At 40.2% G+C, this 57,671-nt stretch carries 50 protein-coding genes, 1 tRNA gene and 2 rRNA genes (1 of these 53 running past the window's edge); 30 read left to right on the forward strand and 23 right to left on the reverse strand.

The window, feature by feature from the left end:
* From ACSLUH_RS03585 to ACSLUH_RS03595, 3 genes are all read left to right on the forward strand, one after another.
* A 23S ribosomal RNA gene (locus ACSLUH_RS03585) occupies positions 1 to 114 on the forward strand; the annotation flags it as partial.
* 175 nt (positions 115 to 289) lie between these two features.
* A 5S ribosomal RNA gene (rrf, locus tag ACSLUH_RS03590) occupies positions 290 to 404 on the forward strand.
* Between the two features lie 51 nt (positions 405 to 455).
* A tRNA-Tyr gene (locus ACSLUH_RS03595) sits at positions 456 to 540 on the forward strand.
* Positions 541 to 556: 16 nt separating this feature from the next.
* On the opposite strand, the gene ACSLUH_RS03600 is transcribed toward ACSLUH_RS03595, so the two are convergent.
* A complete protein-coding gene (locus tag ACSLUH_RS03600) occupies positions 557 to 2,206 on the reverse strand; it encodes a tetratricopeptide repeat protein (protein ID WP_448564686.1) in 1,650 nt (549 codons plus the stop codon).
* Between the two features lie 179 nt (positions 2,207 to 2,385).
* On the opposite strand from ACSLUH_RS03600, the gene ACSLUH_RS03605 reads away from it, so the two are divergent.
* The 4 genes from ACSLUH_RS03605 to ACSLUH_RS03620 all read left to right on the forward strand — a co-directional run bounded on the left by ACSLUH_RS03605 (position 2,386) and on the right by ACSLUH_RS03620 (position 5,515).
* Positions 2,386 to 3,063, forward strand: coding sequence for a response regulator transcription factor (locus tag ACSLUH_RS03605; protein ID WP_448564688.1), 678 nt, complete (start codon positions 2,386 to 2,388; stop codon positions 3,061 to 3,063).
* A gap of 94 nt (positions 3,064 to 3,157) precedes the next feature.
* Entirely contained in the window at positions 3,158 to 4,516 is a 1,359-nt protein-coding gene (locus ACSLUH_RS03610) for a DEAD/DEAH box helicase (RefSeq protein ID WP_448564690.1), read from the forward strand.
* Between the two features lie 234 nt (positions 4,517 to 4,750).
* On the forward strand, positions 4,751 to 5,161 hold the full coding sequence (locus tag ACSLUH_RS03615) for a nuclear transport factor 2 family protein (protein WP_448564692.1): 411 nt from the start codon (positions 4,751 to 4,753) through the stop codon (positions 5,159 to 5,161).
* 66 nt (positions 5,162 to 5,227) lie between these two features.
* Complete coding sequence (locus ACSLUH_RS03620; protein WP_448564694.1) at positions 5,228 to 5,515, forward strand: hypothetical protein; 288 nt, start codon at positions 5,228 to 5,230, stop codon at positions 5,513 to 5,515.
* Between the two features lie 75 nt (positions 5,516 to 5,590).
* On the opposite strand, the gene ACSLUH_RS03625 is transcribed toward ACSLUH_RS03620, so the two are convergent.
* On the reverse strand, positions 5,591 to 6,043 hold the full coding sequence (locus tag ACSLUH_RS03625) for a YaiI/YqxD family protein (RefSeq protein WP_448564696.1): 453 nt from the start codon (positions 6,041 to 6,043) through the stop codon (positions 5,591 to 5,593).
* An 88-nt stretch (positions 6,044 to 6,131) separates the two neighbouring features.
* On the opposite strand from ACSLUH_RS03625, the gene ACSLUH_RS03630 reads away from it, so the two are divergent.
* The 3 genes from ACSLUH_RS03630 (at position 6,132) to ACSLUH_RS03640 (ending at position 8,339) form a co-directional block, all read left to right on the forward strand.
* On the forward strand, positions 6,132 to 6,608 hold the full coding sequence (locus tag ACSLUH_RS03630; RefSeq protein WP_448564698.1) for an acyl-CoA thioesterase: 477 nt from the start codon (positions 6,132 to 6,134) through the stop codon (positions 6,606 to 6,608).
* An 11-nt stretch (positions 6,609 to 6,619) separates the two neighbouring features.
* Positions 6,620 to 7,006, forward strand: a complete 387-nt coding sequence (locus ACSLUH_RS03635) for a DUF2750 domain-containing protein (RefSeq protein WP_448564700.1) — start codon at positions 6,620 to 6,622, stop codon at positions 7,004 to 7,006.
* Between the two features lie 196 nt (positions 7,007 to 7,202).
* On the forward strand, positions 7,203 to 8,339 hold the full coding sequence (locus tag ACSLUH_RS03640) for an alpha/beta hydrolase-fold protein (protein WP_448564702.1): 1,137 nt from the start codon (positions 7,203 to 7,205) through the stop codon (positions 8,337 to 8,339).
* Positions 8,340 to 8,344: 5 nt separating this feature from the next.
* Here the strand turns inward: ACSLUH_RS03640 and ACSLUH_RS03645 are convergent, their stop codons facing one another.
* The 6 genes from ACSLUH_RS03645 to ACSLUH_RS03670 all read right to left on the reverse strand — a co-directional run bounded on the left by ACSLUH_RS03645 (position 8,345) and on the right by ACSLUH_RS03670 (position 16,348).
* Entirely contained in the window at positions 8,345 to 9,616 is a 1,272-nt protein-coding gene (locus ACSLUH_RS03645) for a sensor histidine kinase (protein WP_448564704.1), read from the reverse strand.
* Positions 9,617 to 9,618: 2 nt separating this feature from the next.
* The gene (locus tag ACSLUH_RS03650; RefSeq protein ID WP_448564706.1) at positions 9,619 to 10,986 is read right to left on the reverse strand and encodes a sigma-54-dependent transcriptional regulator; all 1,368 of its coding nucleotides are present in this window, start codon (positions 10,984 to 10,986) and stop codon (positions 9,619 to 9,621) included.
* 129 nt (positions 10,987 to 11,115) lie between these two features.
* Positions 11,116 to 13,599: an ABC transporter permease gene (locus tag ACSLUH_RS03655; RefSeq protein WP_448564708.1), complete on the reverse strand. Its 2,484-nt coding sequence runs from the start codon at positions 13,597 to 13,599 to the stop codon at positions 11,116 to 11,118.
* A complete protein-coding gene (locus ACSLUH_RS03660; protein WP_448564710.1) occupies positions 13,596 to 14,291 on the reverse strand; it encodes an ABC transporter ATP-binding protein in 696 nt (231 codons plus the stop codon). The genes ACSLUH_RS03655 and ACSLUH_RS03660 overlap by 4 nt, the downstream gene beginning before the upstream one ends.
* Before the next feature lie 10 nt (positions 14,292 to 14,301).
* Entirely contained in the window at positions 14,302 to 15,540 is a 1,239-nt protein-coding gene (locus ACSLUH_RS03665; protein ID WP_448564712.1) for an efflux RND transporter periplasmic adaptor subunit, read from the reverse strand.
* A 172-nt stretch (positions 15,541 to 15,712) separates the two neighbouring features.
* Positions 15,713 to 16,348: a thiol:disulfide interchange protein DsbA/DsbL gene (locus ACSLUH_RS03670; RefSeq protein ID WP_448564714.1), complete on the reverse strand. Its 636-nt coding sequence runs from the start codon at positions 16,346 to 16,348 to the stop codon at positions 15,713 to 15,715.
* Positions 16,349 to 16,555: 207 nt separating this feature from the next.
* On the opposite strand from ACSLUH_RS03670, the gene ACSLUH_RS03675 reads away from it, so the two are divergent.
* The 3 genes from ACSLUH_RS03675 to ACSLUH_RS03685 are packed head-to-tail and all read left to right on the forward strand — an operon-like array spanning position 16,556 to position 18,499.
* The gene (locus ACSLUH_RS03675; RefSeq protein ID WP_448564716.1) at positions 16,556 to 17,386 is read left to right on the forward strand and encodes a MaoC/PaaZ C-terminal domain-containing protein; all 831 of its coding nucleotides are present in this window, start codon (positions 16,556 to 16,558) and stop codon (positions 17,384 to 17,386) included.
* 60 nt (positions 17,387 to 17,446) lie between these two features.
* Positions 17,447 to 18,196 carry a TIGR00266 family protein gene (locus ACSLUH_RS03680; protein WP_448564718.1) on the forward strand — a complete coding sequence of 250 codons (750 nt, stop codon included), beginning with the start codon at positions 17,447 to 17,449 and terminating at the stop codon, positions 18,194 to 18,196.
* A gap of 3 nt (positions 18,197 to 18,199) precedes the next feature.
* A complete protein-coding gene (locus ACSLUH_RS03685) occupies positions 18,200 to 18,499 on the forward strand; it encodes an antibiotic biosynthesis monooxygenase family protein (RefSeq protein WP_448564720.1) in 300 nt (99 codons plus the stop codon).
* A gap of 64 nt (positions 18,500 to 18,563) precedes the next feature.
* Here ACSLUH_RS03685 and ahpF read toward each other — a convergent pair whose 3' ends face one another.
* Both ahpF and ahpC read right to left on the reverse strand, forming a co-directional pair.
* On the reverse strand, positions 18,564 to 20,132 hold the full coding sequence (gene ahpF / locus ACSLUH_RS03690; protein WP_448564722.1) for an alkyl hydroperoxide reductase subunit F: 1,569 nt from the start codon (positions 20,130 to 20,132) through the stop codon (positions 18,564 to 18,566).
* A 64-nt stretch (positions 20,133 to 20,196) separates the two neighbouring features.
* On the reverse strand, positions 20,197 to 20,766 hold the full coding sequence (gene ahpC / locus ACSLUH_RS03695; RefSeq protein ID WP_448564724.1) for an alkyl hydroperoxide reductase subunit C: 570 nt from the start codon (positions 20,764 to 20,766) through the stop codon (positions 20,197 to 20,199).
* Between the two features lie 215 nt (positions 20,767 to 20,981).
* Here ahpC and ACSLUH_RS03700 point away from each other — a divergent pair, with 215 nt between their 5' ends.
* From ACSLUH_RS03700 to ACSLUH_RS03710, 3 genes are all read left to right on the forward strand, one after another.
* Positions 20,982 to 22,346, forward strand: coding sequence for a sigma-54-dependent transcriptional regulator (locus ACSLUH_RS03700; protein WP_448564726.1), 1,365 nt, complete (start codon positions 20,982 to 20,984; stop codon positions 22,344 to 22,346).
* Complete coding sequence (locus ACSLUH_RS03705; protein ID WP_448564728.1) at positions 22,327 to 23,637, forward strand: sensor histidine kinase; 1,311 nt, start codon at positions 22,327 to 22,329, stop codon at positions 23,635 to 23,637. Before ACSLUH_RS03700 ends, ACSLUH_RS03705 begins: the two co-directional genes overlap by 20 nt.
* Positions 23,638 to 23,902: 265 nt before the next feature.
* On the forward strand, positions 23,903 to 24,373 hold the full coding sequence (locus tag ACSLUH_RS03710; protein ID WP_448564730.1) for a c-type cytochrome: 471 nt from the start codon (positions 23,903 to 23,905) through the stop codon (positions 24,371 to 24,373).
* A gap of 143 nt (positions 24,374 to 24,516) precedes the next feature.
* Here the strand turns inward: ACSLUH_RS03710 and ACSLUH_RS03715 are convergent, their stop codons facing one another.
* Positions 24,517 to 25,209 (reverse strand): cytochrome b/b6 domain-containing protein, encoded by a 693-nt coding sequence (locus ACSLUH_RS03715; protein WP_448564732.1) that lies wholly within the window; start codon positions 25,207 to 25,209, stop codon positions 24,517 to 24,519.
* Between the two features lie 225 nt (positions 25,210 to 25,434).
* Between ACSLUH_RS03715 and ACSLUH_RS03720 the strand changes: the two genes are divergently transcribed.
* From ACSLUH_RS03720 to ACSLUH_RS03735, 4 genes are all read left to right on the forward strand, one after another.
* The gene (locus ACSLUH_RS03720; RefSeq protein WP_448564734.1) at positions 25,435 to 26,679 is read left to right on the forward strand and encodes an efflux RND transporter periplasmic adaptor subunit; all 1,245 of its coding nucleotides are present in this window, start codon (positions 25,435 to 25,437) and stop codon (positions 26,677 to 26,679) included.
* A gap of 65 nt (positions 26,680 to 26,744) precedes the next feature.
* Positions 26,745 to 27,446, forward strand: a complete 702-nt coding sequence (locus ACSLUH_RS03725; RefSeq protein WP_448564736.1) for an ABC transporter ATP-binding protein — start codon at positions 26,745 to 26,747, stop codon at positions 27,444 to 27,446.
* Positions 27,447 to 27,484: 38 nt separating this feature from the next.
* Positions 27,485 to 29,899: an ABC transporter permease gene (locus ACSLUH_RS03730; RefSeq protein ID WP_448564738.1), complete on the forward strand. Its 2,415-nt coding sequence runs from the start codon at positions 27,485 to 27,487 to the stop codon at positions 29,897 to 29,899.
* A gap of 1 nt (position 29,900) precedes the next feature.
* Positions 29,901 to 32,306 carry an ABC transporter permease gene (locus ACSLUH_RS03735; protein WP_448564740.1) on the forward strand — a complete coding sequence of 802 codons (2,406 nt, stop codon included), beginning with the start codon at positions 29,901 to 29,903 and terminating at the stop codon, positions 32,304 to 32,306.
* A gap of 63 nt (positions 32,307 to 32,369) precedes the next feature.
* On the opposite strand, the gene ACSLUH_RS03740 is transcribed toward ACSLUH_RS03735, so the two are convergent.
* Both ACSLUH_RS03740 and ACSLUH_RS03745 read right to left on the reverse strand, forming a co-directional pair.
* Positions 32,370 to 32,804 carry a hypothetical protein gene (locus ACSLUH_RS03740; RefSeq protein ID WP_448564742.1) on the reverse strand — a complete coding sequence of 145 codons (435 nt, stop codon included), beginning with the start codon at positions 32,802 to 32,804 and terminating at the stop codon, positions 32,370 to 32,372.
* A 113-nt stretch (positions 32,805 to 32,917) separates the two neighbouring features.
* The gene (locus ACSLUH_RS03745) at positions 32,918 to 34,750 is read right to left on the reverse strand and encodes a M61 family metallopeptidase (protein ID WP_448564744.1); all 1,833 of its coding nucleotides are present in this window, start codon (positions 34,748 to 34,750) and stop codon (positions 32,918 to 32,920) included.
* 315 nt (positions 34,751 to 35,065) lie between these two features.
* Between ACSLUH_RS03745 and ACSLUH_RS03750 the strand changes: the two genes are divergently transcribed.
* Entirely contained in the window at positions 35,066 to 35,914 is an 849-nt protein-coding gene (locus ACSLUH_RS03750) for a pirin family protein (protein ID WP_448564746.1), read from the forward strand.
* A gap of 75 nt (positions 35,915 to 35,989) precedes the next feature.
* On the opposite strand, the gene ACSLUH_RS03755 is transcribed toward ACSLUH_RS03750, so the two are convergent.
* Complete coding sequence (locus ACSLUH_RS03755) at positions 35,990 to 38,860, reverse strand: insulinase family protein (RefSeq protein WP_448564748.1); 2,871 nt, start codon at positions 38,858 to 38,860, stop codon at positions 35,990 to 35,992.
* Positions 38,861 to 39,094: 234 nt separating this feature from the next.
* Here ACSLUH_RS03755 and ACSLUH_RS03760 point away from each other — a divergent pair, with 234 nt between their 5' ends.
* Positions 39,095 to 39,844, forward strand: a complete 750-nt coding sequence (locus tag ACSLUH_RS03760; protein WP_448564750.1) for a helix-turn-helix domain-containing protein — start codon at positions 39,095 to 39,097, stop codon at positions 39,842 to 39,844.
* An 851-nt stretch (positions 39,845 to 40,695) separates the two neighbouring features.
* On the opposite strand, the gene pip is transcribed toward ACSLUH_RS03760, so the two are convergent.
* Together pip and ACSLUH_RS03770 are read right to left on the reverse strand one after the other, a co-directional pair.
* Complete coding sequence (gene pip / locus ACSLUH_RS03765) at positions 40,696 to 41,646, reverse strand: prolyl aminopeptidase (RefSeq protein ID WP_448564752.1); 951 nt, start codon at positions 41,644 to 41,646, stop codon at positions 40,696 to 40,698.
* Positions 41,646 to 41,852 (reverse strand): cysteine-rich CWC family protein, encoded by a 207-nt coding sequence (locus ACSLUH_RS03770; RefSeq protein ID WP_448564754.1) that lies wholly within the window; start codon positions 41,850 to 41,852, stop codon positions 41,646 to 41,648. The genes pip and ACSLUH_RS03770 overlap by 1 nt, the downstream gene beginning before the upstream one ends.
* Before the next feature lie 297 nt (positions 41,853 to 42,149).
* Between ACSLUH_RS03770 and ACSLUH_RS03775 the strand changes: the two genes are divergently transcribed.
* The 4 genes from ACSLUH_RS03775 to ACSLUH_RS03790 all read left to right on the forward strand — a co-directional run bounded on the left by ACSLUH_RS03775 (position 42,150) and on the right by ACSLUH_RS03790 (position 47,002).
* Positions 42,150 to 42,569 (forward strand): nuclear transport factor 2 family protein, encoded by a 420-nt coding sequence (locus ACSLUH_RS03775; RefSeq protein ID WP_448564756.1) that lies wholly within the window; start codon positions 42,150 to 42,152, stop codon positions 42,567 to 42,569.
* Positions 42,570 to 42,586: 17 nt separating this feature from the next.
* Positions 42,587 to 43,402, forward strand: a complete 816-nt coding sequence (locus tag ACSLUH_RS03780; RefSeq protein ID WP_448564758.1) for a PE-PPE domain-containing protein — start codon at positions 42,587 to 42,589, stop codon at positions 43,400 to 43,402.
* A 249-nt stretch (positions 43,403 to 43,651) separates the two neighbouring features.
* Positions 43,652 to 46,222 (forward strand): M9 family metallopeptidase, encoded by a 2,571-nt coding sequence (locus ACSLUH_RS03785; protein ID WP_448564760.1) that lies wholly within the window; start codon positions 43,652 to 43,654, stop codon positions 46,220 to 46,222.
* A gap of 252 nt (positions 46,223 to 46,474) precedes the next feature.
* Positions 46,475 to 47,002 (forward strand): GrpB family protein, encoded by a 528-nt coding sequence (locus tag ACSLUH_RS03790; RefSeq protein WP_448564762.1) that lies wholly within the window; start codon positions 46,475 to 46,477, stop codon positions 47,000 to 47,002.
* 108 nt (positions 47,003 to 47,110) lie between these two features.
* Here ACSLUH_RS03790 and ACSLUH_RS03795 read toward each other — a convergent pair whose 3' ends face one another.
* The 3 genes from ACSLUH_RS03795 to ctlX all read right to left on the reverse strand — a co-directional run bounded on the left by ACSLUH_RS03795 (position 47,111) and on the right by ctlX (position 49,722).
* Complete coding sequence (locus ACSLUH_RS03795) at positions 47,111 to 47,290, reverse strand: DUF6435 family protein (RefSeq protein WP_448564764.1); 180 nt, start codon at positions 47,288 to 47,290, stop codon at positions 47,111 to 47,113.
* Between the two features lie 88 nt (positions 47,291 to 47,378).
* On the reverse strand, positions 47,379 to 48,776 hold the full coding sequence (locus ACSLUH_RS03800) for an alanine/glycine:cation symporter family protein (protein ID WP_448564766.1): 1,398 nt from the start codon (positions 48,774 to 48,776) through the stop codon (positions 47,379 to 47,381).
* A gap of 31 nt (positions 48,777 to 48,807) precedes the next feature.
* A complete protein-coding gene (ctlX, locus tag ACSLUH_RS03805; RefSeq protein ID WP_448565216.1) occupies positions 48,808 to 49,722 on the reverse strand; it encodes a citrulline utilization hydrolase CtlX in 915 nt (304 codons plus the stop codon).
* A gap of 207 nt (positions 49,723 to 49,929) precedes the next feature.
* On the opposite strand from ctlX, the gene ACSLUH_RS03810 reads away from it, so the two are divergent.
* From ACSLUH_RS03810 to ACSLUH_RS03825, 4 genes are all read left to right on the forward strand, one after another.
* Positions 49,930 to 50,370: an Lrp/AsnC family transcriptional regulator gene (locus tag ACSLUH_RS03810; protein ID WP_448564768.1), complete on the forward strand. Its 441-nt coding sequence runs from the start codon at positions 49,930 to 49,932 to the stop codon at positions 50,368 to 50,370.
* Between the two features lie 161 nt (positions 50,371 to 50,531).
* The gene (locus tag ACSLUH_RS03815) at positions 50,532 to 52,391 is read left to right on the forward strand and encodes a choice-of-anchor I family protein (RefSeq protein WP_448564770.1); all 1,860 of its coding nucleotides are present in this window, start codon (positions 50,532 to 50,534) and stop codon (positions 52,389 to 52,391) included.
* A gap of 131 nt (positions 52,392 to 52,522) precedes the next feature.
* The gene (locus ACSLUH_RS03820) at positions 52,523 to 53,362 is read left to right on the forward strand and encodes a hypothetical protein (protein WP_448564772.1); all 840 of its coding nucleotides are present in this window, start codon (positions 52,523 to 52,525) and stop codon (positions 53,360 to 53,362) included.
* 1 nt (position 53,363) lies between these two features.
* Complete coding sequence (locus ACSLUH_RS03825) at positions 53,364 to 53,909, forward strand: DUF3592 domain-containing protein (protein WP_448564774.1); 546 nt, start codon at positions 53,364 to 53,366, stop codon at positions 53,907 to 53,909.
* A gap of 31 nt (positions 53,910 to 53,940) precedes the next feature.
* On the opposite strand, the gene ACSLUH_RS03830 is transcribed toward ACSLUH_RS03825, so the two are convergent.
* From ACSLUH_RS03830 to ACSLUH_RS03845, 4 genes are all read right to left on the reverse strand, one after another.
* Positions 53,941 to 55,719 (reverse strand): putative bifunctional diguanylate cyclase/phosphodiesterase, encoded by a 1,779-nt coding sequence (locus ACSLUH_RS03830; RefSeq protein ID WP_448564776.1) that lies wholly within the window; start codon positions 55,717 to 55,719, stop codon positions 53,941 to 53,943.
* A 204-nt stretch (positions 55,720 to 55,923) separates the two neighbouring features.
* Positions 55,924 to 56,487 (reverse strand): lipid-binding SYLF domain-containing protein, encoded by a 564-nt coding sequence (locus ACSLUH_RS03835; RefSeq protein WP_448564778.1) that lies wholly within the window; start codon positions 56,485 to 56,487, stop codon positions 55,924 to 55,926.
* Between the two features lie 54 nt (positions 56,488 to 56,541).
* Positions 56,542 to 57,426 (reverse strand): LysR family transcriptional regulator, encoded by an 885-nt coding sequence (locus ACSLUH_RS03840; RefSeq protein ID WP_448564780.1) that lies wholly within the window; start codon positions 57,424 to 57,426, stop codon positions 56,542 to 56,544.
* 33 nt (positions 57,427 to 57,459) lie between these two features.
* Positions 57,460 to 57,671, reverse strand: the final stretch of a protein-coding gene (locus ACSLUH_RS03845) for a pirin family protein (RefSeq protein ID WP_448564782.1). 640 nt of this gene lie beyond the right edge of the window; only the last 212 of its 852 coding nucleotides appear in the window; its start codon lies beyond the right edge, outside the window — the gene reads right to left on this strand; the stop codon is at positions 57,460 to 57,462.

The following is a 57,671-nucleotide window of genomic DNA, read 5'->3' on the forward strand; positions in this document are numbered from 1 at the left end:
GGAGCTTTAAGCTCCCTAAAGGGTCGTTGGAGACTACAACGTTGATAGGTCAGGTGTGGAAGTGCTGTGAGGCATTGAGCTAACTGATACTAATTGCCCGTGAGGCTTAACCATACAACACCCAAGTGGTTTTATAAGTGTTGTCTGACAAATTGGTCGAACCCACCATCCGTGGTTATGTTCGACACTAGTGCATCCTTGCACGTCGCGTACTTAATGAATTGAATTAGATATATCGCTTTCCGAATTATTACTTACCTTGAAGTTTCAAGTTAAGTAAACGTTTTTGTCTAGCGACAATAGCACTGTGGTACCACCTGATCCCATTCCGAACTCAGAAGTGAAACGCAGTCGCGCCGATGGTAGTGTGGGAGTTCCCATGTGAGAGTAGGTCATCGCTAGACTCCTATTTAGAAACCACCCGATACAATTGTGTCGGGTTTTTTCGCCCCTGTGGAGGGGTTCCCGAGTGGCCAAAGGGATCAGACTGTAAATCTGACGGCTCAGCCTTCGGTGGTTCGAATCCACCTCCCTCCACCATCCTTTTCTTCTTAAATTAATCTTCTAAACCGTGTGTGTGAAAAGCCAACAAGCTTTCATATTTACTCTTTAATTTTAAATACCGTAGGTACGATTCACTTTCTTGTGAAAGGTTTTTAAAACCATCGATAAGTACTTTTGCTTGTCTTAAATCCTCTATTCTTTTCTGATCGTGCTCAAAAGAGACTAATAGTACCTGCAATAAGTTGAGCTTAATGCCAATATGATTTGGAAAGTAAACAAGCGCTTGGTTTAACTTATCAATAGCAAGTACATAGTGACCTGCATTGTATAAGCTCGTGCCTAATGCTAAAGCACTTTGCGCGGCAGCTTTATCCGCTTCACTAACAGGTTGTTCAAATAGCTCCGCTATTCTCGATAATACTTCAATATTGTCAGGGTTCTGCTCAGAAAGTTGCTTTAATAATTGTTTGGCTGTTTCTATTTTATGTAGTGCTATCAGAGAACGAGCGATGGTAAAGGAGCCTTCAATCGATATGTTGTCGTCGATTTTATTCAGTAACCTCTCAGCATCACTTAAACTTGAGCGTGCTAGCGCTGTATCATTAACTAACCTATGTAATCTAGTTGACAATAAGTTGGTTATAACCCTTAGCTCTGGTTGATGATAAACGCGATTCATTTCTGCCATGACGTCAAACGCTTTTAAATTTAATCGACGCTTTTGTGGCTCATTTAGATCCTTACTGTATTTTAATAATGCTTCGACAAACTGTATTGAGTTATATGAGTCTTTATGAACAGAGTGGTGCGAGAGTTCATTAGTTTTTGAGAATGCTTTCGTTGCCTTTGCCAATTGGTTTGTATCGAGACATAGCTGCGCATAGTCTTTAAGACGCTTAACTGATCGAGGAGAAACGAGCAAAGCTTGTTCAAGTATTTGTTCAGCTTTTTCTTCTTGATGATTTGCTTTATAGGTTCTTGCTAACCAGTCATAAGCAGATAAATAAAGTGGATTATCGTCAATTACCGCTTGAAATAGTTTCTCAGCTTCCTCAAATTTATTCTCTATCAAGGCAATTTTACCTAAACCTAAGGCAGCCCATTGACAATTGGTTGATCCAAAGTACGTTTGATAAATACGTTTTGCCTTATCATATTCTTTTAATTGGAAATATTGTCGTGACTTTATGCCAAGACATTCGTGCTTATAAGCGGTATTTGCTTTAATTGCGCGATCACACAGATGAATGACTTTATGATGATTACCTTCATCTAATGCACAATAAATTTCATGCATAGCAACTTTCTTATCAAAACAACGCGATAGCCTTACACTCAAATCTTTTAATGTATAAGGTTTAACTAAATATTCATCTGGTTTATGTTCTAATGCAGCCAATACCATGGCTTGTGATATCTCTGCGGTGATCATTACAACAATACATTGGCGTGATATTAATTGTTTCGCACGAAGCTCTTCTAATAGTTGCTGACCATTTTTTCTATTATCCCCAAGATCGTAACCCAGTAAAATGACGTCATAACGATTATTTTCACATAGTTGAAGGATATCAGCGGGATGATGATTGGTATCGACATGCTTTACACCCAAGCTATAACTGAATATCTTTAGTACGTCACGTGATTGCTTAATGCTATCAATGACTAAAAACTTTTTGTGTTCATAATCGAGTGTCACCATTTAATCCCTTGGTCGTTTAACTCTTTGCCTAGATAGCACTTTACCACTATTATTATGATGTTAGTACGAAATAAACAAAGCGCGAGCTATTTTCATACTATCCAAAGCAATGGCTTTGATTATATTGTGATCAGGTTTACTATGTCATTATCCGAGTAAAAACATTAGCGGCTGTATATATGCAAAAAATTCTTTTGATTGAAGATGACAGTGTTGTTTCGTTAACGATAAAAGCTCAGTTAGAAAATGAGGGATTTGAAGTGACACAAGTGTTCAATGGGTCCGCAGCGCTTCGTAAAGTTATTTCAGTCAATCCTGATGTCATTTTACTAGATATTGGATTGCCAGATAAGAATGGTTATGACATTTGCCGAGAACTAAGACAATTCTTTCAAGGGGGGATCGTTTTTCTCACGGGTCATGAGAATCCTGAAGCGGAAGTAGCTTGCTTTGGTTTGGGAGCGGATGATTTTGTGCCTAAAAGTGCGCCTTTTAAAGTACTTCATGAGCGCATCAAGCGATTAGGTTATCGTCCAAAAGAGCGCAGTAACTCTCAAGAGTTAAGCTTTGGTGATTTACAATTTGTTCCCACTAAATTCGATTGTATTTATCAAGGACAAGCAATTGGTTTAACGCAAGAAGAATACGAACTTTTTTATTTTATAGCCCTACAGCATGGCAATGTCGTTTCTCGGCAAATGATATTAAAAGTACTAAAAGGTTCTGACTACGACGGTGTCGACCGCTCTATTGATATTAAAATTGCAAGGATTCGAAATAAAGTTAAAAAAGTAGGGCTTGACCCTAGTATTATTCAATCAATACGCTCTAAAGGTTATAGCTTTCATTTCGAATAGCCCTTGAGATGCCTAACTAAAGTTCATTGTTTCAAACCGTACTATACTGTATGCTTCACCGCCCATCGTAACAGTATCAGAAGAATATCATTATATGGCTTTTTCCCAATTAGGTTTGTCATCCCTCATTGTTAAGGCGATTACCGATAAAGGTTATCTAAGGCCTTCACCAATACAGGAAAAAGCAATTCCTGCCATCCTCTCCGGTCGAGATGTTATGGCTGCCGCGCAAACCGGTACTGGTAAAACAGCAGGCTTTACGTTACCTATCTTAGAAATGCTATCGAAAGGTAAACCAGCCGGTGCTAACCGAACCAGAACGTTAATTTTAACACCAACAAGAGAGCTAGCAGCACAAATTGCTGATAATGTAGAAACTTACGCCAGTGGTTTGAAAATACGATCAAATGTCGTTTTTGGTGGCGTAAAAATTAATCCGCAAATGATGAAGTTGCGCTCTGGTAGCGATATTTTGGTCGCTACACCCGGTAGATTATTAGATCTTTATCATCAGAACGCGATTAAATTTGATCAGTTGGAAGTACTGGTTCTCGATGAAGCTGATCGTATGTTGGATATGGGCTTTATCAGAGATATTAAAAAAATTATCGCCTTACTGCCCAAGCAGCGTCAAAATCTTTTATTTTCTGCGACTTTTTCACCGGATATAAGAGCATTAGCAAGAGATTTTGTCTATCAACCAATTGAAATATCGGTGAGCCAAGAAAACTCTGCTGCTCGAACGATTAAGCAATCGGTGATCCCAGTTGATAAAAAGAAAAAATCAACGCTATTGAGTTTTTTGATTTTAGAAAATAACTGGCAACAAGTACTGGTCTTTACCAAGACTAAACATGGAGCTAATAGGCTGACTAGAGAGCTCGACGCTCAAGGTATTCAAGCAGCAGCTATTCACGGTAACAAAAGCCAGGGTGCGCGCACTAAAGCCCTAGCTGAATTCAAAGAAGGTAAAATAAAAGTGCTGGTGGCAACTGATATAGCGGCTCGAGGGCTCGATATTGACCAGTTACCGCAAGTAGTTAACTTTGAATTGCCCAATGTTTCTGAGGATTATGTTCATCGCATTGGAAGAACGGGACGAGCAGGAGCCGATGGCTTTGCGGTTTCCTTAGTTTGTGCGGATGAGCATAAGTTATTAGAAGATATTGAGTACGTTATTCAACAACATATTCCTCGACGAATTGAACCTGGATTTCAACCTGTTAATGAGCTCCCGCCCTCAAGAGAAATTCGACCTTTAAAGAAAAAGAAACCGAAAAAGCCAAAAAAAACAAAGCCTGAAAACACTGAGCATAAAAATGGGCAACGTTCTGGTGAAGTAAGTAGAGGCCATAAACCAACCAGTAAAAACAAGCAGCATGTTGTGAAAGGCAAAAAGGCACCTAGTAATAACCAAGTTAATACTTCGGCTAAACCTCGTAAAAACAGATAGCCGCAAGCATCGTTGAAATAATTACTATTGGCAGAGGGCGAGGCTAAAATTAGTTATTGTACATTTTCAGCTATCTGATAACTTGCATCGCTATAGTAGTCGATGGGTATTGTTATCTCGAAAACAAAATGACAAATTAACATTGATAAGGAGATTGTCATTAAATTAGTGACTAAATTGGCCTGCGTAGTTTTTGTAATATCACTCATTAGCAGTTGCTCTAAGGATAATCAATTGTCAAAAAACACAACGCAACAAATAGAAAAAGAAGTCATGCATGCGTTCAATGGTTTAGTCGAAGCCTCCAGCGCTTTAGATATGCAACGCTATTTTGACTACTTTGACCAAGAAAAATTCGTTGGCTTAAGCGCTAATGGCATTAATTGGAATTCAATTGATGATCTAAAAGCGTTAATCGAGCCAAGTTTTGCCATGGTCGATAAAATAGAGTCATTAACCTTCACTAACGTTCAGATATCGGTGATTGATAGCAATACGGTGATATTGGTGAATGAATATGAGCAAAGCGTCGTCCTGGCATCTGGTGACAAGGTTAAAGGTGCAGGAGGTGGTACACAAGTGTGGTCGAAGGCATCAGGTAGTTGGAAGCTTGTCAGCGTTTCTGCAAGCAATAAGTCAACGTGACCATTGACTTTATCGATAATGAAATAGTAGTTATTTTAATCAGATCAAGCTCGGTCATTAATCTCAATGTTGACTAACTTCTCGATAAAAAGGTTTTTGCTACTTTCGCTATTATTCAATTTACCACCGATATTGGCGATTACCCAAGTATCCCTTCTTTTTCTTCCTATGCTTTTATGGGTAAATATTCCCGTTTTATATACGGGGATAGCAAGTTTAATGGGCACAACGCACTTTAAAATTGCAGAGTTTGGCGCAATGCCACTAACGATAACAGCCTATATCGTGGTCGTCGCTATTTGGCTGGTGCTAGCGGCAATAATTACCTTGTTGATAGGTCGATTTAAACGATAACCATGTAAATTCGCCTACAGATGCTAGGCAGAAAAAGGGCGTCATACATTGTTCTGTGCAGAGCGCTTTTTTTGGTTATCTTCGTTTACTATTCACTAACCATTTATCGAGATTATTGGCAAAAGCTTGTTTGTCGCTTTGACTAAGCGGTGCAACGCCGCCAGTTTCTATACCACTAGAGCGCAAGGTATCCATAAAGTCACGTATATTCAGCCGCTGTTTAATATTGCTTTCGGTATACAGTTCACCTCTAGGATTTAAAGCGGTAGCATTTATAGCGACTACCTCTGCTGCCAAAGGTATATCGCTCGTGATGACAAGATCATTGGCATTACACCGTTTAACAATTTCATTATCGGCAATGTCGAAACCAGCACTCACTTGAACAAACTTAATCACTTTTGAAGGCGGTATACGCATTGGGTGATTAGCAATTAACGTTGTTTCAGTGGCAGTGCGTTCGGCTGCACGGAATATAATTTCTTTAATTGCGACCGGACAAGCATCGGCATCTACCCATATTTTCATAATGTAAAACAATTACTCGACTAATTTGCAACTAATGGTAATGTACTCTTAATATAAAGTGAACTCCGTTTTGATAAGAGTCGAAGTCATGAGTAAACCACAAAGAGATATTACGTTACGTTTTTTAGCAGAGCCTCAAGATGTTAATTTTGGCGGTAAGGTGCATGGTGGCGCGGTAATGAAATGGATTGACTTAGCTGCCTATGCTTGTGCGGCAGGATGGAGCGGACGTTATTGTGTAACTGCTTACGCAGGGGGAATAAAGTTTGTTGCCCCCATTCATGTAGGCAGCTTGGTTGAAGTTGAAGCTAAGGTAATTTATACAGGGAACTCTTCAATGCATATCGCATTAGAAGTGAATGCATGTGATCCTAAGTCATTAAATCGTCGCAAAACAACGCATTGTATTGTCATAATGGTGGCGGTTGATGAGACGGGTCATAAGGTATCTATTCCTGAATGGATACCCGAGAGTGCAGAAGATAAAAAACAACACGACAGTGCTGTAAAACTCATGGCGATGAGAAAGCAAATAAGTGAAGAAATGCAAGTGTTTGCAAGTTAATAGGTGGTATTTTGATCGAGCTCACGGAAAAAGAAGTAGAAGAACTAGCGAATTTGTCAGAAGAAAAAAGAACCGAGTATTTTTTTACCGAAGTAATCAAATGCAATCAGTTGTGGATCTTGGTCGATGAGCATGGCAGTGTCATGCTAAATAGTGATGAAGGCGACTGTATTCCGGTTTGGCCCAACAAAGAATTAGCGCAACTATGGGCAAATGAAGAATGGCAAGCTTGTCAACCCCACGCGATTAAATTGAAAGAGTGGTTGCATCGCTGGACGAGTGGCTTAGTCGGTGATGATATATCAGTAATAGTCTTTCCTAACGACTCCCTCACGGGCAAGATTTATGATCCAGAGTACATCGCTAAAAAGTTAACCCCAATAAGTTTAAAGCAATAAGCCACCTCTTGTTGACGAAGACGTTCTGTTCGATTTCGAAAATGGACTAAGTTTAACGGGTTTTAACACAGATCGTGTTTGGACTCTTTATTGTCTATCTTATTGATAATTATAAGTTTACTTTAAGGTTCTCCCGTTGGTATAAGCTTTGCTATGTTTCTCTCCATAGTTAATCAATAACATTTACAAGAGAGTTATGATGCGTATTATTCGTTTTATTACCTTAGTTATATGCGTAGTTGGCTTATCAGTTAATACCCGTGCGTATGCAAAGACACTGACGTCGACATTTGCTAAGGCGTCTTTTGAATACCAAGTGATATTACCTGATGATTACACTGCCAATAATCATAATTATCCATTGTTGCTCATTTTAGATGGCCAAAATTATGGTGAGCTAGTTGGTAAAAACGCCACATTTTTAGCTGATGTAGGCGATATTCCTGCCCATGTTATTGTTTCGCTGAACGTCGTTGATAGGTTAAAGCATTATACACCGACAGACTCTGTTCATTGGGTTGGCGATGGTGGAGGACCACAATTTTATCAGTTTATCGAACGGGAACTTCTACCTAAACTAAATCAAGAATATCGCTTGTCCGAAATCAAAGTACTTTGGGGGCATTCAGCTGCTGGCTTATATACGATGTATGCCTTCTTACAAGGTGATTCAGCATTTAATGCGTTTTTGGTTAATGATGGGTCATTAGATTGGGACAATCATTATGTAGTAAATGCATTGAAAACTGGGTTAGACAAGGCACGTAAAAAGCCTACCTTTCTTTATATTAATCACAGTTTTCTTGACCCAAATGCACCCCAAGAATACCGCTATATCGAACCAATTTTATCTGTCTTAGCAACCAATCAAGATGAGCTACTTACAACAAAGTATCAAGCGATGCCTAATGAAACACACGGCACTATTCCATTAATGGGGAGTATTGATGGATTAAGAGCGCTATATCAAGGGTATCGTATTCCAGAGCAGGTTATTTTTTCAGGCTTAAAGGCTGTGAAGCATTATTTTCAAGCACATAAAAATGCTATTGGCGCTCGAGACTATATTCCTGTTGAAGTTATTGAACAGACTGGCTTAGTAACCTTGTTTTCAGATCCTAAAGCATCAGTAAAGACATTTGAATATGGTTTAACCCTCTATCCACATTCGATTAATTTGCATGAATTTTTAGCCGATGCCTATGTTAATTCAGGTGAGACAAAACAAGCAAAGCGGGTTTTGTCTAAGGGCATCACTTTAGCAGAAAAAATAGATAGTGCTAGAGCAAAAGCATTAAGCGCTAAACTACATCAACTAGCAGCCTCTCAATAAGAGATTTAGCTTGAACTTCGGCGCGAATTAATTGGCCAGGTCATGATGATTTTAGCGCCGCCTTGTTCAAGATTATTAATCGTAAATGAGCCTAAGTGATTTTGAACGATTTCGGCACATAAACTTAAACCTATGCCAGAGCCGTGACTTTTAGTGGTATAAAAAGGCGTTAATGCATTATCTAAATTTGCAAAGCCTGGCCCGTTGTCAATAAATTCTATCGTTTGTTGATCATTATCAATTGATAAAATTATCCTAATTTTTGTTTCGACATCTATGTTGGCTTCATCAGCATTTTTTATTAGGTTGATCAACACTTGAGCGATTTGAGTCTCATCACCATAAGCATGCTTTTCACCTAAGCATTGTATTGAAACCGCCTCTTCTTTAACTATAGATGTCGCATCGTCAACAATTTCTTTGAAAACGAACCAATCAGGATGTGGTTTGGGGAGCTGTGCCAACTGTTGATATTGCTGAATAAAATCAAGTAGTCGTTTGCTACGCTGGTTAATCCGGGTTAATACTTGTCGGGTTTGTTCAGTGTCTAAGGTCTGACAAGACAATAAGGTTTCTGTCATCGAAGCCATCGGAGTTAAGGAGTTACGCAATTCGTGACTTAATACTCGAATCAGATTTCTACGTGTAAGGCTTTGTTTTTTATTGATAAGGTGACTATTGTTGATGGCTGCAACAAACCGATACTGGCTCTGTTGCCAATTTAATTTGACCAACTGACATTGCCAGTCGTCGTTAAAACTAGGGTGAGTGATTTCGTGCTCAGTTTCACTAAAACCGAGTGTATGAATGTCGCTACCGATAATCATTGGTTGTTTCAGTTGCTCATGCATCGCTTTATTGCGGTAAACAAGCGAATCGCTTTGGTCAAAAACAGCAACGGGAACAACCCACGCATGGATAATTTGATGAAGAACTTCAGAGATAGGTTGTTCTATTTCCGTATTTTTCTTTTTGGCTAATGCGGTTATTTCATTTAATAGCTCTCCAACTAAACTGTTTTGATGATTGGGCTTAAAACGAATGTTGACGTCGCCTTCTTTAAGCATTTGGGTATAACTAGTTAACTGACGGATCGTTTGTTGCCAAAAATTATAGCCTTTCCATGCCAACCAAATCAGAGGATATGAGCTTAAAAATAATAGGGTTGATACAATTAACCAGCTTGAGCTTATTGACCAAGATAACAGTCCCAGTAATGTTAAAATGACAATGACATTGATGGAGAGCAATACTATTATTTTTCTTTCATCACGCATTATTATGACTCGTAATGAATGTTAAATTTATCTAGGCGGCGATAAAGCGCGTTTCTGGAAATATCGAGCAGCGCGGCGGCTTGAGTTACTGAGCCTTGGCTTTGTTGTAGTGCTTTTTCGATTAATTGGCGTTCAGCTTTCTCTAAAGGTTGCACTAGAATGCCTTGTTCATGATGGCTACCGTGCTCAATAAGTAGGTGCTCAGGTAGCAACTGTGTGGTTGTCGACATTAACACAGAGCGCTCTATCACATGACTGAGTTCTCTAACGTTACCTGGCCACGTGTGTTGCAGCAATTTGTTAATAGCGGCTTTGCTTAACGTTAACGCTGATTTGCTATATTTTTTACAGTGCTTATTAATAAAATGCTCAGCCAGCAATGGAATATCTTCTAATCGGTCTCTTAATGCCGGCATCTCAATAACCAGTGTGTTTAATCGATAGAGTAAATCTTGTCTAAAGTCACCGTCTTGTACCATTTTATTTAGATTGGCATTGGTTGCACTAATGATACGGGTATCGGCCACTTGCGTGTTGCTGGTGCCTAAAACTTCATACTCACCGGTTTCTAAAACTCGTAATAACTTGGGCTGTAATGTAAACGGCAGTGAACCTATTTCATCAAGAAATAAGGTGCCTTGTTGTGCTAATTGAAATCGACCGGTTCTATTTTGTTTCGCATCGGTAAAAGCGCCTTTTTGGTGACCAAACAACTCACTTTCAAATAAGTTTTCAGGAATGGTTGCCATGTTTAGTGAAATAAAAGGTTTGTCTTGTCGTTTTGAGAGTCGATGAATACGTTGGGCAAGCAAAGATTTACCGGTACCATTTTCACCAAGCACCAAAATGTTGGCATCAGTTGGAGCAACTTGCATGATCAGTTGTTCTATATTTTGCATTTTCGCTGACGTTGCTATCCACTCCAGTGGCGATTCTTGATGACTCAATAACTGTTGGTAGCCAGAGTGCTCTTTGCGGATTTGTTGATAATTTATGTGCTGTTGGATGCGATTAATCAAACTTTCATTGTGCCATGGTTTTTCAATAAAATCGCAAGCACCTTGCTTTAAACCTTCCACGGCAAGGTCGACGCTTGCCCATGCTGTCATTAATATCACTGGGATTTGGCTATCTTGTAACTGTTGTAATATCGCTAAACCTTCTTGTCCACTGGTGGTATCACGATCAAAGTTCATGTCCAGTAAGATGAGATGTGGCTGATGGCGTTGAGCGTAGATCAAGGTTTCTTTGGCATCAGAAGCTTCAAGGGTATGATAACCATGTTTACCTAAAAGTAGTGAAAGCGCTAAGCGAATATCTTCATCATCATCAGCAATTAGTATGGTTGCTTGATGTTTTGTATTACTCAATTAATAATCTCCAAATACAAAAAGTGACTGAATACCAAGTGATTTAACCATTAACTCACTTGGTATTAAATGATTACATTGGCTATAGTTGCAAATTCAGTCGAAATGTAAAGCCACTTTCTCGTTTTATTATTCGTCTCTTAACGTTTGCATTGGATCACGTCGAATAATTTGCCATGCAGGCCATAATATTGCCAAACTAACCACTGCAACTAACGAAATATTTAAGCTGATGATCGCTGACCATTTAAACGGAGGTAATGCTGTCATATAGGCTTGAATATAGTCATAGCTAAATACAGATAAGATAAAACCAAAACCAAGTCCTAATGCTGTCAACCAGCTAGCATGAACAAATAATAATTTCAGTAATCTAGCTTGTGATGCACCTGTTGCCATGCGAATCGCCAGTTCATGTTTGCGATGATTAGTCGTCATTTGTGTTAAACCACCAACACCAATGATTGCTAGAACCGTGGTAAGTAAGGCCATAGCAATAACCATATACAAACTGGTGCGCTGTCTAAGCGTTTGAGTACTCCATAACTCGTTTAACGTTTCCGACTTTATTTCAGTGATTCGTGGAAAGCGTTGTTGAATTTTTTGCTGTAAGGCCATGTCGTCAATGGCAATATCGTCAGGCATTTTAAAAGTAAAGCTTAACAACTGACGAAAACTCTCATAAGGTCGATAAATAATCGGCGTTTTCTTATCCATTTGATGTCCAGCGGTAGTTTTTATCGTCGGGGCAACTCCAACTACTTTATAGCTTCGTTCATTACCAAGCTTAAGCTCTTTACCGATAGTTTCCTGTATGCTTAACTCAGGGAAAAAGACTTGTGCAGCAATTTCGTCAATGACTACGATCTGCTCTTGGCTTTCAATCATCGCTTGGGTGATATTACTACCAGCCAATAAATCAATGCCAAATTTATCAAAAAAGCCAGGCATTGTGCGCTTATAACTTAGCATCACTTGTTGTTCTGGATCATCAGGATGAGTAGTGACGCTGAAACTCATTCGGTAAGTTAGCGGGCCATCAGTGGCAATTACAAATTCGCTATCAGGTAATTCTTGGCTTAGTAACGCGGTAATTTCTTCCTCGACACTTTTTATTTCACTGGTGTAATAGTTGTCAAAATCGGCGAGCTGTTCAACCCATTGTTCATCATCGATACGCATACTAATGTGGCGAGTATCGTTGATTTCGTAGCCCAAATCTTGATAAACCAAGTGATAGCTTTTAAACGCCAACATGGTTGCAGCTGTCAGCAGTACGCTAGCGATAGCTAATTGCAAAATCATTAGTCCCTTGCTGATTGCTTCATTGGCTTGTCCTTTTGTGCCTTTACCGCTGCTGTTAAGGTTTTCCATCAACGACTTTTTATTAATATCGACAAGACTTAAGCTACTAAATAACACATTTAACACAAGGATGATGGCGATGGCAGCTAAGACGACATAAATATCAAGAGAGATCTGGTCAACCATAGGGAGATTGTTACCAGAAATAACGGGCAGCATTTTAATTATCCACCCTGCAGCCAAAATACCTGTAATGGTGGCTATCATCATGCTCGGCAGATTTTCAATAAAAATAAGACTGCGTAATTTGTTTTGGGTCGCCCCCATGCTTAGTTGAACGCCAAACTCTTTGGTTCGTCCTTGGTAATGAGCGATAAATAAGTTAAGCAAATTTAAACATGCCATTACCAGTAAACCGACAACGGCAATCAGTAAAATGACGATCAGCTCACTAGTATCGCCTAAAATACTGTCTCGATAGGATTTACTTTCTATACGCGCTTCTAAGTTATTTAGGAAATCCATAAACGGCTGTATCGCTTCACTTGGCGCTTTATTTTGAATAAAGTCTCGTTGCCATTGTTTAATGGTATCTTTGCTCGGTATTTGCGTATTCGCTTGATTGGCGCGAAACAATAGGTGGGGTAAGACTGAGGCAATATTCGTAGTTTCGGCTTTATCTAAGTATTGAGTAAGGTTTTCGATGAACCATATTTGTTCAGTAAGAATTGGCTCATGGCTATCCACCGACATCAAATCTTCAATTACCCCAGCTACAACATAGGTTTGACCATTGATATCAATAGGGCTATCAATCGCTGAACTTAGGCCGGCAAATTGTTGTTGCCATAAGCTGTTGGAGATCCAGATGAGCTTGCTTGGGTCTTCAACGTTTAATGCGCGACCTTTGATTAGTTTTGTGCCTAGTACATCGAGAATATTATCTGAGGCGTTAAATGAGGTGACCGCAAGGTTGATGTCATTAATGTTAATCTTGCTTTGAGTAGCATTTATGCCGGCCCATTGCCCTAATTCATTAAAAGCTTGGTTAAAATTCGCTAAACGGGTGAAATCCCAATAAGAAATATACATCTGCTCATTGAATTGAAAATCTAGCGATAAGGTGTATAAATTATCTTCATCACGAATACCTTCTAGTGGCTTTAACATCAAGGCGCTAACAATGGCGATGACACTTAAGACCGCACCTAAGGTTAACCCTAAACTCGTGATAAGTGGCAGGCTTAAGCGTGGCAAGGTAAAAACCTTGGCTATACCCGCTAAGAAAAACTTCTTGAAAAGTCTCATGCCGCCCCCTGAAGTTGTTGCTCAGTGATAATTTTGCCATCGAGTAATTGAATTTGGCGACTAGCGCAGCGAGAGTAACGACTGTCATGGGTAACCATTACAATGGTAGCTCCCTCTTTATTGAGTTGCGTTAATAGCGCCATGACTTGGTCGCCATTTTTACTGTCTAGGTTACCTGTAGGCTCATCTACCAAGATTAAATCTGGATTACCAACCAGTGCGCGGGCAATAGCAACACGTTGCTGCTGTCCACCAGACAGCTGGGTCGGTTTATATGCACTGCGAGAAGACATGTCGACCTGTTCAAGTACTTGATCGACACGTTGTTTGATTTCGCTGGCTTTGCAATTACGATGCTCTAGCGGTAGCGCAACATTTTCAAAGACTGTTAAATTATCAATTAGGTTAAAGGATTGAAAAACAAAACCAATATGCTGATTTCTGATATGGGTACGTTGGTCTACTTTTAAGCCATGCGTATTGATGTCAGTTAACTGATACTCGCCTTCATCTGCTGTATCCATTAACCCCATAATCGATAAAAGTGTCGATTTACCGCAACCAGAAGGGCCGGTAATAGCGACAAACTCGCCTTGGTTGATGGTTAATGAAATCCCTTGTAAAGCATGGGTTTCGATTTGCTGTCCTTGATAATGCTTGTGAATATTGTTCATGGTAACGAGTTGCTTCATCTTAAGCTCCTTAATAGCGAAGTTCGATGCGGTTGAATTGTGAAAAGGCATCCATGTTATTGGTTACTAGTTGGCTGCCTTGAGTTAATCCTTGTTCAACAAGGATTTTGTTGTTTGATAGATCGCCGAAAGTAATATCGACTCTCTCTAAGGTGTCTTGATTCGTTTGAACAAAAGCCGAGGTTTTACTTCGTGGTCTTATACCTGGCGCTTGAGATATATACAGTGCTTGTGGCTGATGCTCGACAAATATTTGTGCAGAAATACCGAGAGAGGGACGAGCATTAGAAGTGAGCTCTCCAGACAGTGTTGCTTCAGCAAGTACTGAGCCCTCGGTGACAATACTTTCAATTCTAGCGATATTGCCATGAATAATGCCTTTGGTGGTATTTATCGCAACTGCCGCGCCTAAGTCAATTTTATCGGCCTGGTATTGTGGGATCCGGAGTTTAGCAATTAATTCTTTGTCACTGCCGACTTTCGCTATCGTTTGGCCAAGACCTACTTGTTCACCTAACTCAATAGCCAGAGACTGCAATGTACCTTCAATATCGGCTTTCACTTGCATATCATCAAGTTGTTGTTGCAACATGCCCACTTTTGCTTGTTGTTGCTCAATGGCGATATTACGTTGAGTTAATTGATAGCTTTGCATTTCAACGAATTGCTTATATTTCTCTCTTTCAAAGCTTAAGCGCTTTGTTTGTTGCTTCACGGCAAGTTCAGCTCGTTGTAATTCGATTTTGGAAGCGACCCCTAAGTTTTGGAGATTATTGTTTACTGATAACTCCAATTGCGCTTTTTCGAGTTCTGCTTCGATATCAGCAATGCGACTCTGATAATTTAATCGTTCATTTTGTTGTTCATATTGAAACGCTTGTAATTGTGCGTTGAGGTTAGCCAGTTGTCCTTTTGCATCAACTACTTCTTGTTCTAATTGAGGATTGGTTAATACAGCGATAATTGAATCTGGTGTCACTTTGGTACCTGGCCTGATTAAGATAGCAGAAACCTTTCCTTGTGCGGGTGCTGTTAATAAACGCTCACTTGCAGAGGCGAGCTCACCATAAGCGTTGGCGTAAATATCGAGAGGGCCTTGCTTCACCGTTTGTAGCTGAATTTCACTAGCGTTTATTTGAGCCGTTGAACGGCTACTCGCAGCTAAACCTGCATAAGCAAGCAATAACACAAATAGGCTAGCGAATAGCCAAAGTTTAATCGGACGTTTTTTGGTTAATTCAATTTTCATAAAGCACAACTCGTTAATGATAACGTATGGTGACTATGAAAATTCTGTACCAATACCGATTAATGTATATTTTTTAAAGGGTTAGGTGTTTTGGGGATAAAAATGTACACGAATGCTGTTCGGTTACAAGACATCATGTTTTATAACCGAACATTAAAAACCTTAGCGGGTATTAGTCTAACGTTAATAAGTAATTGATCAGCTCTTTGTATTCAGCTAAAAAGTTTTGCTGATCTAATGCGCGAGAATTAATCACATATTTTCCGTTAACAACGAAGGTAGGTACGCTTTTTACGTAACGACCTTTAGATAAGACGTCTTGGATTTTTTTATTACGCTTGGCTTCACCGACAACCGCGAAACTTTTCATCCCTTTATCAAATTTTTCGCCGTCGCCGCCGACCGAAACGTAAATTGCTTTTAAGTCGTCTTGAGATGAAATTGCTTTACGTTCTGTTTGTAAATAATTAAATACTGCAGGCCCAAAAGCTTTCGCTAATCCAGTTTTCTCAGCGACAATATGAGCCGTGCTGATCATCAATTGAATATCAGATGAGGTATGCTGCATAAAGTCTACGTGGGTCTTTTTAAATACGGCATTTTCTGGAAGGGTGTCTTTAATTTCTGGTAAATACGCTTCAAAGCCACGACATGCCGGACAATAATAAGAGAAATACTCACGTACTTCAGCTTTGTTAGTTTTTTGTGTAGGGGCTACAGAATAATGCTTTCCTTCTTCCCATTTTGCTGCTGAAGCGGAAAGTGGTAATAAAACAATGGCACATAAGGCTAGTAAATATTTCTTCATAAAATTAAACTCTTATCGTTATTTTTAACAAATTACTGTGGCTCATGATATCACTAAAATTAAGATTAGGTAACAGAGTCGACAGATAAGACCGTCTACTTCAACTTTTGTTTTACGGTAATTGTAAAAGTTCGTTTCAACTTTATCCTAAGTTCTTTATAGTGAACCTAAGCTGAATTAAAGCTGAACAAAAAGATCTCTACCCAAATGAAAACAAAAGTCATTGATGATTTTGGTTACTTCACCATACTCGGTTGTTTGATAAAACGCCGACGTTTGCCTTTGTCGGGCTTTAAACCGGTAAGTTATCGGTTTAATGATCTCACGGTGAACAGTAAACAAGTCGCTGAATTTAAATCGATGTTTCAATGCCCTGAACTACCTTGTAGCTATTTGTATGTTGCTGCGCAGCGCTACTTAGCTTTCTTGTTTGTTAATAGTGAAATTCCAAGCCGTTTATTGGGGCTAATTCATTTAAGTACGAGCTATCAACAATATGCTCGACATCTTTGGGAGCAGTCATTTGACCTCGAGGTTGTATTAACTGGCTATCATCAGGATGAAAAAGGGATCTATTATCATCTTGAGATCAACGCCTACCAAAACAATGCAAAAACGCTAACTAGCAAAAATATCGTTTTAGACAAAAGTCGTTCATACCGCTCAAAACGAACTAAGCGTAAAAAACAACAAGTAGACGATGTTCAGGTCATCGAATCTGCTAAGTTGATTAAAGGACTGGCGAGGCATTATGCCAAGGTATCTGGAGATTATAATCCGATTCATTTAAGTGATCGACTAGCAAAAGTTTTTGGAATGCGCTGTGCTGTTATGCATGGTATGTACAATGTTCATTGGTTATTAACTCAACCTGATTTGCGTAAGCTCAGTAGTGGTAAACTTATCACGGTGAAGTTCAATCGACCTTGTTATTTGCCTACAACGGCGGCTCTTGTGCGAAAGAGAGATGTCGCCAATCAGTATAGTTTGTTTAATGACGATTTTTCTCAGCAATATTTGACACTAATGCTTACCTAAAAGTTGTCGCGCATCACAATAGATTACATTATAACGGTACTAGAACAGAGGAGAGTTATTATGCGAAGCCATGAAATAGATTACGAAATAATTGGTCATTCAATGCAAATGGTCGAGGTAGAGTTAGATCAAGGTGAAACCGTCATCGCAGAAGCTGGCGCGATGAACTATATGGAAGATGGCATTACGTTTGAGACTAAAATGGGCGACGGCTCTGATGCTAATCAAGGGTTGATGGGAAAATTATTCTCAGCTGGAAAACGTGCATTGACGGGCGAGTCTGTTTTTATGACCCATTTTACCAATCAAGATTATGGTAAAAAACGCGTTGCTTTTGCTGCACCTTTCCCTGGTTCGATTATGCCGGTAGATCTGATGCAAGTGGGCGGCGAAATAACCTGTCAAAAAGATGCTTTCTTATGTGCTGCTTTGGGCACAAAAATCGATATTGCTTTTAATAAACGCCTTGGTAGTGGATTTTTTGGTGGTGAGGGTTTTATTCTTCAAAAACTACAAGGTGATGGAAAAGCGTTTTTACATGCTGGCGGCACTGTCATTGAAAAACAGCTCAATGGTGAAACCTTGCGCGTTGATACGGGGTGTTTAGTCGCATTTAGCCAGGGAATTCAATACGACATTGAATTAACCTCAGGCTTAAAAAGCATGTTTTTTGGTGGCGAAGGCTTTTTCCTAGCGACATTATCAGGTCATGGTAAAGTATGGTTGCAAAGTTTACCGTTTTCACGATTAGCTGATCGCATTATTGAACATGCTCCAAAAATAAGTGGTAGTCGCCAAGGGGAATCATAACGTATGTTCGCAGTAATATTCAGGGCAAAGGTTGGTCAGCAAGACGCCGCGTATAGCGAAACGGTTAAGACGATGCGTCAACTCGCTTTTGAAAAGTATGGCTGTATTGACTTTATTGCTGTTACAGAGGGGCTGGATGAGATCGCAATTTCTTACTGGGAAAGTGAACAAGCGATCAAAGATTGGCGCAATGACGTAGACCATCAAGTTGCTCAAAAGTTTGGTAAAAATAAGTGGTATCAGTCTTATCAAGTAGAAGTAGCTGAAATCAAGCGCTCTTATGCAACAGAACGTACTGAATAGCAAAGTATCTTAAACAATAACGATAAAAAGGCTCTCTATTGTTGGTTAGAGAGCCCATATCAATTTACGCTGCGTTTTGTGTTTGTTGTTCTTCGCTTCGAATGAGGTAATCAAATGCTGAAAGGCTAGCAGTTGCGCCACTACCCATGGCAATGATGATCTGTTTATAAGCACAATCTGTCACGTCCCCGGCTGCAAAAACGCCAGACATTGATGTCTCTCCCTTGGCTGATACGCTGATCTCTCCTCGAGCACTCAGCTCAATCGTGTCTTTTAACCATTCGCTATTCGGTATTAACCCTATTTGAACAAAAATACCCGCTAGCTCAACATGATGTTCTGTACCAGTGATACGATCGTTGTAGCGTAAACCATTGACTTTCTGGCCGTCACCAAGCACTTCGGTAGTTTGTGCATTGGTGATGATCGTAATATTATTCATCGATTTTGCTTTACGCTGTAACACCTCATCGGCTCGAAGTTTACTGTCAAATTCTAAAACGGTGACGTGCTCAACAATACCTGCAAGATCTATGGCAGCCTCTATGCCTGAATTGCCACCGCCAATCACCGCAACTTTTTTGCCCTTAAATAATGGCCCGTCACAATGTGGGCAATAAGCGACGCCTGCGCCCTTATATTTGTCTTCACCAGGGACATTCATCTGACGCCAACGTGCGCCGGTTGCAACGATAACACTTTTACTTTGTATTGAAGCGCCATTGTCTAATTCAATGTTTACAAGGTTATCACGACTGAGCTTAGTCGCTTTTAATCCGGTCATGATATCGACGTCATAATCATTGACGTGCGCCTCTAAATGCGAGACAAGCTTTGGACCTTCGGTTGCTTTAACCGAGATAAAATTCTCAATGCCAACAGTATCAAGTACCTGACCACCAAATTTATCAGCAACAATACCAGTTCTGATGCCTTTGCGAGCCGCGTAAATAGCCGCCGACGCTCCTGCAGGTCCACCGCCAACAATCAGCACGTCGAAAGCTTCTTTTTGATTAATTTTCTCTGCTTGTTTCTTATCAGCGTTTTTATCGACTTTCTTTAAAATATCAGCAAGTGTCATGCGGCCTTGACTAAATAGCTCACCGTTTAAATAAACACTTGGCACTGCCATGACATTTCGATCCGCTACTTCTTTTTCGAATAACGCACCGTCAATCATGGTATTTTTAATATTGGGATTAATAGCTGCCATCATGTTTAGTGCTTGGACAACATCAGGACAATTCTGACAACTAAGTGAAATATAGGTGTCGAATTCAAACTGACCCTGTAGATTTTTGATCTGTTCTATTTCGTCATTCGAAATTTTTATTGGGTGACCACCGGTATGCAACAGTGCCAACACTAATGAGCTGAATTCATGTCCCATCGGCACCCCAGCAAATCGAATGGTAGTACCATTTTCACCACTTACCTCTAGTGACGGAACTCGAATATTTTCAGCTGCGTTATTTTCGACCGAAATAAAGTCAGACAGCTCGGCAATTTGCTCTGCAAGCGCCGAGAGTTCTTTTGATTTATCTGTTTCATCTAAGGCTATACGCAAAGTAATCGGAGCCTTAACATTTGTTAGGTAACTTTTTAGTTGGTCGATAATTTGTTGAGAAATCATGTCTACTCCTTAATCAATACCTTAAATGAAGAAGAGCGCTGCGGCTAAGCAGCGCAAATGCGATTTAGATTTTGCCAACCAAATCTAAAGAAGGAGCAAGTGTTTCTTCACCTGGCTGCCATGCCGCCGGACAAACTTCGCCGTCATGTGCTGCAACGTACTGAGCCGCTTGAATTTTACGAACTAATTCTGCTGCGCTACGTCCGATGCCTAAATCGTGGACTTCAGCAACTTTGATTTCACCTTCTGGGTTTACGACAAATGTACCTCGAAGTGCTAAACCATCTTCTTCAATCATTACACCAAAACTGCGGGTAATTTTGCCCGTTGGATCGCCGATCATTGGGAATTTTATCTTGTTGATGGTGTCTGACGTGTCGTGCCACGCTTTGTGAGTAAAGTGTGTATCTGTAGACACTGAGTACACTTCAACACCCATCTCTTGAAGTTTTGCGTAGTGATCCGCCATATCACCTAATTCTGTAGGACATACAAAGGTGAAATCTGCAGGATAAAAGAAGAACACTGCCCATTTGTTGGCAATATCTTCATTTGATACTTCAACAAATTCACCGTTATGAAAAGCGGTTGCGTTAAAAGGTTGAATTTTTGTGTTAATTAATGATTGCGTCATAATGTGCTCCAATTAATGTATATAAGTTTGTTTTGACGATGTAATGATATGGATTATCTTTGTATTAATAAAATTGATTGTATTGATGATGATGTTCTAATAAATAGAATCACAAGATGGCATAGATCTTTCTTGTTTATAAATAGCAAATTACACAGTTATGCTGTTAAAGTAGAAGAGTCATTGACTCCAGTTTTCTAGGAAATCGCCCTAATATGGCTAAAATTCTTGTCATAGATGATCGACCCGATATTCGATTGAGTTTAGTTGTGTTGCTTGAAGCACACGGCTATCAAGTACTTGAAGCCGATAGCCCTCAAGTAGCACAAATGCAATTAAAGCAAGAGGATTGCGCATTAATTTTATTGGATATGAATTATTCGCTTGATACGACATCTGGCGAGGAAGGCATCGCCTTTTTAACATGGCTTAATAAGCAGGAGGTAAATGTTCCGGTAATCGCAATGACGGCATGGTCTAACGTAGATTTAGTGATAAAAGCGATGAAATTGGGCGCAAAGGATTTTGTTGAAAAGCCTTGGCGAAATAAGCAATTACTTCACGCTATTGAACAGCAACTCAATATCCAACGGTTAACCTTACAAAACTCTCAACTGAAGCAATCTGATTCTGCTGATACACCATTTGCTTATCAGTGGTGTTCACAGGCGATGAAAGCTTTATATAAAAAAATTGATGCCATTGCCGACACCGATGTTTGCATATTACTTACTGGTGAGAACGGCACGGGTAAAACTGAATTGGCACGGTATATCCATCAACAGTCCAATCGAAAAAATCAGGGCTTTATTTCGGTCAATATGGGCGCCATTAGCGAATCTTTATTTGAAAGTGAGATGTTTGGTCATAAGAAAGGAGCGTTTACCGACGCCAAGTCTCATCGTATTGGGCGTTACGAGTTAGCGGAGAACGGTTCGTTATTTCTTGATGAAATCGCTAACATACCGATGTCGCAACAAGCTAAAATGCTAAGGGTATTAGAGAGTGGCGAGTATGAAGTGCTCGGCTCTAGCGATACGCAGAGAGCAAGCGCTCGTATCATCTCAGCGACCAATGGCAATATACAAGAATTGATTGAACAAAAGCTATTTAGAGAAGATTTATATTACCGTTTAAATACCATTGAATTTGAACTTCCTCCGTTAAGGGAACGAAAAGAAGACATTATCCCATTGGCAGAGTTTTTTATTGATAAGTTTTGTAAACAATATCACAAACCAATGAAATCTCTAGCTCCAAGTGCTGTATCATCAATCAATGCTTACGGTTGGCCGGGGAATGTTAGGGAAATGAGTCATGTTATCGAACGTGCTGTTTTGCTAAGTGACCAACAGCAGATTGCTTTGCCGGATCTGTCGATAATAGGTTCAAACAAGCAAAGTGAGTCGTTAGAGTCAGGTAGCTTGCCAATGATGACTTTGGCGCAAGCGGAACAATATTTAGTGGAGCAAGCGCTGGAGCAAACCGAGCATAATGTAGCGAAAGCCGCACAGTTGGTAGGGTTGACGAAAGCTTCAATGTATCGGCGTCTAGAGAAATATGGCATTAGTAAAAAGTAAATCACTTGAAGCACACATCATCGTCAAACTGGCATTTCTTTTTGTTTTAATGTCGACCATCATTGCTGCGTTGCTATGGCAAATAGGCGTTGCCTTACACTGGTTGATTATTGTCCTTTTTTCGATGTTTATATATGCTTTTTGGTATATTGTGACATTTAAGCATCAGGTGATGAGGGCGTTTACTCGCGCGATACTTCACGTAGATGCCATATCCCAAGAAGACTACAATCAGTTTAGTAAATCTTCTTTTCAACAAGGTAAAGTAAAGGTATTACATCGACAATTAAGAGTGCTTAGTGAGCGTTTGCAAGAGCAAAAGTCACATTACGATCAGCATGTTTATCTTGTCTATCAACTGATTGGTCAATTGGATTCTCCAATCATTATATTTAATGAAAAACAACAGCTCACCTTTGGAAATGAGGCTTTTTATCATTTGTTTAGCCAGCCGTGGCAGATGTTTCGTTATGCTTCTGCATCATTACTAGGTCTTGAATACCAAGATCAAACTTGGCAATTAATGGATAAAGATAAACGCGCGAAGTGGCAGATACGTCATAGCGAGTTTATTAATGAAGGTGAGACACATCAATTGCTCGTTTTTATCAATATTGAACCCGCATTGAGAGAACAACAGTTGCAGGCTTGGCAGCAAATAATTCGAGTGCTTAGCCATGAAATAAGAAACTCACTGACTCCTGTGTCCTCTATGGCGGAAACATTAGCGGATAAAAGCCAAGATCAGAGAGACAAACAAATTCTTGAGGTTATTACCGAACGTTGTTTGCATCTTCAATCTTTTGTTGATCGCTATACATCGTTATCAAGAAGTTTGCCGATAAATTGTCAATGGTTATCAGTTAAACATATGACAAAGGCGTTGCAAAAGCTTTTTAAAGATATCGAGATTAAGGTCACCTCATCGGTGGAAGAAATATGGGCAGATAGAGAGTTTTTTGAACAAGTACTAATCAACCTTGTTAAAAATGCTCAAGAAGCAAAAGCGAAACGTATCGTTATTGATTGCGCTAAACAAGATCAATTCTATGTTATTGAGGTTTGTGATGATGGCCAAGGTTTTTCAAACTTACAAAATGCATTTGTGCCCCTGTATACGACAAAACAAAATGGTCAGGGAATAGGGTTAAGTTTTTGCCGAAATGTTGTTGAACAACACCAAGGTATTATGGAAATACACAACAACGATGAAAAAGGGGTGACTGTAGTGGTGGTACTGCCAACGCCTGGCAAGACTAATAAAAACAAGGGAAGTTCGGAATTGAACTAGTCAAAAGTTTCAAAATCGGACGAATGTTGCAATCTTTTTGGCTGTAAAAACTAACGATGGTGTTACTTATTAAAGTTGCAATATCCAGATCAAACTTGTCGTCAATGCAAAGTTAAAACTACGGAAATTTTTATTTAATCATTGTAATGGATAATAGAGTCTTTCTATTTTTTTACGACTAATGCTAGAGTAATAGCACTTTAATATATCTGGCTAATAGCGTTTATTTAGCCGAATCAACTTTCGAATAATAAAAGGGATAACTATGAAAAAACTAATCGGTTTTACGATTGCCACTGCTATTGCTGCAAGTTCAATGAGTGTTGCTGCACAAACAGCTAAATCAGAAAAACAGGCTCAAAAAGCAACAGAGTTGCGCCAAGCTATCTTTAAAATATTGGGTGCTAATATGGGACCATTAGGTGGCATGGCGCGCGGAAAAGTACCTTTTGATGCTGAGAAAGTTGCAGTAAATGCAGAACGCATCAATCAAATTTCTAAAATGGTTGTCGATTATACCACAACGGATACTTCAAGTTTTAACGTGAGCACAGAAGCTTTAGATAAGGTTTGGCAAGACAGGTCGGCATTTGAGAAAAGAGCGCAAGATCTTACGATCGCTTCAGCGAATTTGCAAAAAGTTGCGTCATCGGGTGATGAAGCTGCGATCAAAGAAGCAATAGCGGGTGTCGGGAAAACGTGTGGTGGTTGCCATGACGACTTTAAGAAAGATTAACGATTAACATCATAAGTTTAAAAACGCGCGGCTACTTTGTAGCCGCGCGTTTTTTTACGTTAAATTTTTATAACTGACCAGTATATAGTCAATGGAAGTTATCGATACGTTAATTAGCTGATTATTCGCAGACCAATAGACGACTAATAATAGTATTCTTCTGCAACTGGTGGATTAATAAACACAAGCCAATAAACAAACCCCGCGACAGCGATTGCTGAGATAATGGCTAAAAACAAGTGAGAATGCCCTTTGTTGATTTCATGCTCATCTTTATCTTTATTTTCAGGGTTAATGATCTTGTATCCAAGTATCATTGCTTTAATTAAGAATTCTTTTTTGACAATATGATAGTAAAGCACTGCAGCGATATGAATAACAGAAAGTACTACAATCAGATCAAAAGACCAGTGGTGGATAATAGCCATTAACTGTTGGACATCTTTAGATGCAGAATCATAGTAAGGGCCGTTAGTAAAAATATCATCGGTCATAAACAGACCACTTATCGCTTGCGACAACACTAGTACGATCATTGCAAAAACCATCAGCGCACCAAGCGGGTTGTGCCCAACGTAAAATGTTTTCTCACCTTTCACATAACGCATGATACTTTGTAAATTGGGGACGAACTGCGAAAAACGCGCATAAGTTGTACCGATAAAACCCCAGAGCACTCTGAAGATGACAATCGCTAAAATGAAATAGCCAATACGCAAGTGCCATTCTATTAAGCCTCGTTCGCCGTCACTGGTATACCAAGCGGCAAATAGTGATAGCATTAACAACCAATGAAATAACCTGACTGGGATATCCCATACCAATATTTTCTTCATAGCCACCTTCTGATCTTATGGATATCTTAAAACGCTGAGATTATAAAGTGAGTAGACGTAACTTGCGAACCTAACAAGTTCAGATTCGAAAAAATAGCAGATACTTTGGCTAGCAATACGCAATGAAATGACTATTACCTTTTGTTTTTAATGCCTTTTTTATATCTGGCACAACATTAGCATTTACCTTGGTTAAATGTTTACATTGATACTATATTAAAGCCAATGGATATCGTAAAGCAGAAAAATTCGACAGGTATTTCCCCAAAACTTAAGAAATGGTTAGCGCTAACGTTACTTTTTATCTTGGTAATCGTTTACGCTAGTTATCAAACTTCTTTAGTCAAACTCGCAAAAAAAGACTTACTGATTTCAACGGTAAAGCAGGGGGACTTAGACATTGTTATTCAAGGATATGGAAAATTTGTGTCAAGTAAAGTGGTTGCCATTACGACAAATTCCCGAGCAACTGTTAGTGAAATACTATTAAAACCTGGTGCTGCTATTAGTAAGGGGCAGGTGTTTTTAAAGTTATCTAACCCTGAGTTAAACCAACAGCTAGAAAATGCACAACAAGAGTTGAACTTAGCCGAAGCAAATTTGCGACAGTTAAAGTTAACTCAAAAGCGAGAACTACTAAACGAACAGGCGCTGCTGGCGCAAATAGTTGCAGCCTACGAAGCCGCGGTATTAAAACGAAAAGCTGAAGCACAACTCGTTGAGCAAGGCATAGTTTCCCAAATCACTTTTCAAGAAAGCCAATTGAATGAACGCCAGTTACATAAACGCATTGCGTTATTAAAGGAGCGTTTGACACAGCTGAGTCTTGTTCATATCGAGGCTGAGAGAATCGAGAAAGAGAAGATTAACCAAAAATTAGGTTGGCTGGCGGTAGCACAAAATAGAGTGGATGCCCTTGACGTTAAATCGTCAATAGACGGTGTATTGCAGCGGCTACCCGTGAGCTTGGGCCAAAGCTTAACCGCTGGCGAGGAACTTGCCATCGTGGGTAGCACCAATTCTTTAATTGCCTTGGTTCGTGTTTCGCAGAGTCAGGCGCAACAACTTCGCCTAGGGCAAGTGGCTTATGTCGATTCTCGACAAGGCGTCATTAATGGGCATGTAGAGCGCATTGATCCGATCGTTTCTGATAATACTGTTGAGGTTGAAATAATCTTTAGTCGATCATTGCCAGACAGTGCTAGGCCTGAGCAAAACATTAACGCTGAAATTCTAGTTAGTACCTTGAAAGATATTAAATATATCGAAAGACCCAGCAACTTTAAGGTCAGTGAAACCAATGCTTTGTATCGCTTAACTAAACAGCGTGATCGTGCACAGCGAGTAAGTGTCACTTTTGGTGAGTCAAATGGGCGCCTAGTGACTGTCAATAGCGGGTTAATGGTCGGTGATGAAGTCATCATTTCAGACCTCAGTAATTATCAGGTGGAAGAGATCAGCTTGAACTAGTTACTCTTATATAAAAGTCAGTTAATCACAATTTTAGGTATAAATACGGTTAATAGGAAAGAAAAATGAAAGAAATTGTTCGTATGGAAAATATTGGAAAGATCTTTGAGACAGAAGAGTTAGAAACGCATGCGCTTAAAGGGGTCAATCTCATCATTAACGAGGGTGATTACCTCTCCATTTCTGGACCATCAGGATGTGGAAAGTCAACGTTATTGTCAATTATGGGCTTATTAGATGTTGCAAGCGAAGGAAAGTATTTTATTGAAGGTGAAAACGTCACTGAATTAAGTCTTAATAAAGCTGCCGAAAAGCGCAATGCCAAAATAGGATTTATTTTTCAGTCTTTTAACTTGATTGATGAACTTAGCGTATTTGACAACGTTGCTTTACCGCTTCGCTACCACGCCAATAATTATTCGAACGCTGAAATTGAACAGCGTGTTAATGAATGCTTAACGCTTGTCGGTTTAAACCATCGCACGAGTCATAAACCGAATCAATTGTCGGGTGGACAACAACAACGTGTTGCCATTGCTCGTGCTTTAGTTGCAAAACCCGCAATGTTACTGGTTGACGAACCGACGGGAAACTTGGATTCAAAAAGTGGCGACCAAGTCATGGAGGTTTTAGCACAACTTAATAAGCAAGGCACAACGATTTGTATGGTAACCCATGATCCACGCTATGCCGATATGGCTACGTCAAAAGTACAGTTACTTGATGGCATGATGTTGCAGGCGCCAACCAAAGCACTCGCTAACTAGTATCAAAGATTACCGATGAAAATTATTAGGTGTATTAAATGAACTTTATAGTTAAGCAGGCGATTAGTAACCTTAAGCGAGAGCGAAGCTTTGCCATTAGCGTGATTTTTACCCTAGCGTTAGTGCTTGGCTTGTTGGTTTGTGTGGCTACGTTGACACATGTGGTTTTATTAAAACCCCTTCCTTATCCTAACGCTGAGCGCCTGTATCAAGTTCAACAGCAACAAGTTAAACATGATGGTGAGATTGATAATAGGTTCTACACCTATCCAGGGTTACTCCATCTATACAAAAACCAGTCTTATTTTGATAAAGCTGCATTACTATACAATACAGAGGAAGTGATTACTTCGTTAGATAAGCAACCTAGGGCGTCTTTTAGTTATGCGACCCCCGAATGGTTTGAATTATTTGATGTGCCAATGCTGCATGGAAGACCACTTACCGAGAAGGAAAATCTTTACCAATATAGACAAAGCGCGATTATTAGTTATGCAACTTGGCAAACACTATATCGAGGTGATGAAAATATTCTTGACAAATCACTCACGGTCAACGGGAAAAGTTTTAGCATAATAGGGGTTGTAGCGCCTGAGTTTATAGAGCCGAATGTCTACTCCAATGGTAATGTCACCGAAATTTGGTTGCCTTTTGATTTTCACCCTTATGCACAAAATGAGGAAAGGTGGGGGAGGATCATTGATTTTCGTTTTATTGGGGCTTTGGCTTCTCCATTGTCAAAAGAGCAGATTGAAGCGTCATTATCTCAATCAGAGTCACTAGTTTGGCAAGAAAATACTCAAGATGTACCGTTCCTTAAGGGGTGGCATATCGAAATGAAACTTCAACCGTTGCGAACGGTTATTATCGGAGAGACAGAAAGCACAGTCTTATTGCTAATGGCAAGTGCCGTTGGTTTAGTGATGATCGCTGTTGCTAACCTGACCAATTTATTTATTGCCCAAATTGCACAAAGACGACATTCCTTGTCAGTGTTTGCCGCACTTGGTGCAAAACGATTTCATCTGTTTAAAGGGTTTTTAGTAGAAGCTGGATTGTTAATGTTAATTAGCCTGGCGTTGGCATTAGTAGTCGCTGAAGGAGGATTTCTGCTGCTTGCCAAGTATTTTGCAAATGAACTTCCACGTTTGAATGAGCTACGCTTGAATACCGCTTCACTTGTTGTCGTTTTATTATCTTTAATTATTTTTAGCTTGCTCTTTGCTGTGGCTTGTTTAAAAAGTATTGACTATCGTCAGTTAGCGATCAGCTTACAGGCAAGTGGAAAAGGTAAGGCGTTACAAGTATCTCGGCACATAAGAAATATTCTAATCGCCAGTCAAGTTATGATCGCAACACTTTTACTATTTTATAGTGCAGGATTGTTTAAACAAGCAATCGATGACATGTCTAAAGACATTGGTGTCGAATTGAGTGAAGTACACAGTTTACGCCTAACCTATGCGGCACAACCTATTCCGGACCGAAATTTCTTTGCAGATACCATGAAGCAATTGTCGGCGCTACTAGAATCTCAGCCAGAGGTTAATGACGTGAGCCATTCAAGTTCACCATTGTTACGCTTTGGGCAATGGCCAATTTATGACGTTGATAAAGAGCTAAGGTACACCACTTTTGTAAAAACTATTGATGAAAATTACTTCGATATTCTTAGCCAATCTCTTATTGAGGGCAGAAGCTTTACGGAAGAAGATCTAGAATCACGGGCGAGAGTTTGGGTTGTTAATAAGCAGCTGGCGGATCATTTGGCACCAGATGGCAATATCATTGGTTATCGAGTGATGTTGGGTGAAGAAAATATTTATACCATTGTTGGTGTTGTTAATAACATTTATCAGCCTAATCAGGAGGGTACTCCATTTCGAATGTATATGCCGGGCAGGTATCACCCACAGCGCTTATTAGTTAAATATAATGCTAACCAAGTCTTTAGTCGTGAAGTGTTAACTCCGTTAATTCAATCCGTTGATAAGAACATGGTTATTTATGATTATCATGCCTTAACTGACAAAGTAGACGAGCTATTTAAATCGCAGCGAATTACCTTGTATGTTACTGCACTTATCACGCTATTTACGATAGTGCTAGCGACCTTAGGAATTTATGGCGTTTTAAACTATGCAAGCCAAGTGCGACAAATAGAGATTGGCACTCGACTGGCAATTGGAGCAAAGCCAAAACAAATCTTTATCATGCTTTTCAAAGAAAACATCACTGTGATCGCCGTTGGTATTGTCGGGACTATGTTAGTACTGGCCATACTTTCGTTATTTGCCATCAATGTTGCCAGTATGCTCTTTAGCTCAAATGCATTGTTACTTTTTATCACATCTGTAGGTGCGATTATCGCTATGGCATCTATCGGCTGTTACTTACCGTTACTAAAATATGTAAAAAACCCTGTAATCAATTCACTCAGGGGAGGAAATTAATATGGGAATGCTTATCTATCAGCTCAAACAAGCTTTTTTGAGTTTACAAAAGTCTAAAGGGTTTGTTGCCAGTGTTATTATCACTATCGGTATTACCCTTGGTGCCCTGATTTGTGCGAGTTCACTTGCCTATATCATGTTTATTAAACCTTTGCCTTATCCTGAGCAAGAACGGTTGATAAATGTTGAGCATCAACTTATCGACCACAACGGTAATGTTGATGGCCGAGCCTTCACCTACCCGAATTTGATGTACTTATATCAACAGCAAACTATTTTTGAGCAAAGTGCGTTGATATATCGAGATGGCGCGGTTTTAACCTCTGTCGCCAGTGAGCCAATGTTGCCTGTTTCTTATGTTAATCCTGAATGGTTTGAAATGCTAAATGCAACGACGGCGATAGGTCGAGGATTCGAATCAAGCGAGCAAATTGACCAGTTTAATCCAGTAGCGGTGATCTCTTACCAACTATGGCAGGAAACTTTTGATGGTACTCCTGATGTGTTAAGTAAAAGTCTAACGTTTGCAGATAAAAGCTTTCAAATTATTGGCGTGCTGAGTGAGAGTTTTGTTGAGCCACAAATTGCTGGTCCTGGTTTTGATACACAAGTATATATTCCTTGGGATTATAACTCTGTTGTAGAAGAAGAGCGCAATGCTTGGGGAAATGACGACTCGGGTCTATCATTCATAGGTAAACTCAAAGCGCCTTTAACAGCGATTCAAGTAAGTGAAGCATTAGCCACCTTAGTCAATAGTAATTGGCAAGCGCAAGTTGCCGAGCGACAGTTTTTCAATAATTGGCGCATCGGCATCGAAGCTACCAAGTTGCAAGATTATATTATTTCCGATAGTGCTCAAAATGTTATTTTATTGGTTATTGGCTCTTTAGGGCTTGTCATTATTGCGTGCACCAATATTGCCAATCTGTTTATTGCGCGCACCGCGCAACGTCAAAAATTATTAGCGACCATGGCTGCCGTTGGCGCATCCCGTAGACAGCTTTTTGGTGGTATGGTGGCAGAAACCGGTATTATGATGGTGTTCGCGGTTTTGCTGGCGCAAGGTATCGCGATTGCGGGCTTTAACACGATAGAACATTATTTGGCTGACGAATTACCGCGAATTGATGAATTGGGTATCAATGGTTTTTTCATATCTATTTCACTTGTTTTGGCGACTGTACTTACCTTAATATTTAGTTGGCTAACACTTAGGATGGTCAACTATCGTGTATTGAGTGCTTCATTGCAATCGAGCGGCAAAGGCAATGGAGTTCAGGTTTCCAAGCGGGTAAGAAATTTGCTCATCAGTTGCCAAATCGCTATTGCAACGCTGCTTGTTTTTATCAACTTGTTGTTATTTCAAGATGCCATCAATATGGTCAATCAACCTCTAGGCTACGAGACAGATAACCGGTATGCCATGGTCCTAGCCTTTCCTTCAAGTGAGCAGAGATTAAATGAAGACCAATTAACTCAGTTAAAAAAAGCGTTGCATGCTTCGCCCAAAATAACTGACGTTAGTCAAGCTATGCGACCAACATTGTTTAGTACGCGTGCGATAACCGTAGCAGAGACGCAGCAGCGCTTGACCGCAAGGGGAAAAGATATTGATCACCACTACTTTCAGTTGGTTAATCAGCGTTTAATTGCTGGGCGAAACTTCACCGAGGAAGATATCCAAAACCGTGAACGAGTTGTTGTTGTCAATGAGGTACTTGCCCAACAATTAGCCCCGAATGGCGAGGCAATTGGCGTAACTTTTACCAATGGGGCAAAAGTTATCGGTGTTGTTGAAACCATTACTGTGCCTGGGCAACGTTATACTGAGGGAAGGTTTTATTACCCCGCATCCTTATCTCGTAATATGCTGCTGGTAAAAGTAGCGGAGCATCAAAAACTATCTCGTGAAGAAGTGGTGACAATATTTAAAAACGTAGATCAGCAGCTTAAATTATTTAGTTTCTCAAGCTTAACCGACAATAAAAACGCGCGTTTGTTTAGTTCAATTAGTACTGCTTATACGACGCTAGTTCTGGTGATATTAACATTTGCTCTGTCAGCACTTGGTTTATATGGCATTCTTCATTTCGCGACTCAAATGCGACGCGCTGAAATAGGTACTCGTATGTCAATCGGAGCGAAAGGAAGCGATATTATTAGATTGATTATCAAAGATAATGCGATAGCGATTTTGACTGGGTTAGGGATTAGCATAGTGGTATTAGGCGCTGGTTATTTGGTATTCAATAGCTTACTAAACGATTTAGTTTCTAAAGGCGTGCTCTTATCGTTTATTGTCACGCTTATGTTAATAAGCATGGTAGCATTTTGCGCCTGTTACTTGCCATTACGCCAATATATCTATCAACCGGTCGTCAAATCACTAAGAGGCAGTCAGTAGTTAGTAGTTAAAGAGCCTTGTTGTGCAACAATCATGGTAGAATTTACTTCTAGCATGATTGTTTTATCTAAAAAAGCGCTTAAAAAACTCTATAACATTGGCACGAGAATTCTCAGGCAAATGAAATTCATAAGAGTCGCTAAGTAGCATTAAACGGAGTGAATAGGTTCCGCCATGTCCCCAAGGCCACCAAATGGCGACCAGTGTCGGACACTCTTCTGTAGGTGCTGGTAAGGTAAAAAGTTTTTGCTCTTTATTGAGTTTTCGTAAATCGCCTAATTGTTGCCTTAAATCTTTTGGCGCTTTGCTGATATTGTGTTTTGTCCATTCATGTTCGAAAAATGATTTTAATACCGACAAGACGTCTTGCGACTTATTCTGTGCAAATTCGCTTAGTAATACATTGAGTCTCTCATCCCACTGCCAAATAAGATCAGAGCGCAAATGATTGCGTAATTCACTGGTGTATTGTTCTATTTGATGTTGTGTAAATGTCATATCGTTTATACGGTGATTGCTACGATAATGAAAGTATAGGGTTTATGTTACATCGGCATTAAAAAAGGGCAAGTGAAATTCTTGCCCTTGTTTTTTAATTGAAAAAATTGGTCTTAATCAGCAGACTCTTCTGCTTCTTGACCTAACCAGGCATGTAAAAATGCCGTGTGTTGTTCAGTTAACTTGTCTTCATCTAACCGTTTTACTTTCAGGGTTGGATCGGCAATAAAGGTGATTTGTTTTTTAACCGTATGGCCACGTTGTATATACTCAATTGTGGTTGTATCACCAATTTCAAACTGCTCGAGAGCTTTTTCCCATAATTCCTGTGAACGAATAGTACGTCGACCAAGTTTTACAATTTGATCACCTTGATTGATACCCGCTTTATAAAGCGGTGAGTCAACTAAGGTTTGGTTAGCAACAATTGCTGCTTCCCCGTTAAATTTAAATTTAACCTTACCTAGAAAGGCGCTTTCATCATCAGCTAACTCAGCCACTAGGCCAGCATTTTCCAATAAGCTATGATAATCCGGTGTATCAAAGCCATGTAAATAGCGATCAAAGAAATCATTAGCAAATTTCTCATCATCAACCACTTCGGCTAGTGTCGTTTTTATGTCATCACGAGAATATGGTTTTTCCGTTCGACCAAACTTAACCCACATTGCTTTCATTAAATCATCTAATGATTTACCAGCGAACTGAGCGCGGATTGCTAAATCGAGCGCTAAGCCACGCGCGCGCCCATAGATGTAATAGCTAAAATAAATGTTGCTATAGTTGGTCTTATCTATTGAGACACCCGCGTCGGTAAATGTGGCAAAGCGGCTAGCACCCTCAGGTGTAAAGTAAAGTCGACCAGGTTTTTGATAGGCTTGATTTACAATGGTTGAAACGGTTTCTAAATATTCATCTATGGTTAACTCTTGCGCACGACGGATAGTGAGGTCGTCATAGTAGCTTGTTAACCCTTCAGCAAACCATAAACTCGGTGTCATATTTGCGCCGATAAAATTAAAGGGCTCTAATTCTTTAGGGCGAATACGTTCAACATTCCATGTATGGATAAACTCATGAGATAAAGTGCCTAACTGTTCAAATTCACCCTCGTCTAAAGAAGTACTATTGGTTAGAATTGTCGAGTTTCTATGTTCCATGCCATCACCGTTTACGTGAGGCAAATAGCAAGCAATAAAGGTATATTCGCCATAATCAAGTTTGGGTAGTTCACCAAAAACTTTAATTTGTTCGTCAACGACCTTTTTGGCCATTTCAGTAAATTTGTCCAAATCTTCATCTATGCCATCATGGTGAACGGCAAGCTTAATGGTTTGAGTGCGGCCATTTGAGGTGGCTTGCCAAGAGCGAACTTGATGATTGCTGAGCTCAGTTGGGCTATCTAAAAAGTATGCGAGGTTTGGCGCGGTAAACTGGAACTTATTGTCACCCTTGGGTAATTGAGTGGCAACTTTCCAATCAACACTAAATGGACGAAATTCGATTGCAATTTCTCTGTCTTCATGACCTGTTGCCCACATGAACGTTGCAGGCATATTTAAATGCGCATGTGTGCGATCGATTTGGCTGTAGGTACCATCAGCGCGGTCACCGAAAAGCGTATAGGTGATGGTAGCTTCACCGTCATGATTGTCTACATGCCATTGATATGGGTTAATTTTGTAGATCTTAATCGGTTGACCTTGACTATTGACCGCGGAAACTCGATAAACGTTTTTTGCAAATTCATGCATCGCATAACGTCCCGGTGATGAGCGACTCATTTGTACTTCTAGCACTGGTGTTTTTATATCGGTGAAGGTTACTGATATTTGCGCTTCATGATGGACGGCGTTGTCAAAAGACACTTGATAAGTCGTTTCTCCATTGGCTTGCACAAAAGGGCTAGCGAAGAACGCGATAAGCGATAGTAGCTTTTTCATCATCTTTCCTATGCGAATTTTCTAACGTAAGTTGGGATAAATTTTGAAGATTATACCGTTTTTATTCAAATTAAAGAACTGTATACAATGCTTATTTTTTATCATAAGGGCAACGGTTTAATTTGCGGCACATTAAAACCAATGAATATCCTGCGTTATGAGTTTTTTACGTATTTATTAAACAATAATTTAGCAGATAAAATGCAAATCCGCTTTTTTATTCAAATCTATCAATGCTGAGCGAATTATTGCTGATTGTTGTTAATGCGCTGGTGCACTATCTTTAGATAATTGAATAAAAAATATAGAGGAGTGGAGATGTCGAGTAATAGCCGTGAGCTTAAAACAATTACGCGAGGTATGCCTGCATCAGATGGGGCTGGTGTGAAGTTAACGCGCTTAATTGGTTCCCCTGAATTACCCATGCTCGATCCTTTTTTAATGCTCGATGCATTTGAATCAGATCAAGCTGATGACTATATTGCGGGCTTCCCACCGCATCCTCATCGAGGCTTTGAAACGGTAACCTATATGCTAGCGGGTAAGATGCGTCATAAGGATAGTGTTGGTAATGAAGGGGTTATTGAAGCAGGAGGTGTACAATGGATGACAGCAGGGTCGGGCATTATACATTCAGAAATGCCAGAGCAAACCTCGGGTTTAATGCAAGGGTTCCAATTGTGGGTCAATTTACCAAGTTACGCCAAGATGACGGCACCGCAATATCAAGAATACGATGGCGATCAGATCCGTCAAGAATCGCAACAAGCAGGGCAAACGATTAAAGTTATTGCTGGTCAGACTGATCAAGGAACCGCTGGTGTAATTGTTAATGACTATGTGAAACCCATTTATATGGATATTACGTTACCAACATCAACGTCATTTAGTCAGCAGGTTGATATCGATGACAATAGTTTTATCTATGTTATTTCTGGCGAAATAGCTATTGGTGAACAACAACGTAGTCTATCAACTCGTCAACTCGGGGTGCTAGGCTTAGGTGATAAAATTGAGGTGACGGCTCTTGCGCAAGCACGCTTTATTTTATTGTCAGCAAAACCGCTGAATGAACCCGTTGCCAAAGGAGGGCCTTTTGTCATGAACACTCATCAAGAAGTTGAGCAAGCTTTTCGTGATTATCACAGCAATCAATTTATTCGTTAGTTAACTTTGGTTTTGTATAAGAAGTAGCAAAAGTAAAAAACCTGCATCAGCAGGTTTTTTACTAACAGCCAATCGTTATTGTATTGACCAACACTGCTCTAAGCGACAAACACTTTTATCTTCGTTAGCCGCGGCGTAATTTTTCTCACGGTGAGCATGACCGAAATTTCGGGTAATCAATCGTGGCGCGTGCTCACTGATGAGGGTTTTCTCGTAGGTGTCGATAAGCTGCTCTAAAGAAGTGCTTTCTATTGCCTGCGACAATTGTTCGCGTTTATTAAAATCTTGATAGCCGGAAAGCAAATCTCTCCATAATCTTGAAGAGCGACCGATTAAGTTCTTATCCTTTTTATTAATGTTAGTGAGCAAGCCAGCTTTATGTTGATTAAAGCTGTTTACTGACATGGATTTTAATAATTCAAATTGCTGAGCAATAAAATCATCAATGCGTTTATTGAGTTCTACCGGATCGACTTTAGACGATTGAATATAAAAGTTTAACGTTGGTAAATTTTCTCGATCGCCGGCACTTGCTCCAACAATATAGCCCAGTTGTTGATTTGTCCGCAGTTCGTTAAAAAATGCAGCCCCTAAGATCTGACTTAGCAATTTTGTTTGGGCAATGTTGTCCATTGATGAAGCCACAGGGTAGGTAACAACAATCGCTGAATCATCATGGTCGATGTCCATTTCAATGATGTTTCGCTCACCTTTGGTCATTTGGCGAATTTTGGCTTGAACCCCTTGACCGACATTATCACTGCGAAGGAAATTTTCACGAATATTATTGGCAATAGCGATCGCTTCGTTTTTACTGCTGTTGCCATGAGTAAATACTTTGACATTAACATCGCTTAGCAACGCATTCATGTAGTGTTTTACCTCGTCCAAGGTAATAGGCACTAAGGCGTTAGCTAAAGCAACACTTGCGTATGGATCAAACCCAAGTTCTCGACGAGTGCGAGAAAATACTTGGCTTATTGGACGATCAAGCTTGGCATTATTTAAGTCACGTATCACGCTAGCTTTTAGCATATCAAATTTGTTTGCTTCGATATCAAAATCAGCAATGGTTTGGTTAATGGTTTTAATTAACTCAATTTGCTTATCGTTATAACCGTTGACGGTGTAGCCTAAGCCCTTATTTGAACTAAATATGCGATATCCCAGGCCTGCGAGTTTAGCGTCATAACCATAGCTATTGAGTTTATCTTCAATTAATCTATTGGCGAGTGCTAGCTTGGCGCGGTTTTCCATATTATTGCCCGCTAGCGGAGATTCTAGGCGCATAAAAACACTCGATTTAGGCACATTGAAACTCGTATCTTGATAGTGCCATAAGGTTAAGCCTGGCTCTTGAACAATAATATTTGGCTTTTCATCAGATGAAGTTGATTTTATCGCAATATCTTGGGCAATAAATGGATTCAAATTGGGCAACTGCATCGTGCTATCAGCTTTTGCATCCCGCCAAGTCGCTAAACGCTCACTAGAAATTTTTTCAATGGTATAACCAACATCATATAGTGGTTCGACGTGAGTGGTTTTGACATTAGGTGCAACTAACGTTTGTTGCATGTTATCTGGGGTTAATTGAGCTAAAAATTGCTTGGTTAATGCGGCGTCAAAGCCCTGGTATTGGTAATAGGTATTTAAGACATTTTGCGCCGGTGTATCTTGCAACACAGGTGCTAACTGATACACGGTCGACATCGGGTTGCGCTTTTCTTGAAAGGCAAAATCTAAGTTAGCAATATTCTTAATTTCATCGTAGTAGGCCTGAGTAACCCCTTGCTGTTCGATTAAATCAATATACTGGAAAATCTGCGTAGTAATGTTGTCAATCTCGCCAAGGCCCGATTCTGTTAATTCTACTGAAATTGTAAAAATATCGAGTGCGTCAGTATCGGTTTCATAAGCAGAAAGTGACTCAATTAATCCTTGTTGATTAAGCCTTTGATATAGCGAATGCTCTCCTTCATGCCCTAGTAGGTGAGCGATAATAGCTAACGGCTTTTTGGCGCGAAATTGACTGCTATCGGCAATAGGAAATGTGAGTGTTAATGTGCGCATTTCACGAAGTGGCTCGATCATTACCCGTGTTGCTTTTTCATTTTTAGTTAACAGTTTATTGTTAAGTTTTGGCTTAGGTTTACCGTTATTATTAATTGCGCTGAATTTGCTGCGAACCATTGTTTCAAGTTCTGCTAATGGTTGGCTACTGAGTACGACAAGCGCCATGCGATTAGCTGAATAGTGCTCTTGATAGCCTTTTAATAGCGCATCATAGACCTTGTCACCGTCACGGTCTGCCAAGGTCTCTAAATTACCAACGCTAAACTTGCTGTAGGGATGCTCTGGATTAATAGCTTGTTTGTTGGCTTCTGCAATCCTGCGACTATCGTCTTTGATTTTTAGTGAATATTCTGAGTCGACTGCATTTTTTTCTCGTTCGACAAATTGACGGTCCATCGTCGGCGCGATAAAAAACTGTGCAAAGCGATCAAGCGCTTCTTCGAACGCCTGATTTTTAACATCAAAAAAGTAATTGGTATCTTCAGTTGATGTATATGCGTTTGAAGAACCACCATTCTTTTTCAAAAATTCATTATATTCACCTGCATTAGGGTATTTTTCGGTACCTAAAAACAGCATGTGTTCAAGAAAGTGAAACAAACCTTCTCTGTCCTGTGGCGCATGAAAAGCACCAACTGAAACATCCATAGCCGCGGCGGATTTTTCGGTTGTTGGATCAGAAATCATTAAAACCTTTAACTCGTTATCTAGCGTTAGGTATTGATATTGGCGCTGATCAGACTGGCTTTTAATTATTTGAACGCTCTCTTGGGTTTGCGGTAAAACCGAAAACGACTGAGTCGTGCTTTGACAGGCTGAGAGGCTCACAACAATAGCTAGACTGATTAAGGTTGGTTTAAATGATTTCATCTTGATTCACTTTCTTGACTATCTCTTTATTCTGACGGGCTAACTAATAGCAGTTCACTTCAATTAGTGTAGAGCATCGGTTGTTAATGAAAACCGACGTTTTGTAACATTTAGTTAAAATAACAATAATTGACCGCCCATTATAGCGAAAAGTAAGCACTTAAGTTTGAGAAATTTAAAAAAGTCGCTAACAATTAGCTTAAGAATTTAATAATCAGCTAAAGTGTTGAAGATATGTCACAACAAGTTGAACAAGAACAGCCCGTGGTTATTTTTGATCATCATATTGCAGCGATGAGTGGCATGCCGCTTCATCGGCACCCTCGGGGACAATTCTACTTTGTTAAGCAAGGGGCTTTGGCTGTGGTCAATCAGCAAGGTCGTTTTATTGCTGCGCCAGGCCATGGAATTTGGGTGCCAGCTGAACTTGAACATCAGGTTATTGCCAAGACTGATGCCAGTTTAGCGCATTTTTATTTTGCTCCGGAACTCTGCCCGTTAGACAGTGAACATTGTATTGCACTGCAAGGCACAGGCCTACTCAGTGGTTTGGTCAATGAAGCGCTGAACATTCCAAAAGATTATCAATGGGCTTCAATTCATGGCAGGATCCTGCGCTTGTTAAGCGACTATATCTTTTTAGCTAAACCGCTAGATACGTATTTACCATACCCACACGATAAACGCTTATTACAAATTACTGAGCGATTACAAAAGCACCCATCGATTAAAAGTGATTTAGTCGCGTGGGGAAAGTTTGTTAATGCCTCTTCACGTACTTTATCGAGAAGATTTAAAAAAGAAACGGGCATTACTTATAGTGAATGGCGTCAACGCTTAAACATTCAAATCGCGATAAAGCACCTTGTCCTTGGCGATAGTATCTCCGATATCGCACACATGCTGGGCTATGAATCAAGTTCTGCGTTTATCTATATGTTTAAAAAGCAAACAGGGGTGACGCCAAATAACTATATCAAGTAAATATATCAATATCGTTTACTTGATATAGCAAAGCTCGATAATAATAACGCTAAGGTTCGCTTCGATAAATTAGTGTTATATGCGTTTTGCTGACAATCTTTTTACAATAAAATCACAATACGTCTTTGTTGTGCATGCAAAAGTTACTTGATACGCTCAATTTCGCTTGCGTAACATTTTTGTGTTCTTAAATGGAATTCACAGATACTGCAACATCGTTAATCGTTATTGATAGTCTTGTAACGACAGTTTTTAAAGGGAGTTAATTATGTGGTTATTAAATAGACAGTGCCCTCATTGTAAAAACTCAATTCCTTTAGGCAAACGTGTAAATCTTATCTCATCAGGGGTGTTAAAATGTGAACAGTGTTTATATATTTTACAGCCAACTATCATGTGGAGTTTAATGGTAAGTATCCTCATAGCTCCTATTCTGTATTTTTCTTTTTATAATAACTTTAAGTCTATCATGGGAAGTGAAATAGCGACGATACTTGTGATAGCACTTGTCATTCTGTGCAATCGGATACTAGAGCCTTTAGCCAGCTTAAAGGCGCATGATGAGAATGAACTATTATAACGATGAGGAATTAACGCTGTGTTCAAACGATTGTTATTAACGTTTTTGCGGTTGCATTCCTTTATGGTGCAAGTCTTGTCGATGATTTATATTTTACAATTTCTCCGCTCCAATTGCTGTTGTAAGGAATCGTCATTTTTATTTTTACAAAGCCCTTCGTCAAGAGATAAGACGTTATAAGAGTTTACTCTTTAACGCCTTATCACAATGTAAAGAACTTTCGTAAAATTTGAAGGCTGTTGAGTTAAATCATAGCCTGTGTAAAACCAACTTATCGAAGTGTTAAGTTAGCCTCTGTGGCAGAGACTAAATGGTGTGTGGTTTCTGGTTCAATCGAAGCATGCCCCGCGGTTTTACTGACCACTAATGTTGATTCGGGTAACGCCTGGTGTAACAACCAAGCGTTGTCAAAAGGACAAACTATGTCATAGCGGCCATGAACGATGGTTGTTGGAATGTGAGCGATTTTTCCGCAATTGGCCAAAATTTCATTGTCGGTTAAAAAGCAATCGTGAGCCATGAAATGGGCTTCATGGCGGGCTAGTGTCCAACAAGAAGCATCAGATGTTGCAGCCTTAACAAATTCTTCGTTAGGCTCAAGTGTACAGCAACGTATTTCCCATTCAGCCCACGCTCGCGCTACTCGCTCAGCCGCTTGCTTATCATCGCCAATCATAATGTTATATGCGGCACTAACACTGGTTTGTGTTTCACCTTCTGGCAGCGCATTTAAATATTCTTGCCAATAGTCAGCGAAAATTCGGGTTCCTCCGCCACTAGCAAACATCCACTGTGTATCTTCTGGCCGCCCGAGAAAAATCCCTCTTAAGGTTAAACTTTTCACTGAAGTAGGGTGAGTTTGGGCGTAAACCAGAGATAGCGTTGAACCCCATGAGCCACCAAAAACATGCCATTGCTTTATGTTTAAGTGCTCTCTTATTTTTTCAATATCAGCCACTAAAAAGCGGGTATCATTGTCTTCAAGGCTGCCGTGTGGTTTGGATCGGCCGCAGCCACGTTGATCGAATAAAATAATATGATAGCGCTCAGGATCAAAAAATCGACGATCGTTTGTCGAACAACCCGCGCCGGGGCCACCGTGAATAAACACTACCGGTTGCCCATTAGGGTTGCCACATTGTTCAACATAAAGTTGATGTTGGTCATCTACTGGCAACATAAAATCGGCGAAAGGCGAAATTTCAGGGTAGAGTGATTTCATCAGAGTTTCCTTGTGGCTAAGTCAAAATTAAATTTTCGGATACAAGCAAGGCAAATACATACTTTGCCTTGCTTTTCTTTGGCAACTTTGTCGATAAGGGCTTTAGAAACCACTTCTTTTGTGCACCAACACGGGTGTTTTTCGTTTAACTGACACTGATTATCCTGTTGGCATAATGGACAAATGGTCGTTTCTTCAGTAGACATAGAATACCTTTTGGTATGCAATATACATTAATGAGTTTGAAAATTAAATGTTGATCTTTAAGCTTATGTTCTATTAGCTTAACTTCCTTAGTTGTAAAGTGCGAACAGAATTTAACCGAGAAAAATCAACACGTGCATATAAATAATGGAAGCAGCACGGACTTAGTAACGCGACATAATAGCTATCATAAACACTTTCTTGAATTGAAATACAGACTGTACAGTTTGTAACATTTCACAACTCCCGCTAGATCGTATTATGTGCTAATTTGGAATGATGTAAAAAAGGAGAGAAACATGCGTTTTTTATTACTAGTATTATCAGTGCTTTGCACAAGCGCATTTGCCAACTCAGTCTCCAATAGTGATCAGCAACTTGCTGCAGTCGAAAAAGCGGTAAACTATTACCTTGAAGGCAGTATTTTGGGAGATCCTAAGGTTATTGCTAAAGCATTTCACCCCGATGCGATAATTCAAGGGATATCTGGTGGTAAGCATCGTGTTTATCAGTTGAAAGAATTTTTGGGTGTTTTTACTCCAGGAAAGCCAGGCACGCATACCACCAAAATCATTTCAATCGACATTGTCAATAACGCCGCGTCGGTGAGGGCTGAATGGGATATGGGGACGTGGAAGTATATTGACTTTTTATCTTTACTCAAGATGGGAGATGAGTGGAAAGTGGTCAATAAAATCTATACCAGTGTTAAGAAGTAATTTGGCATAGCATCACCGTGAAAACCTTAGTTGAACAATACATCAAAAAAGCATTTGGCGATCACTTGCTAGATGATTTACGCATTGTCTTAGGCACTCGATTTAAGCCACTTCACTTGCTTGATTTCAACACAGTTCGCCACCCCGAAAGCGAAATGAATTTTCGAAAGCGGTATATTCTCAATAAGGTTAAAGCAAAGTTTAGTAAACGTTATGCGGCGCTTAAACCCAAAGCTGACAATAAAGCGGCGCGTGTCCTATTTGTTAATGGCATTGTTACGCCATACCCGCTAGCAAGGCACCAAGCAGACATACTTGCTCAATCTATTGGTCGAGATGTTGATGTCATACACAATGAAACAGAAGGCCTTTTTCGGGATTTGTTAGAGTGTAATCAAGGTCGACAAGGCATCATTAACCCAGTTACAAAAAAAGTCATTCAGGCGATTGAAAATAAACTCGAAGATGATCAGTCCTTAATTATCGTCGCCTACTCTCAAGGGGCAATTATCGCATCTTCAGCATTAATCGCACTATCAAAACGGGTAGCATCTGAACAACTCAGTCGTATATCTTATATTACTTTTGGCGCAGGCTTTAAAGATAGCGTCTTGCCAAAAGAGATTTTTTGCGAGCATTTTGCTAATCGTTATGATCCAATCACCCATTTGGGCTTGCAACATCAAGACTTTGATTTCTCAGGTAAACTTTTCATTAGAGAAGCTCGAGGACACTTTTTTATTGCCGACTATTTATTACCAATGATGGCTGGAGAGCGTTACGGTGATTCTTGGTTTGAACAACAACTCCTTTGTCGTACTGCTAACAAATAATCTTTTCAAGATCCCAATGAATTTATTTGATTAAATACAAAAGCTTACCTTGCACTTAACTGTTGGCTATCGCAGTTAAGATACATTGTCCACTTTAAAAAATTGTAAATATTTAGTGAAATAACTTGATCGAATGTGGATATATTGTATACATTGTGTGCAGTTTTATGGAATAAACATTACAGATAAACAGCAGGGAGATAAGAAAAATAAGCTAATAATAAATTTAACTACTACAAGGTAGAAGGCATGTACAGAAAAACACTTATTCATTCTCTGGTGGTTACAGCGCTATCAACATCCGCTGCAGCACAGGCGGTAAAAATTCATACAGTAGGTCATGATCATCAGACGCCAAAAGAAGCTAACCAGCCTTATGACGGAATGGCGAAATACATTAAACCTTTCAGCAATGAACAGATAAACCGTATCGCAGATCCAGCTGTTACTAAAACTTCAGTAATGAAGACCCAACCAACGTTAAAATCTTTTTCAATAACATCAGCAAATATTCAAGCAAATGCAAATAGCTGCGCTGATGCGAACTCTCTAGCTTCACTATCGATTACTGAACGAATAAACCAACTTAAAAATGCTAGCGACTTTGATTGTTTAAAGGACAGCCTATGGAACGTTGATAAATCACTCATGCAAACGCTGTTTAATCAAGCCGATATGATCAAAGTGCTTAATGCGGCAACAGCCGAAGCGCTTGGCTATGATGGTGTTAATGTTGCGGTGCTTGAAAATTTAGTGCTTTATATTCGTGTAGGACGTTGGGCGCAATGGGGTAACGAAGATATCATTGGTGCTTATGACCAAACTTTCCATCAAGCATCGTATCAGTTTTTAGACACTATCGCCGCCAACAGCAATTTTTACGCGACGAGTGAGAGCCACGGTAAATTAATTAGCCAAATTATTATTCTTATGGGTGGTACCGACTACAGTGTTAGGTATATCGATGTCGCTAAAAATTGGCTTTCACGATATAACAAAGATTGGGGCTACGACATGCAATCAGCATTCACTAATGTCTTAACTTTGATCTATCGCGGCTCTTTTGACCCGAATTTTGTTGACCACGTAAATAGCGATACGTCTATCGTCACATCACTTAAAAGCTTTATTGATAACAATGGCGCTCTAATTGGCGACTACTATGAAAATCAGCTTAATGATGCAACCAGTGAGTTAGGTCGAATGCTAGGTTACGGCGGCGCAACGTTTACTAAAGTTAAGCCGTTAGTTAAAGATGTTTTGACAACATACTCGATGACGGGCAATGGCGCTGGCGCATGGATCAATGCCGCGAACATGGCCAATTATTACGATGGTGATAATTGTGATTACTATGGCACTTGTAACTTTGAACAAGAGCTAGAAGCGCAAGTTTTACCTATACGTCATGAATGCAGTGATACCCTGGTTGTTAGAGCACAAGAGTTAACCAGTGAACAACTCACGCAAATTTGCTCTAGTTTGGCGATACAAGAAACATATTTTCATCAAAAACTTAACACCAATAATACCCCAGTGCCAGACGACTTAAATACCGCGCTAGAACTGGTGATCTATGATTCAAGCGCAGATTATAAGCGTTACTCAGGCATCATATTTGAGCATAGCACCGATAATGGTGGGATCTATTTAGAAGGTGTACCCTCTGAGCAAGGCAATATTCCGCGCTTTTTTGCTTATGAAGCCGAGTGGGAAAAACCTGATTTTGAAGTGTGGAACTTAAATCATGAATACACTCACTATCTTGATGGTCGCTTTAACTTGTACGGTGGCTTTGAGCTTGGCAATAGTTACGACACCGTGTGGTGGAGTGAAGGTTTAGCTGATTATATCGCCAAGAAAAACTTTAATGATCATGCCGTTAACGTTGCACGCGATAAGCTTCATTCACTTAGCTCTTTATTTAGAAATAACTACAACGATTCGACGCAAGAGCAAATCTACACCTGGGGTTATTTAGCGGTGCGTTATATGTTTGAGCGCAGAAGAGCCGATGTTGATCAAATGATCGCGTATATGCGTGCGGGTAATTTTGACCAATACGCGCAATTGTTGGATAGCATAGGAACGAGCTATGATAGCGATTTCAACAGTTGGTTAGAAACGGTTGAAAGCACGGGTGGGCCAGTTGAACCGCCACAAACTAACGAGTTAGTTAATGGCGAAAGTGTTGTGGTATCGTCAGACGGTAGCGAACAACCGGCATTTTTTACTTCAATACCTGAGAATGCGAGTAACTTAATCATTTCGATTAGTGGTGGTAGTGGCGATGCTGATTTACACATTAAACAAGGCCAAGAAGCAACCACGGACGTTTATGACCATCGCCCATGGTTAAACGGTAATAACGAATCGGTTACGATTGAGCAACCAGTAGCAGGTCCGTGGCATATTATGTTGAATCCTTATCAAAACCAAGGATTCTCTGATGTAACATTATCGGTTTCTTGGGAGGCATTTTCGTTAGCGAATGCCTGTGACACACAAGCGTCAACCACCTATGAAACGTTAACTTCGGGTGAAGCAATTTGTGTTGGTCAATCGCCAATGACTTACTTCTCTTTTTGGGTTGATGAGGGCACAACTGAATTAACCATTACCTCTGCACACGGCAGCGGCGATGTTTCGCTTTATCACAGTAGCCAAACTTGGCCTTCAACAAGCGACTATGAAAACAGTTCAACGGCGCCTGAAAGCAATCGGGAAAATATCACGGTAACAAACCCAAGCGGTGGCTGGCACTATATTAGTGCTACTGGCCATGAAAGCGACTTTACCTTGTTGATGGAACAAAAGTAACAAGCCGATTTTCTGTTAGTGAAAAACCAGCGTTTGATACGCTGGTTTTTTTATCTTTGATGCCGTCATTATAGAGTTGTTCCAATAGTCAGCAAAGCAGTTGATAAGGTTTGGTTAAACGACGATTAAAATCATTTAGCTCAATACCTTTATCATTGGTAATTCGCTAGCAAGGATGTTAAAACTGGCTCATTAAGAGGAACGACCCTTGGGTTGCTTTAATTTTGTTAACGACTAGGAGAGTTCGAAACCTTGAGTGACCAATCAATAAAAATTGTCAGTTACAATCCTGCGTGGGTAGCGACGTATCAATCAGAAAGGGATTTTTTGTCTTCACTACTCGGAGATTATGTTCAAGGTTCAATTGAGCATGTTGGCAGTACATCAGTTGTTGGAATGGTCGCCAAACCAATTATAGACATTATGGTTGGTGTAAAATCACTTGATGCTTCGAAAGGTGCAATTGAGCTGCTTTCTGATAATTCCTATTGTTACTACCCCTATAAATCTGAGCTGATGCATTGGTTTTGTAAACCATCACCTGAGATTAGAACCCATCATTTGCATTTAGTGCCTTATAACAGTCGCTTATGGATTGAGCGAATAGCATTTAGAAATTTGTTGCGAACCAACCCAAGTATTGCTTTTGAATATGCAACGCTAAAGAAGGAATTGGCGCAAAAATTTATAAACGATCGAGAGGCTTATACACAATTTAAGTGGCCATTTATCAAAAAAGCGCTAGATTCAGTAGGCTTAAAACCAATTGAGTCCAATTAACAATAAAAGTTTTAGATAAGAGTCGGTCTGCACGCTAAGGTCAGCAGACTGAAAAAAGTCGGAAGATAAATCTGGCCCCAATTTTTCGTTTCTGCTAACAACCAAGGCTCAGCCTTTTTCTACTGCTTGCAATGCTAGAATTTCACTTTTAATTTTTTCAGCTTCTTCGGTGATCATTGAATAAGATTTTATATCGCCGTTACGCTGGGCATGCATAGCCTCTTCCAGTTTTTGCTCATAACGCTTATCTAATTGTTTGATCGGGTCTCTCTTAAATATTGAGAACATATTGCTTAACCTTGGTTTCAGTGTCCAAGGTTATACGTTAATTCAGGCACTTTGGTTTGGTTAAATTTTAACGTTAACCTCTTTCAAGCTACCAAATACCTTCTTCTACCTTACCTTGATAGTTGATGTCGGCCTTTTTGAATGACATATCTTCCTGGTTTTTTAATTTGCTTTGGTAATCTCGTGTTAACGCGATGATGGTGGGGGTTAGTAAAATGATCGCGGTGATGTTGACTAAGGTCATTAATCCTAATGCTGCGTCTGCCATTGCCCACACTTGCTTTAATGTTGCACTAGAGCCCCATAAAACCATGCCTAAGTAGGCTAAGGTGTAAAGTGTTCGGCCAACTTTATTATCTAAATGAAATAAATGTAGGTTACTTTCGGCATAAGCGTAGTTTGCCACCACTGACGTAAAGGCGAATAGCGATATCGCAGCTGCAACAAAATAGATGCCGGCATCCCCCATATGCGCGGTCATCGCATCTTGAGTCAGTCGAATACCTTCCATTTCTCCTGAGAGCGGTAAATCAGCTAATAAAAGGATCACCGCTGTGCAGGAACACAACACGATGGTATCGATAAACACGCCAAGCATTTGCACATAGCCTTGGGCAACCGGATGATTAGGCGTTGGTGCGGCACTGGCAGCAGCATGAGGGACACTACCTGCTCCCGCTTCATTAGAATACAAGCCACGCTGAATGCCATTTTTTATCGCTGCGCCTAAGGCACCAGCTCCTGCCTCTTGCAAGCCAAATGCCGACATAAAGACGTCGTAAAACATCCCAGGTAGGGCGGTAAGGTTAATCAAGGCGATAATGAGTGCAGTTAAAATAAACGCGATTCCCATAAAAGGAACGACACGTTCAGCAAATCTGGCTATACCGCGTAATCCGCCAATAACAATGCTGCCCGCTAGCAAGGTAATTGCAATACCGGTATACAGAGGCGGAATATCAAAAGCATGATTAACTGCGTCGGTAATGGTATTTGCTTGCATGGCACTGAAGCTAAACCCGTAGCCGAGGAATAAACATAAGGCAAAAAGAATAGCGAAAGGTCGGCTACCCAAGCCCATTTGTATATAGTAGGCAGGGCCGCCACGAAACTCTTTATGCTCGTCTTTGACTTTATAGAGCTGGCCGAGGATACTTTCGGCAAAGCCGGTTGCCATACCGAGCATGGCGATCACCCACATCCAGAATATCGCGCCACTGCCGCCAAGCGATATTGCTACTGAAACTCCGGCGAGGTTGCCAGTGCCAACGCGGGCTGACAACCCGGTACATAGGGCTTGAAAAGAGCTAATACCGGATTGATTAGCACTAAAGCCATGTTTCATTACCGTGAACATATAACGAAAATGTCGAAATTGGATAAAGCGAAGGCTAAGAGTAAACCAAATACCGGCAGCCACTAATATGTAGATAAGGAGTTGACCACCACCCCATAACCAATCGTTTAAGATGTTCACTAGTGTCATTATTACCTTACTCCTTGTCGGTTTCTCTTGATTAGCTTGAAATATCGCTAGTAACGGAAGGTTTTCGCGGTAAATGTATACCTGCTAACATACAACGCAATGACCCTCCTGCCAACTCTATGGTGGGAATTGCCATTGGCACTAAGGTGACAAATTCCGCTAGCGTTTGTCTTTGTAGTTCAGTTAATGCGCCATAGGCGGTCCTAGAAAGCGCTAAAATATTGCCATTTTTTCCTTTTAGTTCCAAAGCATTACCACAAAAAGAAGAAATTTGTTTTGCGCTAAGGTTAACTATGGTGCGCTCAGAGTCAACGAGCTGGCTTTCGACTAATTTTCGCTTGTTTGGATCGGTGATAAGGTCTAATGCAATCAAAGCAAAGCGCGTACCGACACACATTAATACGTTGGTGTGATAAATAGGGATTTGCTGATCATCAGCGGCTTCAAACAGCATCGGTTGATAATTAAAGTGCAAACAAAAACGAGCTAGCGCTTGTCCATTGGCACGGTTTGATGCCACTGTATAGGCAATACGTTGAATACGGTCGAGCACCATAGCGCCTGTGCCCTCAAGAAAAATACCCTCTTGCTCAAGCGGCGAAAAATCGATGATTTGATTGACTTTATAGTGCTTTTTTAAATAGTCAATAATATCAAGCCTACGCTCCTTACGTCGATTTGGAGCATACATAGGAAAGAGTGCAATAGCGCCGTCACTATGCGTACTAAACCAATTATTTGGAAAGACACTGTCAGGCGTTAATCTGCTGGTATCTTCAAAAAGGTGCACATCGACACCGTGTTGCTTGAGTGTTTCTGAAACATCGGTTACTTCGTTAAACGCCTTGCTAGCGATAGTTGCATCAACACTACCATCTAGCGTTTGTTGAAACGCATTGTCAGCGGCAGTTTCTGGATTAATGCTAAAGTGATGCGGACGGATCATGATTACTGTATCTGGTGCTTGAGCATTATGACAATTCACAGTGGTTACTCCTTTGAAACCTTATTAGGGCATAGTTTAACTGCTCGCCATGAATAGCAAATAGAGTAAATTTGAATAAATTTGATAGATAATTTATGCATTTTGCTATAGCTTGATTAGCAAAATGTCACTATATTGCGAGTTGTTCGAAAAGGAGCAGGTGTCGTTATGGCCAATTTAACCCCGTATAACTATGATGATGTTGATCGTGAACTGATTGCTTTACTGCGCGAGGATGCCAGAGCGTCAGTGTCTGCACTGGCAAAAAAAATGAAAGTATCTCGGGCAACGGTCCAAAAACGTATTGATCGTTTAGTGTCAACCGGTGCCATATTAGGGTTTACCATTCGAGCACACCAGCATATTGAAGCGAATACGGTAAAAGCGATTATGATGATTGAAGTAACCGGACAATCGACACGGCAAGTCATCCATAAGATGCGAGGCATTCCAGAATTAAAAACCCTACATAGTACTAATGGGAAGTGGGATTTGGTTGCTGAACTGGAAACCAATACCTTGGCTGATTTTGATCGCGTGTTAAGACTGGTTAGAGAAATTGATCACGTTAGAAACAGCGAAACCAGTATCTTGCTGAGTACCGTTTAATCACCAGAGGTTGCTTTTTCTGCGCTTGCAGTCCCTTTATACCTTTCCATGTTGTTTCATAGCAGTGTCATTGCTTCGACATAAATTTGTCATCAAATTATCATCCAAGCCTGTTTGACTATGCGCAAAATTTTTGTGCATTTAGATAAACAGGTAAAACAATGAAACTAACTAAAATCGCTATTGCGTTGTCTTTGATCGGTGTAATCTCAGCATGTACTTTTGATGGAGATGACGGAGAAGATGGTGCGCAAGGCGTTGCAGGTGCTGTCGGTGCAGCGGGTCAGGATGGTGTAGATGGGCAGGACGGAAAAAACGCTAGCTTAGGATTACAAAGTCAGCTCATTGGTCGAGCGGTGTTAAATGCTCTAGCCCCAGAAGGAGCTGCTGAGATAGTTGCCTTTCAAAAGTCAACTAACTGGGTATACGCGGTAAATAGTTCGGTCAGTCCTGCTGTGGTTGAAATTATTGATTTAACCAATGTCGATAGCGACGCCTTAACCGCTGATGCTCAAGGTGTTATTACGAACACAAACCTTGTTAGCGCATTCACCTTGAATTTAGAGGCGACTTCAGGCCTTTCTGGTGATGCTAACAGCATCGCCGTCGATGACAATTATAATTTACTGGCGGTAGCCATTGCCTCAGGCACGCCAGGCGTGAATGGTCACGTTGCGGTTTATCATATCTCAGGGGCGACACCGAGCTTTATTAAAAACATCGAAGTGGGTGACCTACCTGATAATGTCGCTTTTACTCATGATGGTGGCAAGATTATTGTCGCCAATGAAGGTGAACCGTCGAATGATTATCTTGTTGACCCAGAAGGTTCTATTTCAATTATTAATGTCGTCGCTGGCGTGCCAGCAGATTCAGCAACGGCAATAAGTTTTGCGGCTTTTAATGAACAAAAGGCGGCGCTGGAATCGCAAGGGGTTAAGTTTTCAAACCCAGATGGTCAAACGCTGAAAGGGCAGGTACGCCATTATACGGTAGCGCAGGATTTAGAGCCTGAATACGTTGCAGTATCAGCGGATAACCAAACTGCGTTTGTTTCTATGCAAGAAAACAATGCATTAGCCATTATTGACCTTGCCACTAATGCTATCACGATCAAAGGGCTGGGCTTTAAAGATTGGAGTCAGTATCAGCTTGATGTCTCAGATAAAGACGGTGGCATTCACTTTGAACAATACCAGCACTTAGTTGGTATGTATCAACCGGATACGATTGTTAGCTACACATGGCAAAATGCCAACTTTGTTATTACCGCTAACGAAGGTGATGGTAGAGAGTATATTGCTTTTGAGCGTGATGCTGTAGAAGATGCTGGCAAAGTTGAATGTGAAACGGATTTCCCACAAGGTATTTATGAATGGGAAGACGGTGAAGAGATATGTATCGCTTATACCGATGAAGCGCGTGTTAAAGATTTAGAAGACTTTGGTCCAGTAAGTGCGTCACTTGCTGCCTATATTGATGAAAAAGGCGGTAAGAACGGCTTAGGGCGTTTATTGGTGAACAATGCCATGGGCAAAAATGAGCAAGGAGAGTATGAAACCTTACATGCTTTTGGTGCTCGCTCTTTTACCATTTGGGATCAAAATGGCTTAAAAGTATTTGATTCAGGTGATGATATTGAACGTATTACCGCGTCAGTGCATGGTCAGGCATTTAACAATGACGAAGATGAGAACAGTGGCGATACGCGCTCTGATGCAAAAGGTCCAGAGCCTGAAGCCTTGGCTGTTGGCGTTATAGGTACTCAAACTTATGCGTTTATCGGCTTAGAGCGTATGGGGGGTATTCTAGTGTACAACGTGACGAACCCTTATAACGTCAGTTTTGTTGATTATATTTTTAACCGTGGCTTAGTTGAAGGCGCAGATATCACTGGCGACTTAGCGCCTGAAGGTATGAAGTTTATTGCCGCAGCTGATAGCCCAACAGGTGAAGCACTATTGCTAGTTGGTAATGAAATTTCAGGTTCGGTAGCTGTGTGGCAATTTAGTGAGCAGTAATCGACTTTACGTGATGATGAAAAAGCTTGGTGCTCGCTTTTTCAGTTAGGTCGATAGATTATCGTTGAATGCGGTTACTTTTAAAGTTATAGTCATAACTTGTTAAATTACTGTAAAAATGGAGTTGTACAGTGAAACATTTTAAGGCCGCAATTGCAGCGCTTGTGCTGATCATCCCTTTTTCTGTATTCGCGACGAATCTTAATGGCTGGAGTGTTCTAAAAAACGGTCGTTATACTGAGTTCGCCGTTGTTGAATCGGTCAAGCAAGGCAATTCTCAAGCTAATTTGATTAACGATGGCGGGGCGGATTTAAAAGCGCTAATTAAGTTAAATGCCGACAATCGTTATGATGCTCAAGTACAACATGGTCAACAAAGGGCATTATCTTTTAAACGTACGCCATTAACCTTTACGATACCGCTGAAGGAAGCGGATTTATTAACTAAAGACAGTGCACAATTAACGTTTAAGTTAGCCATGCAGCCATACTCCAAAAGCAGGGTTATCGATCAAATAACAGATTGCCAACAGTATCAGGGCGTTGAAGCTCAGCAGCTTTGTCAGCTCCGAAGTGCTGCCACTACAGTTTCTGTCTACAATTTTTCAGCGGCGACGCAATTTATCAAACAATTTAGTGTTGAAGATAGTCAAATTGAAAGGTTAGTCAATATTTATCAAGGGGATAAAGTTTTATCTGTGCAATACAATTCAAGCGAGTTTTTTAATTTCATCAATTCTTGGCAGCAAGTCGAGATCATTGGTTATATTGAAGATGACGTCACACGTTACCTTTTAATTCGCCCTTATGACAAAAACAAGAACCCCTATCCACTGCAAGCAATGAGTTTTATTTATCAAAATGATGAGCAAGCACCACGGTTGATCTATGGTCATAATTGGGATGATGTTTATCTGTATTTTTACAACAGTCTTTTTATCAACGCGCTTGATAAAGCATTGAGAGGCTAGGATGGCGAGCAAAACTCACACGAAATTTAATATTTTTCCGTACGCTTTGTATTTTTTTGCCATGCTAACCGCGTTTATGGGCTATGTTTTTGCTCGTAATGTAATCGAGTTTTATTTAGAAGCACCGTTTGTTGATTCATGGCAATTAACCCCAGCCACGATCATCTCAGCTCGAGTGGATCGTATAATGAGTACGCGAGATGGCACGAAAAACGGCATTAAAGAGTGGCATTATGCGCCTAAGGTTGAATACCAGTACGAATTTAACGGCAAACGTTATCAAAATGACCGCGTAGGTTGGACCAATAACTACAATGCGTATGGCCGTTCTAAAGCCGAATATTACATACGTTCATATGAAAACGAACAACCTATTTATGTTTACGTTAACCCAGATTCGCCTGCGCGCTCGGTTATTGAGCCGCAAGTGGATTCTGGTAATAAAACTGCATTGACTATTGCCGCAATTGTGTGTTGGTTAGTGACTTTTGGTTTGATTAAACTCGTGCCGTGGGTTCGTCAAACTAACCAAAAGACAACAGAATAGCTAGGTTCAGATTGATTACCATTGCTGAGTTTTAGTTACCTATGCGTTGTTTTAACAACGAAATGGTATCTTCTTCATTGATGGGTTTGGCAAACAAGTAACCTTGGCCAAATTGACATTTATTAAAGCGCAAAAACTGCTCTTGGCTTTCAGTTTCAATGCCTTCTGCAATTGAGGTTAAGCCCAGCGCATCAGACATCGATAATACCGCTTTAATGATCGCTTGTTTTTGTGGTTGTTCATTGAGTTCAAGCACAAAAGAACGATCTATCTTCAGTGAATCTATCGGTAAATTTGCTAGCCGCTCAAGAGAAGAATGGCCAGTTCCAAAATCATCGATAGATATTTTAACCCCAAGTTGCTTTAACTGGGTAAGTTGCGTGATGACATTGTCGTAATCCATCATCAGCACGTTTTCAGTGATTTCAATTTCAAGGTATTTCGGCGCAATGGCGTATTGCTTTAGGACGTTGAGGACATCTTGATAAATATTAGATTGTGAAAAGTGGTGACCTGAAATATTCACGGCGATTGGAACGCAATGCTGAGCTTGTGCTTGTTGTTTGGCAATCAGTCTAGCGCAGAGGTTTAATACGTAACGACCGACACTCACAATTAAACCAGCGTTTTCTGCAATATCAATAAATTCGTCTGGGGATACGTCGCCAAGCTCCTCATGATGCCAGCGCAGTAGTGCTTCAAGACCAACGATTTTATTAGTGATTAAATTGTATTTAGGTTGAAAAAAGACGTTTAAGGTTTCGTTTTCAATCGCTTGCTTCAAATAGTGCTCAATTTTTAACTGACGCTGCATGCAATGTAAAAACTCTTGGGTGTAAAATTGAATACGCTTTTCACTGTTCTTGATGGCATGCAACGCCATATCGGCTTGATTTATCAATTCTTCAGGACAACAGCTATTGGTTGGTGCAATCGAAACACCCAAATTAATGCCTAAAAATAGGTCGTGTTGTTCAACGGTAAATGGCTCAAGAAAGCTGGCTAAAATACGCTCTAAAAACACATTAAGTACTTGTTGGTCAGTGAATGGATAAATGAGCACGAACTCATCACCCCCGAGACGGCCTAAAAACTCATCGGCTATAACATTTTTAAGGCGCTTTATCCCTGCAAGCATTAATTTGTCACCGGTTTGGTGTCCATAAACATCATTAATTTTTTTAAAGCCGTCTAGGTCGATAAACACCACAGCACAGCGTTGTTCGTTATTTTTTAGGCTCGCGATGTCGTTTTTTAGACGTTGTAATATGCTGAATCGATTAGGTAGATCGGTCAGATGATCACGGGTAGCAAGTTTCTCTAGTTTGCTCTGGTTATCAATGCTGTGAGATAAATCGGTTAAAATGTGCAAGAAAAAGTTATCATCTTTTACTTTATTAGCCAGTGATAGTGAGTTTAATTCAACAGGGATCAAAAGACCTTTTTGACTATGGTGCCATAGTTGCTGTTTGGTTTGTTGCTGCTCAAGGATTTTATGCCAGCTTTGCTTAAAAAACTGCTTGTTGTGAAGCGGAGCATAAAGCTTTTGAATACTTTCGCCTTTGAGGTCGGCACGGTGATAATGAAAGAGTTGGCACAACTCATCATTGACTTCAATAATAAAGCCATTACTGTCCGTTAATAGGGCAGGTTGTGGCAACGATGCCAATAAGTTAGCAAAACTTAATGTTAGCTCTGTAGCGAGCTTTTCTTTGCTATTGCATTGAGCTGTTTCGCTGTCCGTAGCGAGCCCTAGCACCTCTTGAATAGCACTTATCCAAGATTGCTCTATATGTATGGAAGAATTCACAATTACTACCTGACAACAATTGAGAAGTCGCAACGGACACGTTAAATAAGGTCGGGCATTGTATAGAACACTGATTAAAAATCAATCGGTTTTTATGCTTTTATCATGAAAGATTCACATTAATGTCATAAAAGAAAGTTAAATGATTTAATAATCAGTGCTTTAATTTTTTGTATACAAAAAACGTATAATATATAAGAAAGGCTAATTTAACTCACTGTCTTTCCAAAATTTCGTCCCTTTAACGGTAGCCTGAAGTGCTAAACCCGTTTCGGTGAAGGTGTAAACAGTTACATCACCATAATAGGCCTCGCCTTCAACCGATGCGCCTTTTTGGGATGCTTTAGCTGCTGCGTCTGCATTGCCGCCAAACGTCCAGCCTGAGTTAACAAAGTTCTGCATTGCTTTTTTGGTGTGGAAAACCATCACGATACGATAATCTTTTACCCCTAGGCCCAAACCAATGCCACCTTCCGCCATATTCATATAGGTATGTTGTCCTGAAGCCATATCTTTAACGACACCATAACCGGTGCCAGCGGCCATAAAGATCAGGTTAACATTGGCATTTGAAAAAACGGCATAGCCGGGTGCAGCGTTTATTTGTGCTCGCGTATCGGGTTTTTTAGCAAACAATTGGGTAAGTACTTGGTCTTTCATCTTTAGAATTGCTTGTTGTTTTTCTGCTTTTGAGCCATCACCCATTGATGCACAGGCGGAAAGAATGAAAACAAATCCGATGACAACTATTTTTCTAGCGACTAGCATTTTACTTTTGCCTATTCGATGTGGGTCAAGTTAAGTTGAAAGTATAGACAAAAATCAGATATTGCTGATAATTAGCCGTAACTGAGCTAAAAAGTGTTGTGCGGCTGGTCCTAAATTGTCTTTATCTTTGTAAAGTGCATAAAGTTTTGCAGAGCGGGTGGCATTATTTGACAAGGGCAAAGGCTTAATGACTCCCTGCGCGATTTCATTGGCAACATAGCTTTCAGGGAGCCAAGCAAAGCCAAGTCCAGCCTTGATCATATTGGTTGACGTTTGCAAGTGACTGACCGTCCAACGTTGATGGGCACCAAGCCAGCCGGCATCAGCTCGTTTGCCCAGCGCTGAATCTCTCACCACTATCTGTCGATAACTTTTAAGGTCTTCTAATGTTAATTCTTGATTGAGTTGGTGCAAAGGATGGTCAGGATGGGCGACGGCAACAAAGTTGATATCGCAAAGCTCTTCGCTGCTGGCGGTTTCAGTGAGAAAGGGAGAGATGGCAATATCGGCAAGTGAGTTTTGCATTAATTCGCTTGAACCTGTCAACACGGTTTCCATTAATTCAATTTGCAGCAAAGGAAAGGTAGCAGATGTCGAATCAAGTGTTGAATAAAGAATATTTTGTGGAAAAATTTCATCAACTGCGATGCGTAATAGGGTTTCGGTACCTTGACCAATTGTGAAACCAACCGCTTCAACCTTAGCAGCTTCATCAAGCAAAAAATTCGCTCTTTTTAGCAGTAACTTCCCCGTTTCGGTTAACTGGGTGCGACGACCCTCGATATTAAAAAGCTTGATGTCTAAGGTTGATTCAATTTTGCTAACCGCGTTGTGTATACTTGATTGGCTTTTGTGTACTTTAGCTGCAGCTTGGTTAAAGCCTCCGGCCTCAACCACGGCTCTAAACATACGCCATTGCTCTAGCGATATTCTTAACATAAAAAACTCGATTTTATTATCTTAGTGTTAGATTTACAGTGGAATAAATTCATCGGTATCATCAATGACTTTGGCAAACCGTTGCTCTTGCCAATCAAGCTTTGCTTGCTCGATTCGCGCTTTAGTGTAGGCAACAAAATTCCAATGTAAAAATGGTTGTTTATCAAATTTTTCTCCGCCAAGTACCAAAACCCTTGATGCTTTGGAGAAATTGATGTGCTGATCTTGGTTATTCAGTACGACAA

The sequence above is a fragment of the Thalassotalea ganghwensis genome, from assembly GCF_053485795.1.

Coding starts and splice junctions, on each gene's coding strand:
- ACSLUH_RS03745 (WP_448564744.1), bottom strand. CDS start 34,750: ATGATGAAAAAGCTACTATCGCTTATCGCGTTCTTCGCTAGCCCTTTT.
- ACSLUH_RS03630 (WP_448564698.1), top strand. CDS start 6,132: ATGAGTAAACCACAAAGAGATATTACGTTACGTTTTTTAGCAGAGCCT.
- ACSLUH_RS03770 (WP_448564754.1), bottom strand. CDS start 41,852: ATGTCTACTGAAGAAACGACCATTTGTCCATTATGCCAACAGGATAAT.
- ACSLUH_RS03740 (WP_448564742.1), bottom strand. CDS start 32,804: ATGACATTTACACAACATCAAATAGAACAATACACCAGTGAATTACGC.
- ACSLUH_RS03625 (WP_448564696.1), bottom strand. CDS start 6,043: ATGAAAATATGGGTAGATGCCGATGCTTGTCCGGTCGCAATTAAAGAA.
- ACSLUH_RS03730 (WP_448564738.1), top strand. CDS start 27,485: ATGAACTTTATAGTTAAGCAGGCGATTAGTAACCTTAAGCGAGAGCGA.
- ACSLUH_RS03825 (WP_448564774.1), top strand. CDS start 53,364: ATGGCGAGCAAAACTCACACGAAATTTAATATTTTTCCGTACGCTTTG.
- ACSLUH_RS03840 (WP_448564780.1), bottom strand. CDS start 57,426: ATGTTAAGAATATCGCTAGAGCAATGGCGTATGTTTAGAGCCGTGGTT.
- ACSLUH_RS03810 (WP_448564768.1), top strand. CDS start 49,930: ATGGCCAATTTAACCCCGTATAACTATGATGATGTTGATCGTGAACTG.
- ACSLUH_RS03645 (WP_448564704.1), bottom strand. CDS start 9,616: ATGCGTGATGAAAGAAAAATAATAGTATTGCTCTCCATCAATGTCATT.
- ACSLUH_RS03700 (WP_448564726.1), top strand. CDS start 20,982: ATGGCTAAAATTCTTGTCATAGATGATCGACCCGATATTCGATTGAGT.
- ACSLUH_RS03620 (WP_448564694.1), top strand. CDS start 5,228: ATGTTGACTAACTTCTCGATAAAAAGGTTTTTGCTACTTTCGCTATTA.
- ACSLUH_RS03610 (WP_448564690.1), top strand. CDS start 3,158: ATGGCTTTTTCCCAATTAGGTTTGTCATCCCTCATTGTTAAGGCGATT.
- ACSLUH_RS03655 (WP_448564708.1), bottom strand. CDS start 13,599: ATGAGACTTTTCAAGAAGTTTTTCTTAGCGGGTATAGCCAAGGTTTTT.
- ACSLUH_RS03720 (WP_448564734.1), top strand. CDS start 25,435: ATGGATATCGTAAAGCAGAAAAATTCGACAGGTATTTCCCCAAAACTT.
- ACSLUH_RS03775 (WP_448564756.1), top strand. CDS start 42,150: ATGCGTTTTTTATTACTAGTATTATCAGTGCTTTGCACAAGCGCATTT.
- ACSLUH_RS03665 (WP_448564712.1), bottom strand. CDS start 15,540: ATGAAAATTGAATTAACCAAAAAACGTCCGATTAAACTTTGGCTATTC.
- ACSLUH_RS03705 (WP_448564728.1), top strand. CDS start 22,327: ATGGCATTAGTAAAAAGTAAATCACTTGAAGCACACATCATCGTCAAA.
- ACSLUH_RS03640 (WP_448564702.1), top strand. CDS start 7,203: ATGATGCGTATTATTCGTTTTATTACCTTAGTTATATGCGTAGTTGGC.
- ACSLUH_RS03710 (WP_448564730.1), top strand. CDS start 23,903: ATGAAAAAACTAATCGGTTTTACGATTGCCACTGCTATTGCTGCAAGT.
- ACSLUH_RS03815 (WP_448564770.1), top strand. CDS start 50,532: ATGAAACTAACTAAAATCGCTATTGCGTTGTCTTTGATCGGTGTAATC.
- ahpF (WP_448564722.1), bottom strand. CDS start 20,132: ATGATTTCTCAACAAATTATCGACCAACTAAAAAGTTACCTAACAAAT.
- ACSLUH_RS03800 (WP_448564766.1), bottom strand. CDS start 48,776: ATGACACTAGTGAACATCTTAAACGATTGGTTATGGGGTGGTGGTCAA.
- ACSLUH_RS03795 (WP_448564764.1), bottom strand. CDS start 47,290: ATGTTCTCAATATTTAAGAGAGACCCGATCAAACAATTAGATAAGCGT.
- ACSLUH_RS03785 (WP_448564760.1), top strand. CDS start 43,652: ATGTACAGAAAAACACTTATTCATTCTCTGGTGGTTACAGCGCTATCA.
- ACSLUH_RS03715 (WP_448564732.1), bottom strand. CDS start 25,209: ATGAAGAAAATATTGGTATGGGATATCCCAGTCAGGTTATTTCATTGG.
- pip (WP_448564752.1), bottom strand. CDS start 41,646: ATGAAATCACTCTACCCTGAAATTTCGCCTTTCGCCGATTTTATGTTG.
- ACSLUH_RS03725 (WP_448564736.1), top strand. CDS start 26,745: ATGAAAGAAATTGTTCGTATGGAAAATATTGGAAAGATCTTTGAGACA.
- ACSLUH_RS03750 (WP_448564746.1), top strand. CDS start 35,066: ATGTCGAGTAATAGCCGTGAGCTTAAAACAATTACGCGAGGTATGCCT.
- ACSLUH_RS03605 (WP_448564688.1), top strand. CDS start 2,386: ATGCAAAAAATTCTTTTGATTGAAGATGACAGTGTTGTTTCGTTAACG.
- ACSLUH_RS03835 (WP_448564778.1), bottom strand. CDS start 56,487: ATGCTAGTCGCTAGAAAAATAGTTGTCATCGGATTTGTTTTCATTCTT.
- ACSLUH_RS03680 (WP_448564718.1), top strand. CDS start 17,447: ATGCGAAGCCATGAAATAGATTACGAAATAATTGGTCATTCAATGCAA.
- ACSLUH_RS03735 (WP_448564740.1), top strand. CDS start 29,901: ATGGGAATGCTTATCTATCAGCTCAAACAAGCTTTTTTGAGTTTACAA.
- ACSLUH_RS03755 (WP_448564748.1), bottom strand. CDS start 38,860: ATGAAATCATTTAAACCAACCTTAATCAGTCTAGCTATTGTTGTGAGC.
- ctlX (WP_448565216.1), bottom strand. CDS start 49,722: ATGATCCGTCCGCATCACTTTAGCATTAATCCAGAAACTGCCGCTGAC.
- ACSLUH_RS03685 (WP_448564720.1), top strand. CDS start 18,200: ATGTTCGCAGTAATATTCAGGGCAAAGGTTGGTCAGCAAGACGCCGCG.
- ahpC (WP_448564724.1), bottom strand. CDS start 20,766: ATGACGCAATCATTAATTAACACAAAAATTCAACCTTTTAACGCAACC.
- ACSLUH_RS03600 (WP_448564686.1), bottom strand. CDS start 2,206: ATGGTGACACTCGATTATGAACACAAAAAGTTTTTAGTCATTGATAGC.
- ACSLUH_RS03670 (WP_448564714.1), bottom strand. CDS start 16,348: ATGAAGAAATATTTACTAGCCTTATGTGCCATTGTTTTATTACCACTT.
- ACSLUH_RS03660 (WP_448564710.1), bottom strand. CDS start 14,291: ATGAAGCAACTCGTTACCATGAACAATATTCACAAGCATTATCAAGGA.
- ACSLUH_RS03760 (WP_448564750.1), top strand. CDS start 39,095: ATGTCACAACAAGTTGAACAAGAACAGCCCGTGGTTATTTTTGATCAT.
- ACSLUH_RS03675 (WP_448564716.1), top strand. CDS start 16,556: ATGAAAACAAAAGTCATTGATGATTTTGGTTACTTCACCATACTCGGT.